Annotated in this window: 55 protein-coding genes (1 of these 55 only partly in view); 23 read left to right on the top strand and 32 right to left on the bottom strand. The window is 70.9% G+C overall.

Features of this window, described 5'->3' with window-relative positions:
* Positions 1-27: 27 nt before the first annotated feature.
* From ACZ6TB_RS26180 to ACZ6TB_RS26160, 5 genes are all read left to right on the top strand, one after another.
* Positions 28-546: an Lrp/AsnC family transcriptional regulator gene (locus ACZ6TB_RS26180; protein WP_465557925.1), complete on the top strand. Its 519-nt coding sequence runs from the start codon at positions 28-30 to the stop codon at positions 544-546.
* Positions 547-666: 120 nt separating this feature from the next.
* Positions 667-1968 carry a PQQ-binding-like beta-propeller repeat protein gene (locus tag ACZ6TB_RS26175; RefSeq protein ID WP_465557923.1) on the top strand — a complete coding sequence of 434 codons (1302 nt, stop codon included), beginning with the start codon at positions 667-669 and terminating at the stop codon, positions 1966-1968.
* A gap of 82 nt (positions 1969-2050) precedes the next feature.
* Complete coding sequence (locus ACZ6TB_RS26170; protein WP_465557921.1) at positions 2051-3718, top strand: fumarate hydratase; 1668 nt, start codon at positions 2051-2053, stop codon at positions 3716-3718.
* On the top strand, positions 3601-4242 hold the full coding sequence (locus ACZ6TB_RS26165) for a GNAT family N-acetyltransferase (protein ID WP_465557979.1): 642 nt from the start codon (positions 3601-3603) through the stop codon (positions 4240-4242). Before ACZ6TB_RS26170 ends, ACZ6TB_RS26165 begins: the two co-directional genes overlap by 118 nt.
* Before the next feature lie 93 nt (positions 4243-4335).
* The gene (locus tag ACZ6TB_RS26160) at positions 4336-4794 is read left to right on the top strand and encodes a hypothetical protein (protein ID WP_465557919.1); all 459 of its coding nucleotides are present in this window, start codon (positions 4336-4338) and stop codon (positions 4792-4794) included.
* Between the two features lie 21 nt (positions 4795-4815).
* Here the strand turns inward: ACZ6TB_RS26160 and ACZ6TB_RS26155 are convergent, their stop codons facing one another.
* Genes ACZ6TB_RS26155 through ACZ6TB_RS26135 form a run of 5 tightly spaced genes read right to left on the bottom strand, consistent with a single transcriptional unit; the run spans position 4816 to position 9177 of the window.
* The gene (locus tag ACZ6TB_RS26155) at positions 4816-5613 is read right to left on the bottom strand and encodes an SMP-30/gluconolactonase/LRE family protein (RefSeq protein WP_465557917.1); all 798 of its coding nucleotides are present in this window, start codon (positions 5611-5613) and stop codon (positions 4816-4818) included.
* Positions 5614-5626: 13 nt separating this feature from the next.
* Positions 5627-6718, bottom strand: a complete 1092-nt coding sequence (locus ACZ6TB_RS26150) for an outer membrane protein assembly factor BamB family protein (protein ID WP_465557915.1) — start codon at positions 6716-6718, stop codon at positions 5627-5629.
* 15 nt (positions 6719-6733) lie between these two features.
* Positions 6734-7192, bottom strand: a complete 459-nt coding sequence (locus tag ACZ6TB_RS26145; RefSeq protein ID WP_465557913.1) for an SRPBCC family protein — start codon at positions 7190-7192, stop codon at positions 6734-6736.
* 45 nt (positions 7193-7237) lie between these two features.
* Positions 7238-8335 carry a fumarylacetoacetate hydrolase family protein gene (locus tag ACZ6TB_RS26140; protein WP_465557911.1) on the bottom strand — a complete coding sequence of 366 codons (1098 nt, stop codon included), beginning with the start codon at positions 8333-8335 and terminating at the stop codon, positions 7238-7240.
* A complete protein-coding gene (locus ACZ6TB_RS26135; protein ID WP_465557909.1) occupies positions 8332-9177 on the bottom strand; it encodes a hypothetical protein in 846 nt (281 codons plus the stop codon). The genes ACZ6TB_RS26140 and ACZ6TB_RS26135 overlap by 4 nt, the downstream gene beginning before the upstream one ends.
* 78 nt (positions 9178-9255) lie before the next feature.
* Here ACZ6TB_RS26135 and ACZ6TB_RS26130 point away from each other — a divergent pair, with 78 nt between their 5' ends.
* The gene (locus ACZ6TB_RS26130; RefSeq protein WP_465557907.1) at positions 9256-10419 is read left to right on the top strand and encodes a homogentisate 1,2-dioxygenase; all 1164 of its coding nucleotides are present in this window, start codon (positions 9256-9258) and stop codon (positions 10417-10419) included.
* Here the strand turns inward: ACZ6TB_RS26130 and ACZ6TB_RS26125 are convergent.
* The 3 genes from ACZ6TB_RS26125 to ACZ6TB_RS26115 form a co-directional block, all read right to left on the bottom strand.
* The gene (locus tag ACZ6TB_RS26125) at positions 10416-10820 is read right to left on the bottom strand and encodes a hypothetical protein (protein ID WP_465557905.1); all 405 of its coding nucleotides are present in this window, start codon (positions 10818-10820) and stop codon (positions 10416-10418) included. The genes ACZ6TB_RS26130 and ACZ6TB_RS26125 overlap by 4 nt on opposite strands.
* A 178-nt stretch (positions 10821-10998) precedes the next feature.
* Positions 10999-11166 (bottom strand): hypothetical protein, encoded by a 168-nt coding sequence (locus ACZ6TB_RS26120; protein WP_465557903.1) that lies wholly within the window; start codon positions 11164-11166, stop codon positions 10999-11001.
* Between the two features lie 46 nt (positions 11167-11212).
* Positions 11213-12433 (bottom strand): chitosanase, encoded by a 1221-nt coding sequence (locus ACZ6TB_RS26115; protein ID WP_465557901.1) that lies wholly within the window; start codon positions 12431-12433, stop codon positions 11213-11215.
* 195 nt (positions 12434-12628) lie between these two features.
* On the opposite strand from ACZ6TB_RS26115, the gene ACZ6TB_RS26110 reads away from it, so the two are divergent.
* The 6 genes from ACZ6TB_RS26110 to ACZ6TB_RS26085 are packed head-to-tail and all read left to right on the top strand — an operon-like array spanning position 12629 to position 19261.
* Positions 12629-13804 (top strand): ROK family transcriptional regulator, encoded by a 1176-nt coding sequence (locus ACZ6TB_RS26110; protein ID WP_465557899.1) that lies wholly within the window; start codon positions 12629-12631, stop codon positions 13802-13804.
* A 35-nt stretch (positions 13805-13839) separates the two neighbouring features.
* Complete coding sequence (locus ACZ6TB_RS26105; protein ID WP_465557897.1) at positions 13840-15159, top strand: ABC transporter substrate-binding protein; 1320 nt, start codon at positions 13840-13842, stop codon at positions 15157-15159.
* Between the two features lie 4 nt (positions 15160-15163).
* Positions 15164-16090 carry a carbohydrate ABC transporter permease gene (locus ACZ6TB_RS26100; RefSeq protein WP_465557895.1) on the top strand — a complete coding sequence of 309 codons (927 nt, stop codon included), beginning with the start codon at positions 15164-15166 and terminating at the stop codon, positions 16088-16090.
* Positions 16087-16974, top strand: a complete 888-nt coding sequence (locus tag ACZ6TB_RS26095) for a carbohydrate ABC transporter permease (protein WP_465557893.1) — start codon at positions 16087-16089, stop codon at positions 16972-16974. The genes ACZ6TB_RS26100 and ACZ6TB_RS26095 overlap by 4 nt, the downstream gene beginning before the upstream one ends.
* Positions 16971-18227, top strand: coding sequence for a family 4 glycosyl hydrolase (locus ACZ6TB_RS26090; protein ID WP_465557889.1), 1257 nt, complete (start codon positions 16971-16973; stop codon positions 18225-18227). Before ACZ6TB_RS26095 ends, ACZ6TB_RS26090 begins: the two co-directional genes overlap by 4 nt.
* Entirely contained in the window at positions 18224-19261 is a 1038-nt protein-coding gene (locus tag ACZ6TB_RS26085) for an N-acetylglucosamine kinase (RefSeq protein ID WP_465557887.1), read from the top strand. The genes ACZ6TB_RS26090 and ACZ6TB_RS26085 overlap by 4 nt, the downstream gene beginning before the upstream one ends.
* A gap of 268 nt (positions 19262-19529) precedes the next feature.
* Here ACZ6TB_RS26085 and ACZ6TB_RS26080 read toward each other — a convergent pair whose 3' ends face one another.
* Genes ACZ6TB_RS26080 through ACZ6TB_RS26060 form a run of 5 tightly spaced genes read right to left on the bottom strand, consistent with a single transcriptional unit; the run spans position 19530 to position 22793 of the window.
* Positions 19530-20675: a tetratricopeptide repeat protein gene (locus tag ACZ6TB_RS26080; RefSeq protein ID WP_465557885.1), complete on the bottom strand. Its 1146-nt coding sequence runs from the start codon at positions 20673-20675 to the stop codon at positions 19530-19532.
* A 34-nt stretch (positions 20676-20709) separates the two neighbouring features.
* Positions 20710-21096, bottom strand: a complete 387-nt coding sequence (locus ACZ6TB_RS26075; RefSeq protein WP_465557883.1) for a PPOX class F420-dependent oxidoreductase — start codon at positions 21094-21096, stop codon at positions 20710-20712.
* Entirely contained in the window at positions 21093-21572 is a 480-nt protein-coding gene (gene ispF / locus ACZ6TB_RS26070) for a 2-C-methyl-D-erythritol 2,4-cyclodiphosphate synthase (RefSeq protein WP_465557881.1), read from the bottom strand. The genes ACZ6TB_RS26075 and ispF overlap by 4 nt, the downstream gene beginning before the upstream one ends.
* A 4-nt stretch (positions 21573-21576) precedes the next feature.
* Positions 21577-22269, bottom strand: coding sequence for a 2-C-methyl-D-erythritol 4-phosphate cytidylyltransferase (gene ispD / locus ACZ6TB_RS26065; RefSeq protein ID WP_465557879.1), 693 nt, complete (start codon positions 22267-22269; stop codon positions 21577-21579).
* Positions 22270-22307: 38 nt separating this feature from the next.
* Positions 22308-22793 carry a CarD family transcriptional regulator gene (locus ACZ6TB_RS26060; protein ID WP_026206027.1) on the bottom strand — a complete coding sequence of 162 codons (486 nt, stop codon included), beginning with the start codon at positions 22791-22793 and terminating at the stop codon, positions 22308-22310.
* A gap of 429 nt (positions 22794-23222) precedes the next feature.
* On the opposite strand from ACZ6TB_RS26060, the gene ACZ6TB_RS26055 reads away from it, so the two are divergent.
* Complete coding sequence (locus tag ACZ6TB_RS26055; RefSeq protein WP_465557877.1) at positions 23223-23978, top strand: hypothetical protein; 756 nt, start codon at positions 23223-23225, stop codon at positions 23976-23978.
* Here ACZ6TB_RS26055 and ACZ6TB_RS26050 read toward each other — a convergent pair.
* Genes ACZ6TB_RS26050 through ACZ6TB_RS26035 form a run of 4 tightly spaced genes read right to left on the bottom strand, consistent with a single transcriptional unit; the run spans position 23975 to position 27364 of the window.
* Positions 23975-24433, bottom strand: a complete 459-nt coding sequence (locus ACZ6TB_RS26050) for a DUF6023 family protein (protein ID WP_465557977.1) — start codon at positions 24431-24433, stop codon at positions 23975-23977. The two genes, ACZ6TB_RS26055 and ACZ6TB_RS26050, sit on opposite strands and share 4 nt — an antisense overlap.
* Positions 24433-25503 carry a type III polyketide synthase gene (locus ACZ6TB_RS26045; protein WP_465557875.1) on the bottom strand — a complete coding sequence of 357 codons (1071 nt, stop codon included), beginning with the start codon at positions 25501-25503 and terminating at the stop codon, positions 24433-24435. Before ACZ6TB_RS26045 ends, ACZ6TB_RS26050 begins: the two co-directional genes overlap by 1 nt.
* Positions 25497-26651 (bottom strand): acyl-CoA dehydrogenase family protein, encoded by a 1155-nt coding sequence (locus ACZ6TB_RS26040; RefSeq protein ID WP_465557873.1) that lies wholly within the window; start codon positions 26649-26651, stop codon positions 25497-25499. The genes ACZ6TB_RS26045 and ACZ6TB_RS26040 overlap by 7 nt, the downstream gene beginning before the upstream one ends.
* Complete coding sequence (locus tag ACZ6TB_RS26035) at positions 26648-27364, bottom strand: methyltransferase domain-containing protein (protein ID WP_465557871.1); 717 nt, start codon at positions 27362-27364, stop codon at positions 26648-26650. Before ACZ6TB_RS26035 ends, ACZ6TB_RS26040 begins: the two co-directional genes overlap by 4 nt.
* Positions 27365-27410: 46 nt before the next feature.
* Here ACZ6TB_RS26035 and ACZ6TB_RS26030 point away from each other — a divergent pair, with 46 nt between their 5' ends.
* The 4 genes from ACZ6TB_RS26030 (at position 27411) to disA (ending at position 31689) form a co-directional block, all read left to right on the top strand.
* On the top strand, positions 27411-28238 hold the full coding sequence (locus ACZ6TB_RS26030; protein ID WP_465557869.1) for a UbiA family prenyltransferase: 828 nt from the start codon (positions 27411-27413) through the stop codon (positions 28236-28238).
* 130 nt (positions 28239-28368) lie between these two features.
* Complete coding sequence (locus ACZ6TB_RS26025) at positions 28369-28965, top strand: hypothetical protein (RefSeq protein WP_465557867.1); 597 nt, start codon at positions 28369-28371, stop codon at positions 28963-28965.
* A 31-nt stretch (positions 28966-28996) separates the two neighbouring features.
* The gene (gene radA, locus ACZ6TB_RS26020; protein WP_465557865.1) at positions 28997-30415 is read left to right on the top strand and encodes a DNA repair protein RadA; all 1419 of its coding nucleotides are present in this window, start codon (positions 28997-28999) and stop codon (positions 30413-30415) included.
* An 83-nt stretch (positions 30416-30498) separates the two neighbouring features.
* Complete coding sequence (gene disA / locus ACZ6TB_RS26015; RefSeq protein WP_465557863.1) at positions 30499-31689, top strand: DNA integrity scanning diadenylate cyclase DisA; 1191 nt, start codon at positions 30499-30501, stop codon at positions 31687-31689.
* 39 nt (positions 31690-31728) lie between these two features.
* On the opposite strand, the gene ACZ6TB_RS26010 is transcribed toward disA, so the two are convergent.
* The 3 genes from ACZ6TB_RS26010 to ACZ6TB_RS26000 form a co-directional block, all read right to left on the bottom strand.
* Entirely contained in the window at positions 31729-32514 is a 786-nt protein-coding gene (locus ACZ6TB_RS26010) for an adhesin (RefSeq protein WP_465557861.1), read from the bottom strand.
* An 82-nt stretch (positions 32515-32596) separates the two neighbouring features.
* Entirely contained in the window at positions 32597-33124 is a 528-nt protein-coding gene (gene def, locus ACZ6TB_RS26005) for a peptide deformylase (protein WP_465557859.1), read from the bottom strand.
* Positions 33121-33624 (bottom strand): glycine cleavage system transcriptional repressor, encoded by a 504-nt coding sequence (locus ACZ6TB_RS26000; protein ID WP_465557857.1) that lies wholly within the window; start codon positions 33622-33624, stop codon positions 33121-33123. The genes def and ACZ6TB_RS26000 overlap by 4 nt, the downstream gene beginning before the upstream one ends.
* 21 nt (positions 33625-33645) lie before the next feature.
* Between ACZ6TB_RS26000 and ACZ6TB_RS25995 the strand changes: the two genes are divergently transcribed.
* Both ACZ6TB_RS25995 and ACZ6TB_RS25990 read left to right on the top strand, forming a co-directional pair.
* Positions 33646-34542 carry an HhH-GPD family protein gene (locus ACZ6TB_RS25995; RefSeq protein ID WP_465557855.1) on the top strand — a complete coding sequence of 299 codons (897 nt, stop codon included), beginning with the start codon at positions 33646-33648 and terminating at the stop codon, positions 34540-34542.
* Between the two features lie 206 nt (positions 34543-34748).
* Complete coding sequence (locus ACZ6TB_RS25990; protein ID WP_465557853.1) at positions 34749-35618, top strand: GNAT family N-acetyltransferase; 870 nt, start codon at positions 34749-34751, stop codon at positions 35616-35618.
* Here the strand turns inward: ACZ6TB_RS25990 and ACZ6TB_RS25985 are convergent.
* Positions 35615-36583 carry an arabinan endo-1,5-alpha-L-arabinosidase gene (locus ACZ6TB_RS25985; RefSeq protein WP_465557851.1) on the bottom strand — a complete coding sequence of 323 codons (969 nt, stop codon included), beginning with the start codon at positions 36581-36583 and terminating at the stop codon, positions 35615-35617. The two genes, ACZ6TB_RS25990 and ACZ6TB_RS25985, sit on opposite strands and share 4 nt — an antisense overlap.
* Before the next feature lie 199 nt (positions 36584-36782).
* Here ACZ6TB_RS25985 and ACZ6TB_RS25980 point away from each other — a divergent pair, with 199 nt between their 5' ends.
* Positions 36783-39287, top strand: coding sequence for an alpha-L-arabinofuranosidase C-terminal domain-containing protein (locus ACZ6TB_RS25980; protein WP_465557849.1), 2505 nt, complete (start codon positions 36783-36785; stop codon positions 39285-39287).
* Positions 39284-40672 (top strand): family 43 glycosylhydrolase, encoded by a 1389-nt coding sequence (locus ACZ6TB_RS25975; protein WP_465557847.1) that lies wholly within the window; start codon positions 39284-39286, stop codon positions 40670-40672. The genes ACZ6TB_RS25980 and ACZ6TB_RS25975 overlap by 4 nt, the downstream gene beginning before the upstream one ends.
* A 56-nt stretch (positions 40673-40728) precedes the next feature.
* Here the strand turns inward: ACZ6TB_RS25975 and ACZ6TB_RS25970 are convergent, their stop codons facing one another.
* From ACZ6TB_RS25970 to ACZ6TB_RS25925, 10 genes are all read right to left on the bottom strand, one after another.
* A complete protein-coding gene (locus ACZ6TB_RS25970; RefSeq protein WP_465557845.1) occupies positions 40729-43251 on the bottom strand; it encodes an ATP-dependent Clp protease ATP-binding subunit in 2523 nt (840 codons plus the stop codon).
* A 366-nt stretch (positions 43252-43617) separates the two neighbouring features.
* Positions 43618-43974 (bottom strand): histone-like nucleoid-structuring protein Lsr2, encoded by a 357-nt coding sequence (locus tag ACZ6TB_RS25965; protein ID WP_465557843.1) that lies wholly within the window; start codon positions 43972-43974, stop codon positions 43618-43620.
* Positions 43975-44075: 101 nt separating this feature from the next.
* Positions 44076-45620 (bottom strand): lysine--tRNA ligase, encoded by a 1545-nt coding sequence (gene lysS, locus ACZ6TB_RS25960; protein WP_465557841.1) that lies wholly within the window; start codon positions 45618-45620, stop codon positions 44076-44078.
* A 54-nt stretch (positions 45621-45674) separates the two neighbouring features.
* Positions 45675-46433 (bottom strand): type III pantothenate kinase, encoded by a 759-nt coding sequence (locus tag ACZ6TB_RS25955; RefSeq protein ID WP_465557839.1) that lies wholly within the window; start codon positions 46431-46433, stop codon positions 45675-45677.
* Entirely contained in the window at positions 46434-47279 is an 846-nt protein-coding gene (gene nadC, locus ACZ6TB_RS25950) for a carboxylating nicotinate-nucleotide diphosphorylase (RefSeq protein WP_465557837.1), read from the bottom strand.
* A complete protein-coding gene (locus ACZ6TB_RS25945; RefSeq protein WP_465557835.1) occupies positions 47276-48922 on the bottom strand; it encodes an L-aspartate oxidase in 1647 nt (548 codons plus the stop codon). The genes nadC and ACZ6TB_RS25945 overlap by 4 nt, the downstream gene beginning before the upstream one ends.
* A 63-nt stretch (positions 48923-48985) precedes the next feature.
* A complete protein-coding gene (locus tag ACZ6TB_RS25940) occupies positions 48986-49816 on the bottom strand; it encodes a septum formation family protein (protein ID WP_465557833.1) in 831 nt (276 codons plus the stop codon).
* 792 nt (positions 49817-50608) lie between these two features.
* Entirely contained in the window at positions 50609-51034 is a 426-nt protein-coding gene (gene panD, locus ACZ6TB_RS25935; RefSeq protein ID WP_465557831.1) for an aspartate 1-decarboxylase, read from the bottom strand.
* Positions 51034-51855 carry a pantoate--beta-alanine ligase gene (gene panC, locus ACZ6TB_RS25930; protein WP_465557829.1) on the bottom strand — a complete coding sequence of 274 codons (822 nt, stop codon included), beginning with the start codon at positions 51853-51855 and terminating at the stop codon, positions 51034-51036. The genes panD and panC overlap by 1 nt, the downstream gene beginning before the upstream one ends.
* The gene (locus tag ACZ6TB_RS25925) at positions 51852-52739 is read right to left on the bottom strand and encodes a Rossmann-like and DUF2520 domain-containing protein (RefSeq protein ID WP_465557827.1); all 888 of its coding nucleotides are present in this window, start codon (positions 52737-52739) and stop codon (positions 51852-51854) included. The genes panC and ACZ6TB_RS25925 overlap by 4 nt, the downstream gene beginning before the upstream one ends.
* A 140-nt stretch (positions 52740-52879) precedes the next feature.
* On the opposite strand from ACZ6TB_RS25925, the gene ACZ6TB_RS25920 reads away from it, so the two are divergent.
* The gene (locus ACZ6TB_RS25920; RefSeq protein ID WP_465557975.1) at positions 52880-53845 is read left to right on the top strand and encodes an SAM-dependent methyltransferase; all 966 of its coding nucleotides are present in this window, start codon (positions 52880-52882) and stop codon (positions 53843-53845) included.
* Positions 53846-53862: 17 nt separating this feature from the next.
* Positions 53863-54987, top strand: coding sequence for an NADH-quinone oxidoreductase subunit D (locus tag ACZ6TB_RS25915; protein WP_465557973.1), 1125 nt, complete (start codon positions 53863-53865; stop codon positions 54985-54987).
* A 4-nt stretch (positions 54988-54991) separates the two neighbouring features.
* Here the strand turns inward: ACZ6TB_RS25915 and ACZ6TB_RS25910 are convergent, their stop codons facing one another.
* Positions 54992-55549, bottom strand: the final stretch of a protein-coding gene (locus ACZ6TB_RS25910) for a hypothetical protein (RefSeq protein WP_465557825.1). Its footprint extends 840 nt past the window's final position; 558 of the gene's 1398 nt are visible here — the last part of the coding sequence; the start codon falls outside the window, past its right edge; it ends in the stop codon at positions 54992-54994.

The raw sequence follows: 55549 nt of genomic DNA, 5'->3' as shown, positions 1-55549 counted from the left end.
GCGCAACTCGTACGGTAGGTTGCCAGGATGACTATGCAATCTGTCCAGCTTGACGGCCTCGACGCAAGGCTCGTCGCGCTGTTGCGGGAGGAGCCGCGGATCGGGGTGCTCGAGCTCTCCCGGCGGCTGGCCGTCGCGCGCGGGACGGTGCAGGCCCGGCTGGACAAGCTGATCGCGCGGGGCGCGATCAAGGGCTTCGGGCCCGAGGTCATCCCGGAGGCGATCGGTTTCGGGGTGATGAGCTTCGTGACGCTGGAGATCAGCCAGCGGTACGGCCACACGGCCGTCGCCGAGCACCTGGCCGACATCCCCGAGGTCCTCGAGGCCCACACGATCACCGGCAGCGGCGACGTGCTCTGCCGGATCGTGGCCCGGTCGAACGCCGATCTCCAGCGGGTGATCGACCAGATCGTCGGCTACGAGGGAATCGTCCGCGCCTCGACCATCATCGCGCTGGCCGAGCTGATCCCTTATCGCACGTTGCCCCTGGTCCGCGCCGCATCCGTTGTCCTCCCGACCCCACCCCGTTCGGGTGGGGCCCAGTAGAGCAGTCGCCTCTGACATTTTTCGGTCGTCGTCCACAGGGCGGCTTCCCGGGCATAAGCGATCGACACGGACATATCGAGATCCATCGCGCGGGTGATTGACGTCGTTAGCCTCTCGCCCATGGCGTCGGGTGGCAGTGCGTGGCGAGGCTATGCGCTGGCCATCATCGTTCTGCTGGTCGTGCTGGCCACCACGCACGTCTTCAACCCGTGGCCCCAGGTGTGGACCTGGATCAACACGAGCGGGCCGATCGCCGAGGGCGCCTCCCAGTGGCAGCAGACCATCGGCGGCAGCCCGCAGAGCGTCACGATCGTCAACGACGCGGTCCTGGTCGAGTACCGGACGTCGGTCGAGGCGTACGGGCTGGGCGCCGCCGTCAAGCTCTGGAGCAGCGACGCCGACTGGGCCGCGGTCGCCGGGGAGGGCTCCGACGCCGTGGTGGTGACCGGCCGCCTGCTCAAGCACGGCTACCAGGTGCTCGACCCGCGCAGCGGCGCCGTCCGCCGGTCCGACACCGAGGCCAGTGCGGTCTGGACCTACCGCACCGGCATCATCGACCTGCGCTGCGGCAAGGGCAGCGACTGCGAGCTGACCGCCTGGGACACCAAGGGCAACGTGCGCTGGCGGGTCGGCACCGGCGGGATCGGCTTCGTGCTCGACGCCGCCAACCCCGACCTGCCCGACACCAACCCGCTGACCTCGGGCGGGATCGACGACGACGTGGCCGGCCCGCGGCCGATGCCGGCCCTGCTCGGCCTGCCCGACGACGGGAAGGTCCGGGTGATCGACACGGCCACCGGCAAGCTCGTGCAGACCGCTCAGCCAGGCTCGGGACAGCGGGTCGCGGTGGCCGGCGGCCGGGTGCTCACGGTGACCGCCACGTCCGCCGACGGCACCTGCTACTTCGGCGTGGTGGCGACCGATCCGCCCGGCGGCGGCACGGTCTGGCAGCGGGACGGTCTCAACCTGCGGACGGCCGGCAACGGGTCGAGCTGCAAGCAGGACCGCGACCCGGCCGGCGGCGAGGACGTGGTGCTCGGCGTCGACCCGGTCGGCCGGCAGGAGCTGATCGCGGCCCACGACGGGCGGGTGCTGTGGCACGGCGCCAAGGGCGAGGAGGTGGTCGCGGTCAACGACAGCTTCGCCGTGGTGCGCGGCGCCGACAAGAGCAGCCTGCGCGGATTGTCGCTGGCCAGCGGTCGTACGACCTGGTCACGGGCGGCCGGAGCGAACGCTTCGGCGGCTCTCACCCCGTACGCCGCGATTATTGCCACCGACAAGCCGGACCGGGTCGTCGCGCTCTCGCCGTCCTCCGGCCGCCCGATGGCCGAGGCGCGGACGAGTGCCAAGATTTTCGCGACCGGGCCGGGCGGAATGATCGCGGTCGACGGCCGCGACATGGCCTACCTGCCCTTTAAATGAAAGAACCGGTGACCGAACTGGTATCGGGCCACGACGGGAGCGGTTCGCGCGCCGGGCCGCGGCTGTCCTAGGCTTGCCCGTCATGAGCAGAGGCGCCGCATTCTCGTACTCGCCGCTGTTGCCGATCGGCGACGACCTGACCGAGTACCGTCTGGTCACCGACGAGGGCGTGGACGTGGTGCACGGTCCGGGGGGCCGGCGGTTCCTGACCATCGACTCGGCCGTGATGACCCAGCTCACCGCCGAGGCGATGCACGACATCGCGCACTTCCTGCGGCCCGCGCACCTCTCCCAGCTGCGCTCGATCATCGACGACCCCAAGGCGTCGCCGAACGACCGATTCGTGGCGCTCGATCTGCTGCGCAACGCGAACATCGCGGCCGGCGGCGTGCTGCCGATGTGCCAGGACACGGGCACCGCGATCGTGATGGGCAAGCGCGGCCGGCACGTGCTGACCGACGGGCTCGACGAGGAGGCCATCGCCAAGGGCGTCTATCAGGCGTACACCCGGCTGAACCTGCGCTACTCGCAGCTCGCGCCGCTCACCATGTGGGACGAGCGCAACACGGGGTCCAACCTGCCGGCCCAGATCGAACTCTACGCCGAGGACCCGGGCGGCCAGCCCGACGCGTACAAGTTCCTGTTCATGGCCAAGGGCGGCGGCTCGGCCAACAAGTCGTACCTCTACCAGGAGACCAAGGCGCTGCTGAACCCGGCGCGGATGATGGAGTTCCTGGACGAGAAGCTCCGTCTGATCGGCACCTCGGCCTGCCCGCCGTACCACCTGGCCGTCGTCATCGGCGGCACCAGCGCCGAGTACGCGCTGAAGACGGCGAAACTGGCCAGCGCCAAGTACCTGGACAACCTGCCCCGGCACGGCACGATGTCGGCGCACGGCTTCCGCGACGTCGAGCTCGAGGCCGCGGTGCTCGAGCTGACCCGCGACTTCGGCATCGGCGCGCAGTTCGGCGGGCGTTACTTCTGCCATGACGTACGCGTGATCCGGCTGCCCCGGCATGGCGCCTCCTGTCCGGTGGCGATCGCCGTCTCCTGCTCGGCCGACCGCCAGGCGCTCGCGAAGATCACCCCGTCCGGCGTCTGGCTCGAGCGCCTCGAGACCGACCCGGCCCGCTTCCTGCCCGACGTCGAGCTCGACGAGGGCCCGGTCGTCCAGGTCGACCTCAACCGCCCGATGGCCGAGATCCGCGCCGAGCTCGCGCAGTACCCGGTGAAGACCCGCCTGTCCCTCTCCGGCCCGCTGGTGGTCGCCCGCGACATCGCCCACGCGAAGATCGCCGAGCGCCTGGCGGCCGGCGAGCCGATGCCGCAGTACCTGCGCGACCACGCGGTCTACTACGCCGGCCCGGCCAAGACCCCCGAGGGGTACGCGTCGGGCTCGTTCGGCCCGACCACGGCCGGCCGGATGGACGCCTACGTCGAGCAGTTCCAGGCGGCCGGCGGTTCCCTGATCATGCTGGCCAAGGGCAACCGCTCGGCCCAGGTGACCCGGGCGTGCCAGACCCACGGCGGCTTCTACCTCGGCTCGATCGGCGGCCCCGCCGCCCGGCTGGCCCAGGACTGCATCCGCCACGTCGAGGTCCTGGAGTACCCCGAGCTGGGCATGGAAGCCGTCTGGAAGATCGAGGTGGAAAACTTCCCGGCGTTCATCGTGGTCGACGACAAGGGCAACGACTTCTTCGCCGAGGTCACGAAGCCCAACCCGGTCCTGCGCATCGGCGCCCGCCCCTGACCTCCCCGATCCGCACCGCGCGCCTGCTCCTGACGCCGGTCGGCCCGCATGACGTAGAGGACCTGCTTCTCCTGTACGGCGATCCGCTCGTCGCCTTCTGGACCGGCCCCTGGACCAGAGAGTCGGTGACGGCGTGGGCCGCGGGCATGGCCGACCGCTGGTCGACGGACGGCGTCGCCAAGTGGATGGCGCGGGCGGCCGAGGACGGCTCGCTGGTGGGTCGAGGCGGCTTCACCCGAATCCGGCTGGACGGCTCGGACGTGCTGGAGCTGGGGTGGGCCGTACGGGACGCGCTCACCGGCCGTGGCTACGCGACCGAGCTGGGTCGGGCGGCTCTGGAGTGGGCCCGGGAGCACCATCCGGAGTTGCCGGTGGTGGCGTTCACCGAGGTCCACAACCGCGCGTCCCGAGCCGTGATGGAACGCCTGGGCATGCGCTCGGCCGGCATCATCCGGCGGCCGGGGCTGGTCGAGGGCCGGGATGGCATCCAGCCGGACGCGCAGTTCGCCCTGTACCGCCGCTGACCCGAGCGTCGACAGCTTCCTCGAGGCACGGCTGTCGCAATGGCTACTCTCGGTGCGGTTCCGCCACGTATTGATGTCCATTAGCGTCGGGTCATGGCCGGGCGTCGGTCGTCGGGAGTCGCGGAGCGGGCGACCGTCGGCATCGTGCTCGTCATCGTGGCCGCCCTACTGTGGATTTCCGATGAGCGGAGCCTGGCGGTGTTCGTCGTGCTCGGCCTGTTCGTTCCCTATCTCGCCGTGATCGCGCCGTTCCGATGCGGCGGATACACCCGCGCACGACGGGCATGCCGGCTCATTGGCAACGGATGGCTGATCGGGTGCCAGTATCACCGTTTCGCGCGGCTGAGCCGTGTTTTCGGCCGCGATCGCGACCGCGCCGCGGCCCGGTACCAGGATCCAGGCCGGCCGGTCCAAGCGTCCGCGTCGGCGGGTCTGCCCGGTCGGCGGCAGGCCGGGGAGCCGAGCTGGCCACGCGGCTTCGACCTTCTCTCGCTGGCGATCAGCGTCAGCAGCATGATCGCCGGTTGGCTCGCACTATGGATCGGCCCCTGACCGCGGTCTTGACCGGCGCCTCTAGGCGAGATCGATGGCGAAGAGACGGCCGGTCGGGGTGGCGAACATGCCGGCCGGGTCGGTGTAGTCGGCGGTCACGGCATAGAGCGTCGACCCGTCCGGGGTCAGGGCGCAGTCGAAAGCGCCGTCCGGGAGGGGGACGGTGGCCAGGATCTCGCCGCCCTCGCGGACCAGGCGGCAGTGGCGGTTGGGGACGCTGGCGTACCAGACCGCGCCCGACGGGTCCACACAGATGCCGTCGGGGGCCGAGCCTGGCACCTCGGCCCAGACTCGGCGGTTGGTGAGGGTGCCGTCGGCGGCGATGTCGAAAGCGGTCAACCGGTTCGCGTGGGACTCGGCGACGATCAGTGTGCCGTCGTCCGGGGTCACGGCCATGCCGTTGGGGAACTCGAGGCCGTCGGCGACCTGGCGGGCCTTGCCGTCGGGCGTCACCACGGCGATCAGGCCGGGCCGCGGGGCGCCACCGGGGAAGGCGTAGCCGATGTTGTTGACGAAGGCGTTGCCGCGGGAGTCGGTGGCGATGTCGTTCCACGGGTGGGCGCCGTCGATGGCCGACAGATCGTACGAGTCGGACCCGGAGCGCAGCCGCGCGGCGGGGCCGTCGAGCACGACCAGCTCGTCGCCGACCCAGTCGATGCAGAACGGCAGGCCCTCGTTGCGGGCCACCACCGTGGGCCCGTCGTCGTCGAGGCGGATCACCTCGCCCGCGCCCCAGTCGCAGAACCAGAGGCGGCCGTCGTGCCAGCGCACCGACTCGCCCATCAAGATCCCGGTCAGCACCAGCCTCGGATCCGCCATTCGCCCACAGTAGTCAGAGCGCGGCGACGATGACCGGCACGGTGGTCTCGAAATCGGCGGAACCAAGCCGCTCGAGGGCGAGGTAGCGGCCCGTCACCTGCCAGCGGCCCGGGTTCCAGCGACGGCCCTCGTAGTCGTACTCCAGCGGGAACTGGTGGCCGCCGACGGTTAGGGTGCGGGTGGCGTCGAGCAGCACGGCACGGCCCGCCGACGTGCCGAGGACGAGGGTGCCGGGCGGGTAGGACCCCACGATCTGGCCGGCGGGCGAGACCGCGTGCAGGCCGGCGCCGTCGGGATAGAAGACCAGGCCGGCCGCGACGGTGCTGCCGGGACGGTCCAGGGCGGTGGCGCGGACCGGGGTCGGGGCGGTGGTGATCCAGCCGTGCCCGGCGCCGTCGCGCAGGCCCGCGCAGGCCGAGGACGCGACGTCGCAGGCGACCGGCTGGTACGGCCCGGCGGGGAACCCGGCGATCGGCGCGCCGGTGGCGGCGTCGTGGACGGCGGACGGGCAGACGACCTGGCCGGCGGTCGTGGTGAAGGCCTCGCCGCAGGGGCCGGTCCAGCGGCGGGTTCCGGTGCTCACGTCGTACGCCGCAATCGTCCCGCCCCGCGTGACCAGCACGCTCGGCCCGGCCACATGCAGGCCCGCCGGCTGCCAGACCGCCTCCGACGACGTGCGGGTGACCGTGAAGGCCGGCGCCGCGGGCCCGGCGGCGCGCCACATGATCGTGCCGGTCCGCCCGTCGAGGGCCACGAGATCGCCGTCCGACCAGCGGCTCACCACCGTGTCGCCGGCCGCCACCACCCCGGAGAGCCGCGCGGGCCAGCGCCGGAACGACCAGATCGCCGTGTACAGGGTTTTCGCGGAGACCGGCGCGTCGGCCCGCACCTGCCGCGCGCCGGCGTAGACCCGGATGGTGTCGCCGACGATCAGGGGCGCCGGACCGATCTGCGCGGTCGGCCCGGGCGCGTGCGCCGCGACGGTGGGGTAGGGCGGCTTGCCCGAGGCGAGCACCTCGGCCGGCCCCAGCACCCGCCAGCCGACGGCCCCGGCGGCCAGAGCCACGACGAGCGCCACCAGCGATCGCAGCAGCACCCGGGACACAGCACCGAGACTATGTCAGGCGGCCGCCGCCAGATCGTCGAGGTCGCGACGCAGGGCGCCCTCGGCGGTGCCGGCCGCGAGACCGCCGAAGATCAGCGCGAGGAACCGGCCGGCCGGCGCGGTGGCGTTGCCGTCCTGGACCACGGTGACCATCGTGCCGCCGCGATGGCGGCCGGCCACGATCGGGACGAACGAGTAGGTCATCCGGTAGTCGGCGCCGATGCCGGGCGAGGTGACCACGAACCGCTCGGGAATCACGCACTCGAGGACGCGGAACTCCTCGGTGACCTCGCCGCCGTCGGCCATCCGCCGGGTCTCGCGCCAGGCCGTGCCCGCGCCGAACGGATCCGGGCCGAGCACCTCGACGGCGGTGACGGCGGACAGCCGGTCGCGCCGCCGGGCCAGGTCGGTGAACACGTGCCAGACCACGGCGACGGGCGCCTCGATCAAGCGTGTCACCGCGACCGTCGACATAGCGTGACCTCCCGCGTACACGCTACGAGGGTAAGGCGCGAAAGACTAGGCGAGGATGGTTCCGGTCACTTCGCCCAAACCGATCTCCACGCCGGCCGCGCCGATCGTCGTACCGCCGATGGTGACCTTGTCGCCGTCCGCGAGGAATCCGCGGACGCTGCCGTCGGAGAGTTTGACCGGCTCGGCGCCGTTCCAGGTCAGCTCGAGGAACGATCCGACCTGGTCGCGGGCCGGGCCGGAGACCGTGCCGGAGGCGTAGAGATCGCCGGTGCGCACGTCGGCGCCGTTGCTGGTGAGGTGGGCGAGCTGCTGGGCCGCGGTCCAGTACATCGAGGCGAAGGGCGGCGCCGAGACCCGGGTGTCGTTCCAATCGATGCTCAGCCGGAGATCGAAGGTGGGACCGGCGGGCTGGAGATAGGGCAACGGCTGCGGATCTTGCGGCGCCGATGCGATGGGGGCGAGCGCCGACAGCGGCACCACCCAGGGCGAGACCGAGGTGGCGAACGACTTGGCCAGGAACGGTCCGAGCGGGCGGTACTCCCAGGCCTGGATGTCCCGCGCCGACCAGTCGTTGACCAGCGTGATGCCGAAGACGTGCTCGGCGAAGTCGGCGGTCGTGATGCGCCGGCCCGGGACGCCGACCACGAAGCCGACCTCGGCCTCGACGTCGAGCCGCCGGCACGGGCCGAACTCGCCGTCGCCCAGCTGCCCGCTCGGGCGCCGGATCGGCGTGCCCGAGACGACCACGGTGCTCGACCGGCCGTGATAGCCGATCGGCAGGCGCCGCCAGGCCGGGGGCAGGTCGGGCGCGTCGGGCCGCAGGATCGCCGAGACGTTCCGCGCGTGGTGCTCGGACGAGTAGAAGTCGGTGTAGTCGGCCACCTCGAACGGCAGATGCATCGTGACGTCGCTGAGCGGGATGCGGTCGGCGCCGCGGGACACGAAGTCGGCGATCGCGGCCCGCGCGGCCGTCCACTGTGCCCGGCCGGCGGCGAGCAGTGGGTTCAGCGTGGCCGCGGCGAGCGACCCACCGAGCGGTGACAGATCAATAACGGACGATCCCAGGCGTACGCCGAGATGGCGCTCGCCACGGGGACGGCTGAAAACGCCGTACGGGAGATTTTCGATGCCGTAGAGGCTCACTCGGGACCACCGTTGATCAGACCGAGCCGGACCAGCTCGGTGAGGGGCTCGACCACGTTGGCCGCGCCGAAGCCGACGAAAAGCGGGCGCGGGCCGTCGCGATGCAGGCGGGACGGCTCGACCAGGGGCAGCGGATGCGTCGCCGCCAGCACCTCGGCCACCTCGGCCACCTCGGCGCCCTCGACCGCGAGGATCGAGGCGGCCAGCACGTTGAGGAAGCCGTGGTGGGTGAAGCCGGTCTCCGGGTCGGTGTGCCGGATCGCGTGGCGCAGGCCGGCGGCCAGCCGGAACGGCAGCTCGCGATCGCGGCAGGCGCAGACCACGGCGGCCAGCTCGACCGGGGTCGGGAACAGCTCGGCCGCGAGCCCGCCGACGCGGAACTTCGGGGCGATGCGCAGGCCGTCGGCGCGGCACTCGGCGACCGTGTCGAGGGCGCCGAGCAGGCCCCAGCTCAGCGGGATCTCGGCGTACACCTCGAGGTCCTTGTCGTTTCCGGCGAGAGCGCGCAACTCGGCCAGGCCGGGCTGCGGATCCTCCCCGCGCCGGGCCACCGCCGCCTCCAGGTGGAAAACCACCGCGCCCGCCGACCGCAGCTTCTCGACCGCGACCGGCAGCGCGCTCACCGGGATGTCGCCGATGAGCGCGACCGGCAGCTCCCGGGCCGGCAGCTCGCCGCCGATCAGCGAGGCCGGCACCAGGAGCGGACCGAGCAGACCGGCGAACCAGCCCACTCGATGCTCGCCGTGCTTGGCCACCGCGTCGGGCAGGCTGATGAAGCTGGGCGGAAGCAGGGACGCGTCATCGACCAGCCCGGCGAAGAGCGAAGGCACCAGCGTTGACACGAAACTGAACCTAATAGACGCTTCGAGAGGCGGACAACCACGTCCGCTATGTCGGTTTTCACCGGGTGGGAGGCAACGATGCCGTACTACCGCAGCGTCGGCGAGGTGCCACACAAACGGCACACTCAGTTCCGGCGCCCCGATGGCGGCCTGTACGCCGAGGAACTGATGGGGCAGGAGGGGTTCTCCTCCGACTCGTCGCTGCTGTATCACCGGCACGCGCCGACCGCGATCATCTCGGCCGAGGCCCACGAGCCGCCGCCGGCCGGGCAGACGGCGAACCTGCCGCTCAAGCCGCGCCACCTGCGCACACACAAGCTCGACGCCGGTCCCGCCGACGCGGTGCTCGGCCGGCGTCCGCTGCTGGCCAACAACGACGTCCGGATCGGGTACGTGATCGCCGACTGGCCGTCCCCGCTCTACCGCGACGCGGTCGGCGACGAGTGCCTCTACATCGAGGAGGGCACCGCGATCATCGAGTCGACGTTCGGCCGGCTCGAGGTCGGCAGCGGCGACTATGTGATCATCCCGACCTCGGTGATTCACCGGATCGTGCCGCAGGGCCGGCCGGTGCGGATGCTGACGATCGAGGCAACCGGACATATCGGGCCACCCCGGCGCTATCTGTCGGTTCGGGGGCAGTTCCTCGAGCACTCGCCGTACTGCGAGCGCGATCAGCGGTCACCCGATTCGCCCCTGCTCGTCGACGAGACCGACGTCGAGGTGTACGTGAAGCACCGCGCCGGCTGGACCCGGCACGTGTACGCGCATCACCCGTTCGACGTGGTCGGCTGGGACGGCTGCCTCTACCCGTGGGCGTTCTCGATCCACGACTTCGAGCCGATCACCGGGCGCGTGCACCAGCCGCCGCCCGTGCACCAGACGTTCGAGGGGCCCAACTTCGTGGTCTGCTCGTTCGTCCCGCGCAAGGTCGACTACCACCCGCTGGCGATCCCGGTGCCGTACAACCACCACAACGTCGACTCGGACGAGGTGCTCTTCTATACCGGCGGCAACTACGAGGCGCGGCGCGGCTCGGGCATCGAACAGGGGTCGATCTCGCTGCACCCGTCCGGCTTCACCCACGGCCCGCAGCCGGGCGCGGTCGAGCGCGCCCTGGGCGTCGAGGCGTTCGACGAGCTGGCGGTCATGGTCGACACGTTCCGCCCGCTGGACCTGTGCGAGGCGGCGGTCGGGGTGGAGGACACCGGTTACGCCTGGACGTGGAACCGGAACGCCTAGGACAGCACCGCGACCTCGACGGTCATCCGGGTCGGCAGGGGCTTCTGCTGCGGTAGGGCCGGCGCCCGCAACGCATAGACGCGGGCGTCGCCCTTCTTGCGCAGGCAGTAGTCCTTGTCCGTCTCGAGCTTGAGATAGTCGGCAAGGAAGGCGACGCCGTTGGCCGGGTCGCACGCCGCCGCGGCGATGAACGGATCCCCGGTGGCGAACCCGATCGTGACCCGATCCTTGATCGGCTCGATCGCCCAATACCGCTGGTCGGCGCCGGTGCAGTTCTGCTCGTGCTCGGTCTTGCCCGGGCTCACGCAGAGCAACGACACATCCCCGGTGTACGCGTCGGTGCCGGGCCGCGGCGGATCGAGCCAGAGCGCGCCCTGGGGCAGTTTGTCCCCGGCGCCCATCGGCACCTGCACCTTGAGGATCGCCGTCCCCAGCGCTTGCGACGCCGGCCTGCTCGCGCCGCCCGGGCCGGCGCTCGCCGCAGCACTGGGCCCGTCACTGGGCCCGTCACTGGGCCCGTCACTCGGCTCGGCTTCCGGCGCCGCCACCCCCAAGGTCTCGCCCGATTTATCGGATTTATCAGCTTGAGAGCGGTAAAGCGTGACCGCAAACGTCCCGGCCGCCAGCACGATCAGCGCGATCGCCCCCCGCGAGCCATCCGCGACCGAGCCGCTCGCGCCGCATCAGCACGACGGTGACGACCACGAGCAGCACCACCGCGGCGCCGGCGAGCAGGAGATCGACCATGCTCGACAAGGTACCGGGGCCGCGACCCGACCCCGGTACCTAGTCGTCAGCCGATGTGGTAACTGTCGCCGTACACCTTGAAATCGAGCGGCCGGTTGAGGTCGAAGTTGCCGTTGTTGAGGAAGACCCGCTGCGCGGTGTCCACCCGGGACGTGTCCGAGTGGGCCTCCTCCTTCTTCATCTCGACCACGCGCTCGTCCAGGAACGCGTTGAGCCAGGCCCGCTCGTCGCCGCCCTGGGACGGCGGCTTCGCCTTGGCCAGCGCCCGGCTGCGGATCGACCGCATGCCGTCGTAGCCGTGCATGACCGCGGCGTCGTAGTAGGCGAACTGCCCGAGCGCCCGCACCCCGTCCGCCTTGCCGTCACGCACCGACGGGTTGAAGTACACGCGGTCGCGCTCGGCCTCCTGGGCGGCCTGGAACACCGAGTCGGCCGCCGCCGTCTTCCAGTCGCGGGTGAAGTTCGGGTCGAGGCCGCTGTGCGAGTCGCTGCCGTCGACGTTGCGCAGCGCCGGCAGGTACTTGGCGAGCACATTGGACGGCTTCGTCGCGGTGTAGGCCTCGACCAGCTCGAGCATGTCACCCGTACCGGAGCAGAATCCGATGATCCCGGCGGTGTAGCCGCGCCCGTCGCCGATGTCCTCGATGTAGGCGAACTGGGCCCGCCAGTCGAGCGACGAGTTCTCGGCCGCCGAGACGATTTCCATGGCGGCCTCCTTCTTCGCCGGATCGTCCAGGTTCTTGCCCGAAGGGGCAGAAGTGGCCGGGGTCGTGGGTGGTGTCGTCGTTCCGCCGCCGGGCATGGTCCAAGTCTGGTTCGACGCGTTCGTGCACGTCCAGATCTGCAGCCGGGTGCCGTTCGCCGAGCTCTTGCCCGTCACGTCCAGGCATTTGCCCGACCCGCTGTTGACCAGCGCGCCGTTCGAGACGGCCCATTTCTGCGCGCCGGTGGCGTTGCAGTCGTAGAGCTGAATCTTGGCTCCGTTCGTCGTCGAGGCGCCCGCGACGTCCAGGCATTTGCCCAGCGCGCGGATCGACCCGTCCGAGTTCCCGACCGTCCATTGCTGGGCGGAGCTGCCGTTGCAGTCGTAGAGCTGCACGGCCGTGCCGTTGGCGGACGAACCGCCGGCGACGTCGATGCATTTGCCGCCGAGACCGGTGATCGGTCCGGCGGTGGCGGCACTGGCCGGGAGCAGGCCGTAAGCGACGGCTGCGGCGGGGACGACCAGTCCCATTGAGGCGTACGCGAGTCTCCTCACGCGTTTCATGGCGCTCCTCGAAGAGGGGGATTACGGGGATGGCGCGCGCGTTGGGTCGGAACGCTACAACTGTTAAAGAGGTTTATCAATCCCTGTCGATGACGAGGTCTAGGCTGCCGGAGTGGGCCTTGACACAGGGCGGGCCCGTGCCTACCGTCCGAGGCAACTGTTAGCCAGTTTGCCAATCACCACCCGGGAGCCCCGTTGACGCGTCTGGCCGGCTCGTCCAAGCTGCTCCGCGCCATGAACGAGAGCGCGGCGCTCGCGCACCTGCTCGACCCGGGCATGCTCACCCGGTCCGACCTGCGCAAGCTGACGGCGCTCTCGACGCCGACGATCTCCGAGGTGCTGCGCCGGCTCACCGACGCGGGCCTGGTCAACGTCGTCGGCCACAACAGCGGCCGGCCGGGGCCGAACGCGGAGATCTACGCGGCCAACCCCGACGCGGCATACACGGCGGCCGTCTCGGTGCGCGACATCGGCACCAGCGGCACCCCGTCGGTCACCGCCGCGCTCTGCGACCTGACCGGCTCGGTGCGGGCCCGGTTCGAGGCCCGCGTCGACTTCCTGGCGACCCAGCCAGCCGACGCGCTGGTCGACGTGGTCGCCCGGCTCCGCGACGAGGCCGGCGTCCCGGCCGATCGGGTCCGGCACGTGCAGCTCGGCGTCCCCGGCTCGTACGACTCCCGCACCGAGACCATCCGCCACGTGGACGTGCCCGGCTTCGGCCGCACCGGCCTGGTGCCGGAGATCGCCGCGGCGCTCGCCACCCACATCGGCGTCGACAACGACGTGAACCTGGCCGCCGTCGCCGAGCGCCGGCGCGGAACCGGCCGGGACGCGGACGGGTTCGCGCTGCTCTGGATCGGCCAGGACGGCCTCGGTCTCGCCATCGACATCGCCGGCTCACTGATCCGCGGCGCCCGCGGTGGCGCCGGCGAGATCGGCTACATGCCGCTGTACTCGCCCGAGTCCAACCAGCGCAAGCTCGACCTGCAGGACCTCTTCGGCGGCGCCGCCATCCTCGAGCTCGCCCGCGACAACGGCATCACCGGGGAGACGCCGGCCGACGTGGTGCGGGCCGCCGCCGCCACGCCGGCGAATGAGTTCGTCACGGCGCTGGCCGATCGCATCGCGGTCGGACTGGCCGCGGTCACCGCCGTGCTCGATCCCTACCTCGTGGTGCTCGCCGGCCCGATCGCCCAGGCCGGCGGCGACACGCTGCTGACCGCGGTGACCGCCGCGGCCCGCCGCACCGCGCCCCTGGAGAGCTCGATCGCGGTCACCACCATCGACGACGACGCGGTTCTGCTCGGCGCGCTCGACGCCGGGCTGACCGCCGTCCGGGAAGCCTTGATCACCGCAATTCGCGACAGCTGATCCCCCCGCTGCACTGAGTCAGTTGAGAGGCCAAAGTGAACAAACGGATACCCCCAGCCCTTTTTGCCCTCGGCACCGCTGTTTTGCTGACCACCGCCTGCACCCCGGCGCCCAAGGAGGAGACCAAGATCGCCGATCCCGGGACTCAGGTCTCCGGGACCGTCGAGTTCTGGCACTTCTTCACCGAGCGCGAGGCCGACGCCATCGACCAGGTCATCAAGGACTTCGAGTCGACCCACCCGAACATCAAGGTGACGATCAAGTCCGGCCAGGACGACTCGAAGGTCACCCAGGCCATCGGCGCCGGCAACGGCCCGGACGTCGGGCTGTCCTACTCCACCGACATCGTGGGCAAGTTCTGCTCGTCGGGCGCCTGGGTCGACCTCACCCCGTACATCACCCGGGACAAGGTCGACCTGAACCAGCTCAACGCCACCACCCGGCAGTACACCGAGTTCAACGGCAAGCGATGCGCAATGCCGTTCCTCGCCGACGCCTACGGCATGTACTACAACAAGGACATGTTCGCCAAGGCGGGCATCACGGCGCCGCCGAAGACCCTCGACGAGCTCACCGAGGACGCCAAGAAGCTGACGGTCAAGAACGCCGACGGCTCGCTGAAGACGGTCGGATTCCTTCCGCTGTACGACTTCTACGAGAACGCGGCGGCGCACCTGGCCCCGGCCACCGGCGCCAAGTGGCTGACCGATGACGGCAAGTCGGCGGTCGGCACCGACCCGAACTGGAAGACGCTGCTGACCTGGCAGAAGAACCTCGTCGACTGGTACGGCTACGAGAACCTGAACAAGTTCCGGGCCTCGCTCGGCGACGAGTTCAGCGCCGACAACGCGTTCCAGAAGGGCCAGGTCGCGATCAACATGGACGCCGAGTACCGCCTGGCGTTCCTGAAGGACCAGGCCCCCAAGCTCAAGTACGGCGTGGCGCCGATCCCGACCGCCGACCCGTCCCGCTACGGCGGCGGCTACGTGACCGGCAACATCCTGGGCATCTCGAAGAACGCCAAGAACCCCGAGGCGGCCTGGGAGCTGATCAAGTACCTGACCACGAACGACCAGGCCGTCGCGAAGCTGGCGAACCTGATCAAGAACGTGCCGACCACGCAGAAGGCGATCGCCGACCCGACGCTGAGCGCGGACGCCGACTTCAAGACGTTCATCGACATCTTCACCAACCCGAACTCGATGACCACGCCGCCGTCCGCCTCGGGCCCGGCGTACCAGGAGACGTTCGGCAAGTTCCTCACCGACTACCAGGCCGGCAAGGTGAAGGACCTGGACGCCGGGCTGGCCAACGCCGACAAGCAGATCAACAGTGTCATGACCCTGGGCGGCTGACGGAATGACCGCCATCCGCTTGAAGAAGAACCTGACCACCTTGTCGTTCCTGGCGCCCGCGCTGATCGGCATCGCGGTGTTCTTCCTGTACCCCCTCGTCTCGGCGGTCTACTTCTCGTTCACGAAGTTCGACCTGCTCTCCGTGCCCCAGTGGGTCGGGCTGGACAACTACAAGCGGATGGCGGACGACCCGTTCCTGCTCCAGGCGGTACGCAACACGCTGTGGATGGTGGTGGTCTTCGTCCCGGCGCGCATCATCGGGGCGATCGGGCTGTCCATGTTGCTCACTCAGATCCGGCGGGGTGCGGGCTTCTTCCGTACGGTGTTCTACCTGCCCTCGCTGGTGCCGCCGGTGGCCGCGACCATCGCGTTCGTCTACCTGCTCAAGCCGGGTACCGGTCCGGTGAACCACTTCCTCGAGAAGATCGGCATCGACGGCCCGCTCTGGTTCAACTCTCCCACCTGGGCGAAGCCGTCGCTGGTCCTGCTGGGCCTGTGGGCCATCGGCGACCTGATGGTGATCTTCCTGGCCGCGGTGCTGGGCGTTCCCGAGAGCCTGTACGAGGCCGCGTCGCTGGACGGCGCGAACGCCTGGCACCGGTTCAAGTCGATCACGCTGCCGTCGATCCAGCCGGTGATCCTGTTCGCGGCCGTCACCGGCGTGATCTACACGTTGCAGTACTTCGACCAGGCGGCGGTGGCCGGCTCGATCGCCAGCGGGCAGGCCACCACCGGCGCCGGGATCTCCCAGTCCTTCGGCTATCCCGAGGGTTCGACCTTCACCTATCCGCTCTGGCTCTACACCGTCGGCTTCCGCTACAACGCGCTCGGCTACGCGAACGCCCTGGCCATCGCCCTGTTCGTGGTGGCCTTCGCGGTGACCGTCATCCTGATGCGCCGAGCCAAGGCCTTCTCCGGGGAGGAATCGTGACCGCGGTTCTGGATGTTCCCGCCGATCCGGTTCTCGCGCCGTCGCCGGACCGCCGGTTGCGCCGGCAGAACCGGCTGGCGTGGATCGCCAAGCACAGCATCGCGATCGTCATCACGATCATGTTCCTGACGCCGGTGATCTACCTGGTGCTGCTCTCGCTGATGACCAGCAACCAGGCGCTCACCAGCGACTACTGGCCGAACACGTGGCACCCGGAGAACTACGTCAAGGTCTTCCAGGCCACGCCGTTGCCGCGATACCTGCTGAACACGGTGATCTACGCGGTCCTGTCCACGGTCCTGACCCTGGCGTCGAGCGTGCCGGCCGCGTACGCCCTCGCGAAGTTGAAGTTTCGCGGCCGCAACGCGCTCTTCCTCGTGATCATCTGCGTCATGATGTTGCCGCCGCAGGTCGTGACCGTCCCGCTGTACCTGATGTGGGCGCGGTACCACCTGACCGGCTCGCTGGCGCCGCTGATCATCCCGGCCCTGTTCGGCGACGCGTTCTGCATCTTCCTGCTGCGGCAGTTCCTGCTCACGATCCCGTCCGAATATCTGGACGCGGCCCGGGTGGACGGCTGCGGCGAGTGGCGAACGCTGCTGCGCGTGGTGCTGCCGATGGCCAAGCCCGGCATCGCGGCGGCCGGCCTGTTCCAGTTCTTCTTCTGCTGGAACGACTACTACGGGCCGCTGCTCTACACGAGCGAGAACGAGAAGGCGTGGACGCTGACGCTGGGCCTGGCGTCGTTCCGGACCGTCCATCACGTCGACTGGAACCTGGTCACGGCGGCAACGGTGCTGGCGATGGCTCCTCTCATCATCATCTTCTTCTTCGCTCAGCGTGCATTTGTGCAGGGCATTACCTTGACGGGGTTCAAAGGGTGAAAATCGCGGTAATCGGCGGCGGCTCGACCTACACGCCCGAGCTGGTGGACGGCTTCGCTCGGCTCGGGTCGATGGTCGACGAGCTCGTCCTGATCGATCCGGCTTCCTCCCGCTTGGAGATCGTCGGCGCCTTCTCGGCCCGGATCTTCAACCACTACGGCCACCCCGGCAAGGTCACCTGGACCACCGACCTCGACGCCGGCGTGACCGATGTGGACGCTGCCGTGATCCAGCTGCGGGTCGGCGGGCAGAACGCGCGGATCAGCGACGAGACCTTTCCGCTCGAGTGCGGCTGCGTCGGCCAGGAGACGACCGGCGCCGGCGGGCTGGGCAAGGCGCTGCGTACCGTCCCGGTCGTCCTCGACGTGGCTGACCGGATCCGGCGGCGGGCCAAGCCGGGCGCGTGGATCGTCGACTTCACCAACCCGGTCGGCATCGTCACGCGGGCGCTGCTCGACGCCGGGCACAAGGCGGTCGGCCTGTGCAACGTCGCGATCGGCTTCCAGCGTCGATTCGCCTCCTACCTCGGCGTCGACCCGTCCGCGGTCGTCCTCGATCACGTCGGTCTGAACCACCTGACGTGGGAGCGGCGTGCCCTTGTGGACGGTGTTGATCGTCTTCCCGGGCTGATCTCCGAACACTTGTCGGACATTTCGGATATGGTGGACGTCCCAGCCTCGATCATCAGCATGCTTGGCAATGTGCCTTCCTATTACCTGTCGTACTTCTACAACCACGACAAGCACGTACGGGAATCGCTCGGTGCGCCGACCCGCGGGCAGCGCGTGGCCGAGATCGAGGCGACACTTCTGTCGCTCTATCGGGACGTGTCGTTGGTCGAGAAGCCGGCACTGCTCGCCGAGCGTGGCGGCGCCTTCTACTCGGAAGCCGCCGTCGGACTGCTCGCCTCGCTGTACGGCCACGACGACTCCTCGGTGCACTCGGTGAACGTGCGCAACAACGGCGTCCTGCCGTTCCTCCCGGACCACGCGGTCATCGAGGTCTCGGCCCGGGCGGGCCTCGAGGGGCCGGCGCCGCTGCCGGTCACCCCGGTCACGCCCGACCTGGCCGGACTCATCACCCACGTCTGGGGGTACGAGGAACTGGCCGTCGAGGCGGCGTTGAAGGGTGGCCGTGATCGCGTCTACCGCGCCCTGCTCGCGCACCCGCTGATCGGCCAGCACGAATACGCGGACGCGCTCGCCGACAAGCTCATCGCGTCCGGCCGGGACCACCTCGCGTGGGCCCGATGAGAGCGCTCCATCTGGCGATCGACGGGGGCAACTCGAAGACGGACGTGCTGCTCGGCGACGAGTCCGGCGAGATCCTCGGCTTCGTCCGGGGCGGCACGTCGTCCCCGCACAACATCGGCCTGCCCGGCACCATCGAGGTGCTGGGCCGGCTGATCCGGGCCGTGCACGACGACGCCGGCCTACCGTTCGGGGCCCCGATCGAGGCGATCGCCGTCTACCTGGCCGGGGCCGACCTGCCGATCGAGGTGACCCGGCTGCACCAGGCCATCGAGGCGGAGAGCTGGGCCCGGCGCACGATCGTCGACAACGACTGCTTCGCGATGCTGCGGGCCGGCACCGCGATGCCGGACGCGGTCGTGGTCGTCTGCGGCGCCGGCAACAACTGCGTGGGGCGAGCCGCCGACGGCCGCACGTCCCGTTTCCTGGCCCTGGGCCCGATCACCGGCGACTGGGGCGGCGGCCACGACCTGGCCGACCACGCCCTGCGCTCGGCCGCCCGCGGCGAGGACGGACGGGGCCGCCCCACGGCTCTCTCCCGGGCCGTGGCCGACCACTTCGGACTCCCGTCGGTCGAGGCCGTGAGCATCGCCCTGCACGTCGGCGACCTGCCCACGGACCGCATCTACGAGCTGGCCCCGGTCCTGTTCGAGGTGGCCGCGACCGGCGACGAGGTGGCGTCCGCGCTGATCGACCGCCAGGCCGCCGAGATCCTGGCCCAGCACCGCGTGGCCGCCGGCCGCCTGGGCCTGCTCCCCCGCCCGCACGCCCTGGTCCTGGGCGGCGGCGTCCTGCGAGCCCGCCACCCCCAGCTGCACAATCAGATCGTCACCGGCGCCCGCCGCCAGGCCCCGCACGTGGAGATCGCCGTCCTGGAGTCCCCACCGGTCGCGGGCGCCGCGTTGCTGGCCTTGGACGCCCTCGGCTTGTCGCGAAACGCCGAGCCGACCCTGCGCGCCGCGATCGCCGGCCGCCGCCCGGTCATGGTCCCCCCGGTGTCCCTCGACGGCGCCCGGCTGGACCCGATCGCCGACTGACGGGCCCGGTCTTGCTTTGCGTGGCGCTCTGTGGACGGTCGAACGAAACTGTCGTACCCCCACCCCTACTCTCACCCCACCCAGTGACCGGGTGGGGTCAGGTAACCAGGGCGGGCGGAAGTCCAGCTGACCGTGCGAGGAGCGGCGACCCAACGAGGCGCGGCGCGCTGCGTGGCGCCCTCACGCAACGGCGGCGATGCGCTGAGACGACGGGGCGCGGCGAGACGACGGGGCCGGCGGATGAGGTGACGAGCGGGTTGAGGACGCCTCAGCGGCGGATCAGGACCAGCAACCCGGCCACCGCCGCCAGCACCATCCCGGCGACCAAGGGGACCACGCCGCCGATCACGGCGTAGACCGGCAACAGCACGGGAGCGGCGAAGCTCAGGTACGCCGCCGCGACCAAGGGGCGGTGCGAAGCGCGCAGGCGGGTGAGGGCGCCGGGCACGTTGCGGTTGAGCCAGAACGTCACGCCGCCCAGGATCACCAGGCCGATCAGGGCCGCCCACATGCGCGAGATGCCCTCGCTGGCCAGCGTCATCGCGGCCGCCACCACGGCGGCGATCAGGGTCGCGTTGGTGCTTATCCGCACGCCGCGGCGGAACGCCTCGACCTCCTCGGCCGAGAGGTCGAGCACCGGGCCGGCCGGGCGGCTCACCGCGGGCTCGCCGGTCCAGGTCGCCGAGGTGCGCGCCGGGGGCAGGTCGGGCTCGGGGCGGTCGGGCGGCTGGTAGGGGCGGGGGAAGGGATCGGGGTACGGGCCGTCGTCGGGGATCGGCTCCTCGACGGGGACGGGCAGGGCCGCTTCGTCGGCGAGCTCCTCGAGGGCCTGGGCCCAGCGGCGGCGCTCGAAGCGGACGATGCCGACGTCGCTCTGGGCGTCACCGATCGCCGGGTCGAGGTCGAGCGCTTCCGCGTACGCCCGCTGGGCCAGCTCGAACAGGCGCAGGCGCGCGGCGACGACGGCGAGGACCAGGTGCGCCTCGGCCTCGGCGGGCGCGACCCGGACGCCGTTCCACGCGGCGTTCAGCGCCTCCTGGCCGTTGCGCGACTCACTGAGCAGGGCGGCGCCGGTGCGCTGGGCGTACGCGTCGGCGGGCCACCGGCGCAGAATGTCGACGGCGACCCGGGCCGCGTCGCCGTAGCGCCGGCTGTCGGCGAGCGCCATCGCGCGTACGACCAAGGTCGTCAGCGTCTCGGGAGCGGCCGCGAAGGCCCGCTCCGCCGCCGTGAGCGCCTCGGCCGGCTGATCGGCGGCCAGGTGGATCCGGGCCAGGGTGGCCAGCAGGCTGGGCTCGTCGGGGGCCGCCGCGAGCCCGGCCGCGATCTCCCCGGCCGCCTCGTCGTAGCGGCCCAGGTCGGCGAGCAGCAGCGCGCGCTGCCGGTACTCCTCCGGCGTGGTGTCGGGATCCACGAGTCGAGCGTATTCGCCCGCCGCACTACGAGCGCTAGTGGGTGATGACCTTGGTCGGGGTGACCCGGCAGACCACCCGAACGCCGCCCGGCGTCGGCGTGAACGGCTTTCCGTCGTACTTGTGGCTCAGTTCGTCGATCAGTTCGTCGCCGCCCTCCTCGACGAGGGTGACCGTGCCGTCGACGGTGAAGTAGAAGTACGGGTCGGCCGGGTCGTACGCGCACAGCGACACCCGCGGGTCGCGCTCCATGTTCCGGGTCTTGCGCCGTCCCCGGATCGTCGAGAACAGCACGTCATCGCCGTCGCGCTTGACCCAGACGACGGTGGATTGCGGGCTGCCGTCCGAGTTGATCGTGGTGAGGACGGCGAACGTGGTCGAGTCGACCAGGCGGCGGACGGAGTCCGGAAGCGAGACTGTCATGCCCCGATCTTGCACACCAGGGCGACGGCCGTCGCGGCCAGCCCCTCCCCGCGCCCGGTGAGGCCGAGCCCGTCGGTGGTCGTGCCGGAGACGGTGACGGGCGCCCCGACGGCGTCGGAGAGCACCTTCTGCGCCTCGTCCCGCCGCTTGCCGATCTTGGGCCGGTTGCCGATGACCTGGATCGAGACGTTGACGATCTCGAAGGACGCGGCCCGCAGCAGGCGCGCGGTCTCGGTCAGCAGCGCCACGCCCGAGGCGCCGGCCCACTCCGGGCGGCTCGTCCCGAAGTTGCTGCCCAGGTCCCCAAGCCCGGCCGCCCCGAACAGCGCGTCGCAGGCCGCGTGGGCGGCGACGTCGGCGTCGGAGTGCCCGGCCAGCCCGATCTCGTCCGGCCAGAGCAGCCCGGCCACCCAGCAGGGCCGGCCGGGAGCGAACGCGTGCACGTCGGTGCCGATGCCCACCCGCTGATCAACCACGGGCTCAGCCTAGATGGAGCAGAGCCTCGGCCAGGATCAGGTCGAGCGGCCGCGTGATCTTCATGGCCAGCTCCGAGCCCGGCACGCAGGTGACCGGCAGCCCGGCCTTCTCCACCAGCCCCGCGTCGTCGGTGAGGGCGCCGGCGGCGCCGGCGTGGGCGGCCGCCAGCACGTCGTGCCGGAAGCCCTGCGGCGTCTGCACGCTGCGCAGCACCGACCGGTCGACGGTGCCGAGCACGACCTCGCCGGGGCCGACCTCTTTGATCGTGTCGACCACGGGCAGCACCGGGATGACCGCCGGATGGCCGTCGCGCACGGCCGCGGCCACCGACTCGATCAGCTGCGGCGGCGTGAGCGCGCGCGCCGCGTCGTGCACGAGCACGATGCCGATCTCGGACGGGACCGCGGCCAGGGCGAGAGAGACGGACTCCTGCCGCTCGGTGCCGCCGGCCACCACGGTCACCGGCGCCACCGGGGCGAGCAGCTCGCGTACCGCCTCGACGTCGCCGGCCGGCGCGGCCACCACGATCCGGCGCACCGAGGGCGCGGCCGCGACCCGGCGGATGGCGTGCACGAGCAGGGGCTCCCCGCCGAGCAGCCGCAGCGCCTTGGGACCGCCCGGGCCGAGTCGCAGCCCGGCGCCCGCGGCCGGAACAAGGACCGCGACGTCACCCCGAGCATTAAGCTGCGCGGTCACGTCGCGGTCCTGTGCAGAGATTTTTGGTTGTGCAGATCTCAGGCCTCGGTGAGAACCTTGTCGAGCAGAACCTCGGCCTCGTCCTTGGTGCTCTTCTCCGCGAGAGCAACCTCACCGACCAGAATGTCGCGGGCCTTCGCCAGCATGCGCTTCTCTCCGGCCGAGAGACCACGCTCGCGCTCGCGACGCCAGAGGTCACGAACAACCTCGGCAACCTTCAGGGGGTTACCGGACGCCAGCTTCTCGAGATTGGCCTTGTAACGCCGCGACCAGTTGGTCGGCTCCTCGGTGTGCGGTGCGCGGAGGACGTCGAAGACCTTACCCAGGCCTTCCTCGCCAACCACCTCGCGCACGCCGACGATTTCGGCGTTCTCAGCGGGCACCCGAACAGTCAGATCACCCTGTGCAACACGAAGAACGAGATACTGCTTCGGCTCGCCCTTGATGACCCGAGTCTCGATTGCCTCGATGAGTGCGGCCCCGTGGTGGGGGTAAACAACGGTCTCGCCGACACTGAAAACCATAGGTTCGAAGCCCCTTTCGCTGTGTCTAGGGTAACACGCTCAGGCAGCTATGTCCCACCCAGGCGGTGACTGTTAGTGCAGCTCAGGGGCCTTGTGACGGGCCTTTCTACGGCTTGACAGGAGCGTCGGAAGCTGCCTCAGTAACGGAATGTGACGAAAGCGTGACCGCTTTGCCCAGCGAGTCGGATATTTCGCACCTACGCCGTTTGTGAGGTCAAGCTTATCGCTAAGGTCCGGAAGCGCGCACTACTGGCGGTCGAGCCACGGTTAAGGAAGGCTGGGCTTTAGGTTCCCCGACCGAAGATTCGCAGGGCCAGCCCGAAGATTCGCAGGGCCAGCCAGGACTGGTGAGGGCCAGCTAGGTGCTGGCCAGCTAGGACTGGTGGCTAGCTAGGACTGATGAGGGTCGGCCAGGGGGGAGGGTGAGTCATGGCAGGTCCGAGCGACAACGGCGGATGGTCGTCCGACGATCTGCCCGACCTGCCCGAGGAGTGGGGCGTGATCGTCATCCCGGACGATCTGTCCGAGCTTTCCGACGAGGTCGAGGCCGTCCGCGCTGAGCTGCGTGAAGCCGACAAACCGTCCCGTTGGGGCCGCTTCTCCCGCCGCCCCGCCGTCCGCCGCGTCCGCAAGGTCCTCGCCGCCGGCGTCCGCGCCCCGGTCCTGATCATCTCGATGGCCGTCCTCGTCACCGTGGCCAGCCTCTTCGCCTCGGCGTGGCCCGGCCCGCCCCGCCAGCCCGCCACCCAGCGCACCGCGAGCACGACCGAGGAACGCGCCGACCCGCTCCCCGCGCTCGAGCTCCTCGGCTCCGACGGTCAGACCGTGCCGCTGCGTGGCCAGCTACCCGCTGTGATTCTGCTGATCGACGGCTGCGACTGCTCCGGTCTGGTGTCCGACACGATCGCCGCGGTGCGGCCCGAGATCGCCGTCGTCACCGTCTCGACCGCCACGCCCGGCGTCACGGCCGGGGTCACCCCGCCGACCGGCGCGACCCCGCAGGCGCAGGGCAAGACCGTGCGGATGCTCAAGGACCCGAGCGGCGGCGTGCGCGGCCAGCTCAAGGTCGGCCAGCCCGACGGCACGGCCGCGGCGCTCCTGGTCGACAAGACCGGCACCATCATCCGCCGGGCGCCCCGGATAGCCGAGGTCGAGGAGATCCGGCCCGACCTGGCGCGGCTCTAGCCCGGAACGGTGCGCACCAGCGAGTAGCGGAAGATCACCGGCCCCGCGTCGTTGACCGCGACGTGCAGCCGCAGCTCGCCCGACGTACTGACCGTGAAGCTGTCCATCGGGTTGCCGCCGGCGCAGCTCAGGCCGTGCCCCGAGTCGGTGCCGACCTCGCCGAGGCTGACCCGCACCTGACTGTCCGACGGGCCCACGCAGACCACCGACACCTCGAACTCGCCCGACCCGACGTCGGAGAGCACCAGGTGGTCGCGGCCGGGCGAGAGCGCCACGGTGTCGCCGGCCTCCTGATCGTCCGCGTCGGGCAACAGGTCCTGGGCGCTGCGCCGCCACTGCGCGAGCCTCGGGTCGGGGTCGTCGTGCGGCGCCGCCCGCAACCACCAGAAGCTCCCGCCGGCGAGCAGCACGAGGGCGCACGCGTAGAGCACCACGCCGCGCGCCCGATCGCCCATCACGCTGTGACTGTAGAGGTCTCGAGCAGGGTTCCGTAGAGCGTGAGCCCGGGGCCGAAGGCCAGCATCACCACCCGGTCCGGCGGCGCCGCGCGGCGGCGCAGAGCATCCAGCACCAGCAGCACGGTGGGTGAGGAACAGTTCCCGTACGCGGCGAGCACGTCCCGCGACGGCGACAGCGCCGCGTCATCGACGCCGAGCCGCTCCTGGACCACGTCGAGGATCTTGGGACCGCCCGGGTGCACGGCCCAGCCGTCCACGTCGCCGATCCGCAGATCGTGCCGGGCCAGCAGGTCGACGACCAGTTTGCGGACGTGCACGGCGAGCACGTCGGGCACCCGCGGCGACAGTCCCATCCGGAAGCCCAGATCGGTGACCTCCCACGTCATGTGGTCGGCTGTCGTGCTGTCGGTGACGGCGGCAATATCCCGTACGGCGTATCCGGGAAGTCCTCTCTCACCCGGAGTGAGCACGACGGCAGCCGCCGCGTCCGAGAAGAGCGCGTGCGAGACGATCTGCTGCACGTCGGCCCGGCCGCCCGGCGGCTGGAGATGCAGGCTGGTGAGCTCGGCGCAGAGCAGCAGCGCCGGCCGGCCCTGGGCGAGCACGAAGTCGGCGGCCGAGCCGAGGCCGGGCAGCGCCGCGTAACAGCCCATGTGCCCCACGAAGAGCCGCCGCACGTCGGGCGCCATGCCCAGGTCGCGGGCGAGCAGGATGTCCAGCCCCGGCGTTCCGTAGCCGGTGCAGGAGCAGACCGCGAAGAGCCCGATCTCGTCGGCCGCCAGCCCGGCGTCGGCCAGCGCCCGCTCGGCCGCGGCCCGGCCCAGCGGGACCGCTTCGACCTGGAAGCGGCGCATCCGGCGCTCGGTCGACCAGCCGGAGACGTCCTCCAGCAGCGGGCTCACGGCGGCCTGCCGGGTGGTCACCCCGGAGTTCGCGAAGATCCGCTGAGCGAGCGTACGGCGGGCGCCCGCGTACCGGTTCGCGAAGAACCCCGACCAGACCTCGTCCTGCTGGATCGTCGGGGGCAGCGCGACGCCCACGCCCGCGATCGTCGCCGGGGTCACCATCGCGGCGCGAACCCCTCGGAGTCGGGATCGCCGCCGAGCGCGTCCACGCCGAGCCAGTCCGCGCAGACGTCGCTGGTGGCCGGTTGCAGCGAACCGGCCCGGGCGTCGCGGTAGAGCCGCTCGAGCGGGTGCCCGCGGCGCATCGCGGACGTGCCCGCCGCCTCCAGCATCGAGGCCGCCACCTCGGCCGCGGTCGTCCCGGCCAGCAGCTTGGCCCGCCACACCCAGCGGTTCGTCTCGGCGTCGCCGGGCTCGGCGTCGACCCGGCGGGCCGCCTCCATCACCGCCAGGTGAGCGGCCGCGACGGCGGCGTCGGCCCGGCCGATCCGGGCCCGCACGGCCGGCAGGTGGCCGAGCTTGCGCTCGTTGACGTGCTCGATGGCGGCGTCCACCGCGGCCCGGGCCACGCCGACGTAGACGGCGGCGTAGCTGGCCACCATCCAGTGCGGCGCGAGCTGGGCCACCACCAGGGCCAGGCCCTCCACGCCGCCGAGCAGCGCGCCGGCCGGGACGGTCACGTCGATGTGCACGTCGTGCGAGGAGGTGGCGCGCATGCCGAGCGCGTCCCAGGTCGGCTCGACCCGCAGCCCGTCGCCGGCCGGCACCAGGAACTGCGACACCTGGCTCGGGTCGGCGGCGCTGCGGGCGGCGACCAGATAGGCGTCCGCGTGCCCGGCGCCGGAGCAGAACGTCTTGGCGCCCTCGATGTGGAAGCCGCCGTCGACCGCTCGGTAGGAGGTGGTCATCTGGGACAGCCGGGAGCCGGCGCCGCGCTCGCTCATCGCCACCGCGTACCAGGAGCCGTCGGCCGCCGCCCGCAGGTAGTCGTCGCGGGCCCGGATCGCCTCCGGCGGCAACCCCAGCGCCTCGGCCAGTTCGTCGGTCACGCCGCTGAGGGCGCCGGTGACCGAGGCGTGCATGTTGAAGATCAGCGCGGTGGCCCCGTTGCCCCGGGCCAGCTCGTACGCGATCGCCGCGTAGTCCGCGAACCCGGCGCCGGCCCCGCCCAGCCGCTCGGGCGCCATCAGCCCGAACAGGCCGGCCCGGCGCAGGTCGGCGAAGTCGTCGGCCGGAAACGTGCCGTCCCGGTCGTGTGCGGCCGCACGGGCCGCGAACCGGGGCGCCAGCCGCCGGGCTTCGTCGATCATGAAGGCTCTCCCTCTTTGCGACCGGTCCCCTGGTAGAGCACCGCGGTCAGCCCGGTCGGCACGATCCGGCCGCCGGTTTTCTCGCGCCGCAGCAGCCCCCACCGGATCAGGCCACCCACGGTCGGGCGAGCGCCGTGCACCCGCAGACGTACCCCGTGCCGGGCACATTCATCGATCAATCTTCGGGGCCGGACGAACAGCGCCGGATCGTGCAGGTTCTTGGGCGCGAGGCCGACCAGCTCGCCCAGGGTGACCGTGACGAACCGGCTCAGCGCGTTGTCGTTGACCGTGTCCAGCACCAGCAGGCCGCCCGGCTTGAGCACCCGGGACAGCTCGGCCACCGTCCCCGGCAGGTCGGTCACGTGCTCGAGGATCTCGCCCGCCGCCACCACGTCGGCCGAGGCGGTGGCCAGCGGCAGCGCGGTCACGTCGCCGTTGACCGGGTGCACCCCGTGCTCGGCGGCCGTCCGCAGGCCGGACTCGCGCAGGTCGACGCCCACGTGCCGGTAGCCCTTGCCGGCCAGGTGCGGCGCGAGCAGCCCGCCACCGCAGCCGGCGTCGACCAGCACCGCGCCGGCCCGGGCGGCCGGCGGGATGAGTGACGCGCGCGCCGCCGCGAGCCAGTGCAGCAGCTCGAAGCCGCCGCCCGGTCGCCACCACTCGGCGGCCAGCTCGTCGTACTGACGCGGATCGTTACGGGGCATCGACCGCATGTGATCGAGCCTGGCACGCATCCGGCACAACCACCACACTGCTCTCATGGCCCGCGCGCTCGCCTTGATCAAATCGTCCCATCCGGAGCCCGGGCTCGCCGTCACCGTGGCGATGACGCTGCTGGCCCTTGGGGTCGGGCATCGGGGCTGGGCGATCCCGGTGATCTTCCTGGCGGTGCTGGCCACCCAGCTCGCGGTGGGCTGGGTGAACGACTGGCTCGACGCGGCGCGCGACCGCGTCGCGGGGCGGGCCGACAAACCGATCGCGGCGGGTGCGGTCTCCCGGCGTACGGTCGGAATCGCCGGACTGATCGCCTCGCTCGCCGTTCCCCTGCTCGCCGCGCCGTTCGGCCTCGAGCCGGCGGCGATCCTCAGCGTGGCCACCGTTTTCGCGCTGCTCTACGACTGGCCGCTGAAGTCCACGGTGTTCTCGGTGGTGCCCTACCTGATCGCCTTCGGCCTGCTCCCGGCCTTCGTGGTGACCGCGCTGCCGGGCCACCCGGCGCCGCCGTTCTGGCTGGTCACGGCCGGTGCCCTGCTCGGCGGCGGCGCGCATTTCGCGAACGTGCTGCCCGACCTCGAGGACGACGCGGCGACCGGCGTGCGCGGCCTGCCCCACCGGCTCGGCGCCTCCGGATCCACTCTCGCGGCCGCGATTCTCCTCCTCGGCGCGACGCTCACGCTGGTCTTCGGGCCGGACGGGCGTCCGTCGTGGGCGGGCTGGGCGGCCGCGGCGGCCTCCGTCGTGGTCCTTCCCCTCGGCTGGTACGCGTCGAAGCGGGCCACGGGACGGCGGGTGGCCATGTTCCGGGCGGTGATCGTGGTGGCCCTGATCGACGTCCTGTTACTGATCTTCAGCGGCCGGGTGGTGTGAATGGACGGGTCGGCGCACGAGCCGGATCACGGCCCTCTACGCTGAGCGGTGAGCTCCGCTTACTTTTTCTTGGAGGATCGTGATGCGCTCGCTGGGAACCCGCCGTGTCGCACAGGCCGCGGGTGCCGCGATGATCGCCGTGATCGCGCTCGCCGGTTGCTCGGCCGGTCAGGTCGCCGAGACCGCCATGCTCAAGTCGCCGATCTCCGGGCTCAACACGCAGAGCCCCGACGGCAAGCTGCAGATCCGCAACCTCCAGGTCAGCTACAACGGCACCCAGGGCTACCCGGCCAACGGCACCGCGCCGCTCGAGGTCAGCCTGTTCAACCAGGCGACCGACCCGATCACGGTGACGATCACCAGCCAGCCGCAGACCGACGTGGTGGCCGGCATCGTCTCGGCCCAGCAGGTCGGCGTCGGCCCCGCGCCCGCCGCGAGCCCGGCCCCCGACGCGTCCGCGCCGGCCGCGGCCGACGCCCCGGCGCTGCAGCCGGCCAAGTTCACGATCGAGCCGCTCGGCAGCCAGACGTTCCTGTCGACCACCAACCCGGCGCTGCAGGCCGCGGGCCTGACCAACGCGCTCAAGCCGGGCTTCTCGCTGAGCCTCACCATCCAGGTCGACGGCGGCCAGGCGATGACCGTGCTCGCCCCGGTCGCGACCCCGGCCTCGCCGGCCTCCCGCGGCCCGGCGGTCGTCGACGACGAGGGCAAAGAGTCCGAGGGCTAGTTTTGTCGTACCGTCCGGCTAGCTTGTCCGGGTGACGACCTCCCGTACGGCCGCGAAGGCCGCCAGGCCCGCCTACGTCTGCGACGCCTGCGGGCATCAGCCGCCGAAATGGCTCGGCCGGTGCCCGGAGTGCGGCGAGTGGGGCTCGGTCATCGAGTCCACCGTGAGCAGCCCGCTGGGTTCCGGTCGCGTGGTGGCCTCGCGCATGCCGGCCGAGCCGGCCCGGCCGATCGCCACGATCAGCGCCGCCCCGGCCAAGGCCGTGCCGACCAACGTCAGCGAGCTCGACCGCGTCCTCGGCGGCGGCCTGGTGCCCGGCGCGGTCGTCCTGCTGGCCGGCGAGCCGGGTGTGGGCAAGTCCACACTGTTGCTCGACGTGGCCCAGCAGTGGGCGGCCGGCGCCGGCACGCCGTCACTGGTGGTGAGCGGCGAAGAGTCGGTGAGCCAGGTCCGGCTGCGGGCCGAGCGGCTCGGCGCGCTGCACGACAAGCTCTTCCTGGCCTCCGAGAGCGACCTCGGCGCGGTGCTCGGCCATCTCGACGCGGTCAAGCCCGGCCTGCTCGTGCTCGACTCGGTGCAGACCATCTCGGCCCCCGGCACCGAGGGCGTGCCCGGCGGCGTCACCCAGGTCCGCGCCGTCACCGCGGCGCTGGTCGGCGTGGCCAAGGAGCGCGGCATCGCGACCGTCCTGGTCGGTCACGTCACCAAGGACGGTCAGGTCGCCGGTCCCCGCGTGCTCGAGCACCTGGTCGACGTGGTGCTCCACTTCGAGGGCGACAAGCACTCGTCGTTGCGCCTGGTCCGGGGTGTGAAGAACCGCTACGGCGCGGCCGACGAGGTGGGCTGCTTCGAGATGCACGAGGGCGGCATCGCGAGCCTGGCCGACCCGTCCGGGCTGTTCCTCACCCGCTATCACGAGCCCGTTCCCGGCACCTGCGTCACGGTCGCCATGGAGGGCCGGCGTGCGCTGGTCACCGAGGTGCAGGCGCTGATCGGGGCCGAGGTGCAGGGCTCCCCGCGGCGTACGGTCTCGGGCCTCGACAGCGCTCGCCTGGCGATGGTCCTCGCCGTCCTCGAGCGCCGCACCAAGCAGCTCAAGCTCTACAACCGCGAGGTCTTCGCGGCCACCGTCGGCGGCATCCGGCTGGTCGAGCCCTCGGCCGACCTGGCCATGGCGCTGGCCGTGGCCTCCGGCGGGCTCGACCTGGCGATGGCGCCGACGCTGGTCGCGATCGGCGAGGTCGGCCTCACCGGCGAGATCCGCCGGGTCGGCGCCGTGGGCCGGCGGCTGGCCGAGGCGGCCCGTCTCGGCTTTCGCGAGGCGCTGGTCCCGCCCGGCTGCGACCCCGAGGGCACGACGCCCAAGGGCATGCGGGTCACCGAGGTCAGCGACCTACGCTCCGCATTGCAGTCGGCCGCCCGGGCCTCGGCCGAGCATGGTTCGCGGTGACACAGCGTGATGTTTCATCACGCTACGGAGCATTCATCGCACCACGCCTCGATGGCCTGGATGACAGTCCGTAGAATGTACAGGTGCCGCTCGACCGCGATGGTTCCAAGCCCGCCGCTGCCAGCCCGACGCCACGACCAGGCGTCAACGGTTCGGCGCGCCCCGCGGCGGCCACGTCGTCCACTCCTGGCCTGTCCGGTGGTGGCGTGAGCGTCGACCCGCTGCGCGCCAATCTGGCGCTGATGGCCCCCGGCACCGCCCTGCGCGACGGTCTCGAACGCATCCTGCGCGGCCGCACCGGCGCGCTGATCGTGCTCGGCCACGACACGGTGGTCGAGAGCATCTGCACCGGCGGTTTCTCGCTGGATGTGGAGTTCTCCGCGACCCGCCTGCGCGAGCTGTGCAAGATGGACGGTGCCGTCGTCCTGTCCTCCGACGGCACCCGCATCGTGCGGGCCGCCGTCCACCTGATGCCCGACCCGTCGATCCCGTCCGAGGAGTCCGGCACCCGCCACCGCACCGCCGAGCGGGTCGCCAAGCAGTCCGGCTTTCCCGTCATCTCGGTTTCGCAGTCCATGCGCATCATCGGGCTGTACGTGAACGGGCAGCGCCACGTCCTCGACGACTCGGCCGCGATTCTGTCCCGGGCCAACCAGGCGCTGGCGACCCTCGAGCGCTACAAGCTGCGCCTCGACGAGGTTTCCGGCACGCTCTCCGCCCTGGAGATCGAAGACCTGGTTACGGTGCGCGACGCCGTGGCCGTGGTCCAGCGGCTCGAGATGGTCCGCCGCATCGCCGACGAGATCTCCGGTTACGTGGTCGAGCTCGGCACCGACGGCCGTCTGCTCGCCCTCCAGCTCGACGAGCTGATGGCCGGCGTCGACGCCGACCGCACCCTGGTCATCCGCGACTACCTGCCGACCGGCCGCAAGGCCCGCACGCTCGACGAGGCCCTGGTCGAGCTCGACCTGCTCTCGGCCACCGAGATGATCGACCTGGTGGCCGTGGCCAAGGCGATCGGTTACCCGGGCGCCTCCGACGCGCTGGACGCGGCCGTCTCCCCGCGGGGCTTCCGCCTGCTGGCCAAGGTCCCCCGGCTGCCCGCACCCATCGTCGACCGCCTGGTCGACCATTTCGGCAGCCTCCAGCGCCTCCTGGGCGCGACGGTGGAAGATCTCCAGGCCGTCGACGGGGTGGGCGATGCCCGGGCCCGTGGCGTCCGTGAGGGCCTCTCCCGCTTGGCCGAGGCCTCGATCCTCGAGCGTTACGTCTAGGGCCCGTCCGAGCCCGGCCGCTCGGGCCGCTCAGGCCGCTCAGGCCGCGATCGTCAGGAGCACCGGCTGGCTGATCAGCGTGCCCAAGCGGGCGCGCAGCTCGAACTGACCCGGCGGCGGGTTCGGGCCCGAGGCGGCGTTCCCCGCGCAGGCGCTCGACTGCCGGCCGTTCCAGGTCACCTTGTAGGAGCGCGACTCGCCCGGGGCGAACTGCCGCAGGTCGCTGCCCTTGGCGGCGCTGCACGTGTCCGAGGACCAGTACTTGCGAGCGGCCTGCTCGAGATAAAGCTCCTGCGGTCCGGCACCGACGTCGCGCCCACACGTACGGCTGCTGGTGTTCTTGACCGTGAGCGTGATGTCCACGCTCGCGCCGCGCTTGACCGTCGTGCTCGCCACGCTCGGCGTCACCTGGATCTCGGTGTCCCCGCAGGAACCGTCGGCCGGCGCGGTGACGTTGGTGTTCTGCCCGTTGCCCGCGGCCGCCGTGGTCGGCGCCGTCGCGCTCGAGCCGTTGCCCGTGCCATCGTCGGTGCCCGGGTTCTGCGACTCGAGGTCGCCCAGGGCGGGCAGCGAAGGACCGCCGCCACCACCCGGCGGCACATTGTCCAGGAAGGACGGCTCGGTCTCCCCGGGGCTGGTCTTCGATGCGGGGGCCGGCGTGGGCAACTGCGACGAGGAGGGTCCCTTGCCGCGCTGATCGTTCTTATCGTCGCCGCCGGAGCAGGAAACGAACAGCACGATGATGCCGAGCAGGACCGCACCCAGCACGACCGCACGACGCCGCCAGTAGACGGCGGGAGGAAGGGAACCAACCGTCGTTCGCATGATGCGGTCACCGTAAACCCGGACACCCTCCGCCAAGGCCGCGACGCGCCGGGTATGCGACACGGACTCGCCTTACCTATCGTTAGAGATAGACCTTCCGCTGGTAGATGGCGTGCGCCCCGGCCACCCGATCGAGGAACAACTTTCCGGCGCAGTGATCGATCTCGTGTTGCAGCGCCCGCGCCTCGAACGCGTCGGTGGTGATGGTGACGGGCTCGCCGGTGCCGGGCTCGACCGCCTCGACGACAATCCGGCCGGCCCGCTTCACCTCGCCGGTGAGGTCGGGCACGGACATGCAGCCCTCGCGCCCGGTCTTCCACCGGCTGGCCTCGATGATCTTCGCGTTGCAGAGCACGAACGTGCCGTGCGTGGTGGCCGTCTTCGGGTGGCCGACCACGTCGACGGCGAAGACCTGGGCGCCCACGCCGACCTGTGGCGCGGCCAGTCCGACGCAGCCGGGCGAGATCTTCATGGTGGCGACCAGGTCGGCGGCGAGCTGCACGATCGCCGGGTCGACGGGATCGACCTCGTCGCCGACCGTGCTGAGGACGGTGGCGGGAGCGGTGACGACCGGAAGGACGTGCCCCTCCGGCAGATCGGGGAGGCTCACAGAATCTCCGACTCGGCGCGGCGCAGCGTCACCTCGACGCCGAGCTCGGCGGCGGCCACGGCGAGGCGCTCGGCCAGCTCGTCGCCGGCCCCGGCGGGCAGATCCACCTCGGCGACCAGCACGTAGAGGGTGCCGCCGAGACGCGTGGTCAGGTCGGTGACGTTGCCGCCCTCGGCCGCCACCTCCCGGGTGATCGCCGCGACGATGCCGAGCCGGTCGGCGCCGTGCACGCTCACCACCCAGGGTTCGCCCCCGCCGACCTCGTCCGTCTCCGGCTCGACCATCCGCACGGCGGTGGTCACATCCTTGAGCGGCGCGAGTGCCGCCTCGGCTTCCTCGACGCCCGGCCCGGTGCAGATCAGGGTCATCGCGAAGTGGCCACGCAGGCGGGTCATCGTCGAGTCGGTGAGGTTGGCGCCGACCCCGGCGAGCGCCTCGGCCACGTCGGCGACGATTCCGGTCCGGTCCGGACCGATGACGGTGATGGCGAGCTCATGCACCCGCTTACAGTAAGTCCTGCCATGACTTTTGCCGACGACGCCATCGCCTGGTACGACCAGAATGCCCGCGACCTTCCCTGGCGGCAGCCCGGAACGACCCCCTGGGCGGTGCTGGTGAGCGAGGTGATGCTGCAACAGACCCCGGTCGTACGGGTGGAGCCCGCCTGGCGTGCCTGGATGGCGCGCTGGCCCACGCCCGCCGACCTGGCCGCCGACCCGCCCGCCGAGGCCATCCGCATGTGGGGCCGCCTCGGCTACCCGCGCCGCGCGATGCGCCTGCACGCCTGCGCGACCGCCATCGTCGAGCGCCACGGCGGCGAGATACCCGACGACCTGGACCAGCTGCTGGCACTCCCCGGGGTGGGCACCTACACGGCCCGGGCGGTGGCCACCTTCGCGTACGGCCAGCGGCACCCGGTAGTCGACACGAACGTGCGGCGCGTCGTCTCCCGGGCCGTCGAGGGCAAGCCCGACGCCGGCCCCAACACGACCGCCGCCGACCTGGTCGCCGTCGCCGAGCTGCTGCCCGCGGACGCACCGCGGGCGGCCCGGGCGAGCATCGCCTTCATGGAGCTCGGCGCCATCGTCTGCACGGCCCGCTCGCCGCGCTGCCCGGCGTGCCCGTTCGCGGACACTTGCGCCTGGCGAGCCTCCGGCCGGTCGCTGCCGGAGGGCCCGAGCCGCAAGCCGCAGCGGTACGCCGGAACGGACCGCCAGGTGCGAGGCTTGCTGCTCGAGGTGCTGCGCCACGCCACCGGCCCGGTCCCCCGCCAGCGTCTGGACATGGTCTGGTCGGACGAGACCCAGCGGGCGCGGGCCTTGGCCGGGTTGCTCGAGGACGGGTTGGTGGAGGTGCTGGGCGTCGACGATTTCGTGCTGGCCGGCGATGGTCCGCGGCGGGAGGTGCAGACGCTTTAGGCCGCGGGCCGTTGTGCACCGTCGTGGGCCGTCGCCGCACCCGCAGCACGCGCCCCGCAGCACGCCCCGCAGCACGCGCCCCGCACCCACGGCCCACCCTTTTGGGTGGGCCGATACAAGCATCCCCGTACGACAAAACCGCGGCCATGTCCCCAGAGTGATCGACGGGCACCCGCCGCAGCGCCGGTTCCGGCACCATGGCTGCCATGGTCGACACCGCCGCCCTCCTGACCGCCTACGACGCGCAGATGCGCATGCCGACCGGCGCCGTCCCGGCGGGCGTGACCTACGAGCACGACGGTCCGATCGTCCGGATCGTCGGCACGCACATGGGACGCATCCGGGCGCCGCGCGACGTCGGGGTCACCGGCGCCGAGCTCGACCGGCTGATCGCCCGCCAGCGCGACTACTTCCGGGCCCGGGGCGAAGGCGTCGAGTGGAAGGTTCGGGCCCACGACCTGCCCGCGGACCTCCCCGAACGCCTCGTCGCGGCCGGTTTCGTAGCGGAGGATCCGGCGACGGTGCTGCTCGGCTCGGCCGAGGAAGTGGCCGCCGAGCCGGTCCTGCCCGACGGCGTCGTGCTGCGACGGGTCAGCGAAGCCGAGGACCTGCGCCGCATCGCCGACCAGCAGACCGAGGTGTGGGGTTTCGACTGCTCCTGGGTAGCCGCCGACCTCGCCGGCCAGGTGTCGGCCGATCCGGGCCAGATCACCATCCTGATCGCCGAGGCCGGCGACCAGCTCGCGTGCAGCGCCTGGTCGGTGTACTTCCCGGGCACCGATTTCGTAGCGCTGCTCGGCGGCACGACGCTGCCGGCCTGGCGGGGACGCGGCCTCTATCGCGCCATGCTCGCCGAGCGGGCCCGGGAGGCGGTCGCCCGCGGCTTCCCGCTGCTGCACGTCGACGCGTCCCCGGCCAGCACGCCCATCCTGCGTCGATGCGGCTTCCACGAGATCACCACTGCGACGTACTTCCAGTGGACGCCGCCGAGTAGCCGGCCCCACCCGTTTGGGTGGGGCCGAGACAACCAGCCGGGTACGACAATTTCGGCCGCGCCATCCACAGGCGAGGGCTAATAGACGTACGGCCAACCAGCCGAGTCATAGCCGAGCAAATTGATGCCCAACCGGGCAGCCCCATTGTCCGCGTAATAGTGATAAACGAGTACATCAGCGTCACTGTCCGTAAAGACGGACTGGCCGCCGGGACCGTGGATGCTGCCGTGGCCGGCCAAGATCTCGGAGCCACCACTGCTCGTCATGGCCACGCCGTTCTTGTCGGTGAACGGGCCGTTCACCGACGTCGAGCGGCCCACCATGATGCGGTACGTGCTCGACGCGCCCCGGCAGCAGAGGTCGAACGACACGAACAGGTAGTAGTACGAGCCGTGCCGGAAGAGGAACGGGGCCTCGATCGCGCCGCCGCCGCGGCCCGCGATGGAACGGATCGTGCTGTCCAGCCGCTTGCCCGTCGAGGCGTTCAGCTGGACCTGCTTGATCCCGGACCAGAACGACCCGAAGCTCAGCCACCAGCGCCCGGACGGGTCGACGTACAGGTTCGGGTCGATGGCGTTGAAGTTGTCGCTGGTTTTCGACTCGATGACCAGGCCCTGGTTGCTCCAGCTGCCGGAGGCGCCGGTGCTGCTGGTGGCCAGGAAGATCGCCGAGTGGTTCGAGCCGAAGGTGGACGCCGAGTAGTACATGAAGTACTTCCCGTTCCGGTACGAGATGTCCGGCGCCCACAGGTTCTTGCTGCCGCCCGTGTACGAGGTCGTCCACGACGCGCCGCTCGGGAAGGCCACGCCGGCGTCCCGGAAGGCGGTGCGGTCGGTCGACGTCTTCAGCACGATGTTGTCGCCGGTGTGCGCGATCACGTACGTCCCGTCGGGCTTCTTGACGACGCCCGGGTCGTGCACGTTGACGCTGCCGGTGACCACGCCGGGGTTCGGGTACGTGGCGGCCTCGGCCGACCGGATGCCGACGGCGGTGCCGGCCGCGACCGTCAGCACGACCGCGGTGGTAAGCGCTTTCCTGCGAAGCATAGATCTCGCCTCTCCACGCTGACATTTCGGGGATGTTACGGCTAGAGTGAACGTTCACATAGATGGACGTCAAGCGATGGGCGCGACCTTAAGACGGTCTTCAGCAGGAACTTTTACAGAAGGCGCGATCGCCTTGGGAGCACCTTCGAAGCCCAGCGATGTTGACGTGCACAAGGACATCTCGGGAGGGACCCCCGTCATGCCCCGACTTCGAACACGAGTCGCCGGCGCCGCCGTGGCACTGGTGGCGCTGCCGCTCGCGGTGGCGCCACCGGCCTCCGCGGCGGCGGACCCGGACTACACGATCACCCTGAACCCGGCCGCGAAGGGCGCCACCATCGCCGACTCGATGTACGGCGTCTTCTTCGAGGACATCAACTTCGCGGCGGACGGCGGCCTCTACGCCGAGTTGGTCCGCAACCGCTCGTTCGAGTTCCGGCCGGCCGACAACAACGCGTACAACGGCCTGACCGGCTGGACGGTGAGCGGCGCCGCCACCACGGTCGACGACGACGCCCGGCTCAACGACCGCAACCGCACCTACCTGCGGGTGACCGGCGGCGCCGACCTGACGAACGCCGGCTACAACAGCGGCATAGCCCTGAAAAAGGGCGAAATTTACGACTTCTCCGTCTGGGCCCGCGCGGACCAAAAAGCGAAACTGACCGTAAGTCTGCACGCCCAGGACGGCACCACGGTCGCGAGTGGACTCACCAGGACGATCACCACCGACAAGTGGACCAAGTACGAGGGGACGATCAAGGCGACCAGAACCACCGACAACGGCCGGCTCACCGTCGGGGTCGACCAGAGCGCGCGCCTGGACATGATCTCGCTGACGCCGCGGGACACGTACCGGAGCCACGGTCTTAGAAAAGATCTTGCGGAGAAGATCGCGGCACTCCACCCCGGATTCCTGCGCTTCCCCGGCGGTTGCCTGGTCAACACCGGCAGCATGGACGCCTACGACGCGACCGACAACTACCCGCGCGCCCGTTCCTACCAGTGGAAGGACACGGTCGGCGCGGTCGAGACCCGGGCCACCAACGCCAACTTCTGGGGCTACAACCAGAGCTACGGCCTCGGCTACTACGAGTACCTCCAGTTCGCCGAAGACATCGGGGCCAAGCCGCTGCCGGTCGTGCCCGCCCTGGTCACCGGCTGCGGGCAGAACCGCGCCACCGACGACCCGGCGCTGCTCCAACGGCACATTCAGGACACTTTGGACCTGATCGAGTGCGCGAACGGGCCGGTCACCAGCACCTGGGGCAAGCTGCGCGCGCAGATGGGCCACCCCAAGCCGTTCGGCCTCCACATGATCGCGGTCGGCAACGAGGAGAACCTGCCCGACCAGTACTTCGCGAACTACCTCAAGTTCCGAGAGGCGATCAAGGCGAAGTACCCGGATGTCACGGTGATCAGCAACTCCGGCCCGGACGACATGGGCGTCACCTTCGACAACCTGTGGGCCAAGAACAAGGCGGCCGGCAGCGACATGGTCGACGAGCACTACTACAACAGCCCGTCCTGGTTCCTGCAGAACAACGGGCGCTATGACGCGTACGACCGCAGTGGTCCCCAGGTTTTCCTCGGTGAATACGCCTCGCTGGACGCCAAGTTCGCCAACTCCCTGGCCGAGGCGGCCTACATGACCGGGCTCGAGCGCAACGCCGACGTGGTGAAGATGGCGTCCTACGCGCCACTGCTCGCCAACATCGACAACGTCCAGTGGCGTCCGGACATGATCTGGTTCGACAACGACGAGTCCTGGGGCTCGACCAGCTACCAGATGCAGAAGCTGTTCATGAACAACGTCGGCGACCGCGTCGTACCGAGCAAGGTCACCGGCGGAAAGGTCGTCCAGCCGCAGCCGGTCACCGGCCGGGTCGGGCTCTCCACCTGGGCGACCGCGGCCCGCTACGACGACGTCAAGGTCACCGCGCCCGACGGCACGCCGCTCTTCCAAGACGACTTCAACGACGGCAACGCGGACGGCTGGAGCTCGCTCTCCGGGCGCGGCACCTGGTCGGTCCAGGACGGCGCCTACGTGCAGTCGGACACGGCGGCCACCAACACGATGGTCGCGGCGGCCACCAACATCACCGCCACCGACTACGACATCTCGTTGAAGGCCACCAAGACGGCCGGCGCCGAGGGCTTCCTGATCCCGTTCGGCATCAAGGACTCGAACACCTGGTACTGGTGGAACCTGGGCGGCTGGAACAACACCCAGGGCGCGGTCGAGAAGGCGGCCGGCAACGCCGAGGCCAAGGAACAGATCATGACCAAGCCCGACACCGTGGTCACCGGGCAGACGTACAACCTGACCATTCAGGTACGCGGCACCGCGGTCACGCTGATCAAGGACGGCGTGGTCTGGGGCAGCTTCGACGACAACAAGGTCAGCGAGCCGTTCGCACAGGTCGTCACCCACGACGACCGGACCGGCGAACTGATCGTCAAGGTCGTCAATGCCGCCGACAGCCCGGCCGCCACCAAGATCGACCTCGGTGGCCTCAAGGTGGCGCGCACGGCGCGGATGACCGTCCTGAGCGGCGACCCGGGCGAGCAGAACACCCGCTCGGCCGAGCCGATCCAGCCGGTCACCAGCACGGTCGGCGGCATCGGATCCTCGTTCACCCGGACGTTCCCGGCCGACTCGGTCACGTTCCTGCGGATCAAAGCTCTTAAGGAGACTTCATGAGACGGCGCATCTTGCTCGGCGCAGCCGCCGCCGCGGGAATCGCCGGCCTGACCCGGGCCGGCGCGGCCGAGGCGTCCGGGCCGCGCACGGACGCCGAGATTTACGGTGTCCCGACCGTCCAGCCGCTGATCAGCCAGCGGGCGGACCCGTTCATCACGCCTCGCACCGACGGGATGTACTACTTCACCGGCTCGGTCCCGGAGTATGACCGGGTCGCGCTGCGCGGCGCCACCACGCTGGCCGGCCTGACCGGCGCCGCCGAGAACGTGATCTGGCATCGCCCGGCGACCGGCAAGATGGCCGGCCACATCTGGGCGCCGGAGCTGCATCGGATCGACGGCCGCTGGTACGTGTATTTCGCGGCCGGCGACTCCGACGACGTGTTCCGCATCCGCACGTACGTGCTGGAGTCGTCCCGGGCCGACCCGCTGGACCCGGCCGGCTGGTCGCTCAAGGGCCAGCTGCTGACCGAGTGGGACGGCTTCACGCTGGACTCCACGACGTTCGCCCATCGCGGCCGGCGCTACCTGGTGTGGGCCGAGAGCGAGCCGGAGATCGCGGTCAACACCAGCATCTACATCGCGCGCCTTGCCAACCCGTGGACGCTGGCATCGAAGCCGACGCGGATCACGACGCCGACCAGGAGCTGGGAGATCCAGGGCTACCGGGTCAACGAGGGGCCGGCCGTGCTGGTCCGCAACGGCCGGGTGTTCCTGACCTTCTCGGCGAGCGCCACCGACGCCCGCTACTGCATGGGCCTGCTCACCGCGGACGCCGACGCCGATCTGCTGGACCGGGACTCGTGGGTCAAGACGCCCGACCCGATCTTCGGGACGGATCCCCTCACCAGCCGCTACGGACCGGGGCACAACTCGTTCACGGTGGCCGAGGACGGCGTGACCGACGTGCTGGTCTACCACGCCCGCGACTACCGGGACATCACCGGCGACCCGCTCTACGACCCGAACCGGCACACCCGCGTGCAGAAGCTCTACTGGCATCCGGACGGGACTCCGCTGTTCGGGGTGCCGGTGGGCGACGGCGGCCCGATCGTGCGGCTCTCCCCCGACGACCGGCGCAACGATTTCGTACGGCACACCGACGGCGCCCTCGCGGTGGCCCGGGCGCCGCGCGACCTGGCCGCCACCCAGTTCCGCTTCGAGGCGCGGGCGGACGACGCCGAGGTGATCCGTTCCGTCGATCTTCCCGACCGATTTGTCCAAATTGACGGGTCGAACGTGGGCCTGGCTTCGGCCGGCGCCTTGTTCCGGCGCGAGACCATGCGGCACGGCGTCCGCATCCGGGCGGTCGACGGCGGCTACCTGCGCGCCGACGGCGGCAAGCTCACGGTCGCTTCGAGCGGAACCGTGTTCGGCCTGAGCTGACCCAAGCGAAACGGCCCGGCTGCGGTCAGCAGCCGGGCCGTTCTCCGTTCAGAGGATCACTCCTCGGTCGTCGCGGCTCCCATGTCGGCGGGGACCGCGTCCGGAACCGTGGATCCCCGGTCGGCGCCGCGGAAGACCAGCTTGGACTTCTCGACGTTCTCCGGGTCGCCCTCGCAGTCCACCACCACGATCTGGCCGGGGCGCAGCTCGTTGAAGAGGATCTGCTCGGACAGGCTGTCTTCCAGGTCGCGCTGGATCGTGCGGCGCAGCGGCCGAGCGCCCAGCACCGGGTCGAAGCCCTTCTTCGCCAGGTACTTCTTCGCGTTGTCGGTCAGCTCGAGACCCATGTCCTTGTTCTTGAGCTGGCCCTCGATCCGCGCGGTGAAGATGTCGACGATCTGCAGGATCTCGTCCTGGCGGAGCTGGTGGAAGACGATCGTGTCGTCGATGCGGTTCAGGAACTCGGGGCGGAAGTGCTGCTTCAGCTCGTCGTTGACCTTGATCTTCATCCGGTCGTAGTTGCTCTCGGTGTCCTCCGAGGCCTGGAAGCCCAGCGACACCGCCTTCGCCACGTCCCGGGTGCCGAGGTTGGTGGTCAGGATGATGACCGTGTTCTTGAAGTCCACGATCCGGCCCTGGCCGTCGGTCAGGCGACCGTCCTCCAGGATCTGCAGCAGCGTGTTGAAGACGTCGGGGTGGGCCTTCTCGATCTCGTCGAACAGGACCACCGAGAACGGCTTGCGGCGCACCTTCTCGGTGAGCTGGCCGCCCTCGTCGTAGCCGACGTACCCGGGAGGGGCGCCGACCAGGCGGGACACCGTGTACCGGTCGTGGAACTCGGACATGTCCAGCTGGATCAGGGCGTCCTCGGAGCCGAACAGGAACTCGGCGAGCGCCTTGGAGAGCTCGGTCTTACCGACGCCGGACGGGCCGGCGAAGATGAACGAGCCGGAGGGGCGCTTCGGGTCCTTGAGGCCGGCCCGGGTGCGGCGGATCGCCTTGGAGACGGCCTTGACCGCGTCCTCCTGGCCGATGACCCGCTTGTGGAGCTCGTCCTCCATGCGGAGCAGCCGGGAGGTCTCCTCCTCGGTGAGCTTGTAGACCGGGATGCCGGTCCAGTTGCCCAGGACCTCGGCGATCTGCTCGTCGTCGACCTCGGACACGACGTCGAGGTCGCCGGCCTTCCACTCCTTCTCCCGCTGGGCCTTCTGGCCGAGCAGCTGCTTCTCCTTGTCGCGCAGCTGGGCGGCGCGCTCGAAGTCCTGCGCGTCGATCGCGGACTCCTTGTCGCGACGCACCTGGGCGATGCGCTCGTCGAAGTCGCGCAGGTCCGGCGGCGCGGTCATCCGGCGGATGCGCATCCGGGCGCCGGCCTCGTCGATCAGGTCGATCGCCTTGTCCGGCAGGAAGCGGTCCGAGATGTACCGGTCGGCCAGCGTCGCCGCGGCCACCAGCGCCGCGTCGGTGATGCTGATCCGGTGGTGCGCCTCGTAGCGGTCGCGGAGGCCCTTGAGGATCTCGATGGTGTGCGCCAGCGACGGCTCGCCGACCTGGATCGGCTGGAAGCGGCGCTCGAGAGCGGCGTCCTTCTCCAGGTGCTTGCGGTACTCGTCGAGAGTGGTCGCACCGATGGTCTGCAGCTCGCCGCGGGCCAGCATCGGCTTCAGGATGCTCGCCGCGTCGATCGCGCCCTCGGCCGCGCCCGCGCCCACCAGCGTGTGGATCTCGTCGATGAACAGGATGATGTCGCCCCGGGTGCGGATCTCCTTGAGCACCTTCTTGAGGCGCTCCTCGAAGTCACCGCGGTAGCGGGAGCCGGCCACCAGCGCGCCGAGGTCGAGCGTGTAGAGCTGCTTGTCCTTGAGCGTCTCGGGCACCTCGCCCTTGACGATCGACTGGGACAGGCCCTCGACGACCGCGGTCTTGCCGACGCCGGGCTCGCCGATGAGCACCGGGTTGTTCTTGGTACGGCGGGAGAGCACCTGCATGACCCGCTCGATTTCCTTCTCCCGGCCGATGACCGGGTCGAGCTTGCCCTCGCGGGCGGCCTGGGTCAGGTTGCGTCCGAACTGGTCGAGCACCAGCGACGTCGACGGCGCGGCCTCGCCCGCCGCGGCGCCGGCCGCGGCCGGCTCCTTGCCCTGGTAGCCCGAGAGCAGCTGGATGACCTGCTGCCGGACCCGGTTGAGGTCGGCGCCGAGCTTGACCAGCACCTGGGCGGCGACGCCCTCGCCCTCCCGGATCAGGCCGAGCAGGATGTGCTCGGTGCCGATGTAGTTGTGGCCGAGCTGCAGCGCCTCGCGCAGCGACAGCTCCAGCACCTTCTTCGCCCGAGGCGTGAACGGGATGTGCCCGCTCGGCGCCTGCTGGCCCTGGCCGATGATCTCTTCGACCTGTTGCCGGACGCCCTCCAACGAGATGCCCAGGCTTTCGAGAGCCTTGGCGGCGACACCTTCGCCCTCGTGGATCAGGCCGAGCAGAATGTGCTCGGTCCCGATGTAGTTGTGGTTGAGCATCCGGGCCTCTTCTTGGGCCAGGACGACAACCCGTCGCGCTCGGTCGGTGAACCGCTCGAACATGCCCTCGTGCTCCTCACGTGCCGTGCGCCAATGCTGAGCCTGTCTCAACAGCTGGCGGGGCCAGCGCACGGGCATCGGTGATGCCCGTGCTGTAACTCTATCGCCGCCCGGTGGTTCTGCTGGGCCCTCGTGGCCCCGCGAAACCGTCCGCAACGTTGATTTAGCCAACTTCGCACGCTCAGAGCCTGTTCCCCCACTCGAACGAGTACGCGGACAGCGAACACGCCCCGGAGCGTACGTCCACAGGCTGTGGACAACCCTCTCCACACCTGTGGATAACTTTACGTACCCGGGGCGAAGATCGAGCGACAAATGCAACAGGGCCCGTCGCGCTCAGCGCGACGGGCCCCGCAGGGTACGCCTGACTCAGCCCCGGCCGGGGCCCTTCGCGTGGAACTCGTCCACGATCTCCTGGGGAATGCGGCCCCGGTCGGAGATGTCCTTGCCGGCCTTCTTGGCCCACTCCCGGATCGCCTTGTTCTGCTCCCGGTCGGCGGTCGCTCCGCCGCGGCCGCGCGCGGCCCGGCCGCCGACGACCACGCCGCCCCGAGCCACCTTGGCGCCCGCGCCCACGTACGGCGCGAAGACGTCCCGCAATTTACTGGCGTTCTTCTCCGAGAGGTCGATCTCGTACTGAATGCCGTCGAGCGCGAACTTGACGGTCTCCTCGGCGTCACCGCCGTCGAGGTCATCGACCAGCTTGTGAATGATCTGCTTGGCCACGCGCCGCTATCCTCCCGAACACAGGTTCTCCCGCAACTTCTCCGGCAACGGACAGAACAATAACGCCAGGGCGGCAGTACCCGTCAATGGCGGGTCGTATATTACTCGGGCCGGGCCAACGGGAACAGGATCGTTTCCCGAATGCCGAGGCCGGTGAGGGCCATCAACAGCCGGTCGATTCCCATTCCCATCCCGCCGGTCGGCGGCATTCCGTACTCCATGGCGCGCAGGAAATCCTCGTCCAGCTGCATCGCCTCGGGATCGCCGCCGGCGGCCAGCAACGACTGCGCCACGAGCCGTTCGCGCTGCACCACCGGGTCGACCAACTCGGAATAGGCGGTGGCCAGCTCGAAGCCCGAGACGTACAGGTCCCACTTCTCGGTCAGCCCCGGAGTTTCCCGGTGCGCGCGGGTCAGCGGCGCCGTCTCTTCGGGATAATCCCGCACAAATGTGGGCTGCTGCAGGGTGTGCACGACCAGGTGCTCGAACAGCTCCTCGGCCAGCTTGCCGTTGCTCCACTTCGGGTCGACGGAAAGGTCGTGCTTTTCCGCATAGCTCTCGAGTTGTGCCCGATCGGTCATCACCGTGACTTCTTCGCCGAGGGCCGCCGACAGCGAACCGAACAGGGTGGTCGACGCCCACTGACCGCCGAGATCCAACTCGCCGCCGTCGTAGTGCTTCACGACGTGCGATCCGGTGACCGCGAACGCCGCTTCCTGAATCCACTCCTGAACCTGCTGCTGCATCACGTTGTAGTCGGCGTACGCCTGGTACGCCTCGAGCATCGCGAACTCGGGCGAGTGACTCGAGTCCATACCCTCATTGCGGAAGTTCCGGTTGATCTCGAAGACCCGCTCGATGCCGCCGACGACCGCGCGCTTCAGAAACAGTTCCGGCGCGATCCGCAGATAGAGATCCGTGTCCAGTGCGTTGCTGTGCGTCACAAACGGACGGGCCGCCGCGCCGCCGTGCAGCAACTGCAACATTGGCGTTTCGACCTCGAGGAAATTGCGCCGGAACAACGACTCTCGCAGGCTGCGGACGACGGTGGCGCGGGTGCGCACGATGTCGCGGGCCTGCGGGCGGACGATCAGGTCGACGTACCGCTGACGGATCCGGGTCTCCTCGGAGAGCGGCTTGTGCGCGACCGGCAACGGGCGCAGCGACTTGGCACTGATCGCCCAGGAGTCGGCCAGCACGGACAGCTCGCCGCGGCGGCTGGTGATCACCTCGCCGGTGATGCCGACCAGGTCGCCGAGGTCGATCAGGTGCTTCCAGTCGGTCAACGCCTGCTCGCCGACCTTGTCGAGGGAGAGCATGGCCTGCAGCTCGGTGCCGTCGCCGTCGCGCAGTGTCGCGAAGCACAGCTTGCCGCCGTTGCGGATGAAGATCACCCGGCCGGTGATCGAGACCTGGTCGCCGCTCGCGGTGTCGGTGGGCAGCTCCGCGTACTTCTCCCGGAGCTCCTTGAGGGTCGCGGTGCGGGGCAGGTTGACCGGGTAGGGCGGGACGCCCTCGGCGAGGAACCGCTCCCGCTTCGACCGGCGGACCCGCATCTGCTCGGGCAAGTCCGCTGTGTCGCCACCCAAGCCGGGACTATCAGTCGGCGGAGCTAGCTCGGTCGCTGGCACATTCTGCTCGGTCACGGCACGACTCTCTGTGAAGGGAACGGATCGGCTAGAAAGCCTACTCAGCGGCCGTCAGACGTTCCGCTCATATACCATCCGCAGCCCGATCAGCGTGATCATCGGCTCGTGCGCGGTCAGCGTCCGGCACTCGTCCTTGACCAGGCCGGCCAGCCCGCCGGTGGCGATCACGGCCTTGACCGGGCCGATCTCCTCGATCATCCGCTCGACGATCCGGTCGACCTGGCCCGCGAAGCCGTAGTACATGCCCGACTGCAGGCACTCCACGGTGTTCTTGCCGATCACCGAGCGCGGCGCGGCCGGCTCGACCTTGCGCAACTGGGCGGCGCGGGCCGCGAGCGCGTCGAAGGAGATCTCGATGCCCGGGGCGAACGCGCCGCCGAGGAACTCGCCCTTCGCGCTGATCACGTCGAAGTTGGTGGTGGTGCCGAAGTCGACCACGATCGACGGTCCGCCGTAGAGGGCGTGCGCGGCCAGCGTGTTGACCACCCGGTCGGCGCCCACCTCCTTGGGGTTGTCGATGGCCAGTTGCACCCCGGTCTTCACGCCCGGCTCGACGACCACGTTCGGCAGGTCGCCGTAGTAGCGGCCGAGCATCGTGCGCAGGCTGCGCAGCGCGGCCGGCACGGTCGAGCAGGCGGCCACCCCGGTGACCTCGACGGCGTCGCCGGCGAGCAGGCCGCGGAACATCAGGCCGAGCTCGTCGGCGGTGTTCCGGGCGTCGGTCTTGATCCGCCAGTTGTGGACGAGCTTGTCGCCGTCGAAGGTGGCAAGAACGGTGTTCGTGTTGCCGATGTCGATACAGAGGAGCATCTAAACCCTCAGGTCCATGGCGATGTCGAGGATCGGCGAGGAGTGCGTGAGCCCGCCCACCGACAGAAAGTCGACCCCGGTCGCCGCGTACGCCTCCACCGTGGCCAACGTGAGATTACCGGTGGCCTCGAGCTCGGCCCGATCGCCGACCGCCGTCACCACCTCGGCCAGCAGCTGAGGCGTCATGTTGTCGCAGAGCAGGAAGTCGGCGCCCGCCTCCACGGCCTCCAGCGCCTCGTCCAGCGTGGTCACCTCGACCTGCACCGGCACGTCCGGAAACGTCGTCCTGACGGCGTTGAACGCGGCGGTGATGCTCCCGGCCGCCAGCTTGTGGTTGTCCTTGATCATCGCGACGTCGTACAGGCCCATCCGCTTGTTCGTCCCGCCGCCGGCCCGCACCGCGTACTTCTCCAGATGCCGCAGCCCCGGCGTCGTCTTGCGGGTGTCGAGAACGGTCGCCTTGGTGCCGGCCAGCGCGTCGGCCCATTTGCGGGTGTGCGTGGCCACCCCGGACATCCGGCAGAGCAGGTTCAGGGCGGTGCGCTCGGCCGTGAGCAGCGCTCGGGTGGGACCGGCGATCACCGCGAGCACGTCGCCCCGGCGTACCCGTGCCCCCTCGGCCACCACGGCCTGGAAGGTCACCTGCCCGCCCGAGGTCGCCGCGAAGACCTCGGCCGCGACCGGCAGCCCGGCCACGACGCCGTCGGCGCGGGCCACGAGCTCGGCCGTGTCGAACTGGGCGGCCGGGATGGTCGCCTCGCTGGTCACGTCGCGGGGCGGGTCACCGAGGTCCTCGCCGAGGGCGGTGTAGACCACCCGGCGTACCTCGTCGAGGTCAAGAGTCACGGCATCTCCTCGAAGATCTGGGTCAGCGCGCCCGTGGCGGACAGGCCGTTCAGCAGGTGGCCGCGCCACTCGTCCTCGGCCACCGGGTAATCCTCCCGCCAGTGGCAGCCGCGGGTCTCACGGCGGGTGCTCGCGGCGGCCACCAGCGCGCTCGCGACGGTCAGCAGGTTCGCCGCCTCCCAGGCCGCGTTGTGCGGGGTGGTGCGCCGCTCGGCCAGCCGGGTGAGCTCCTTGGCGGTGCCGGCGAGCGAATCGGCCGAGCGCAGCACGCCCGCACCCCGGGTCATGGCCCGCTGGAGCTCGGCCCGGATCGCCGGATCGGCCACCCACGCCGGTCCCTGGTCGTTCACCAGCGGCTCGGCCTGCGGCGGCAGGTCACGGGCGATGTCGTCGGCGATCCGCTTCGCGAAGACCAGGCCCTCGAGCAGGGAGTTGCTGGCCAGCCGGTTGGCGCCGTGCACCCCCGTGCAGGCGACCTCGCCACACGCGTACAGGCCGGGAATGGTCGTGCGGCCGTGCAGGTCGGTGCGGACGCCGCCGGACGCGTAGTGGGCGGCCGGCGCGACCGGGATCAGCTCGGTGGCCGGGTCGACGCCGGCGGCCCGGGTCGAGGCCACGATCGTCGGGAACCGGTGCTCGAGGAACTCCTTGCCCAGGTGCCGGGCGTCCAGGTAGACGTGGTCGGCGCCGGTCGCCAGCAGCACCCGGTGGATGCCCTTGGCCACGACGTCGCGCGGCGCCAGCTCGGCCAGTTCGTGCTGACCGACCATGAACCGCTTGCCCGACTCGTCGACCAGGTGGGCGCCCTCGCCGCGCAACGCCTCGGAGATCAGCGGGCGCTGCACCGAGGTGACCCCGGCGCTCACGAACGAGGTCGGGTGGAACTGCACGAACTCGACGTCGGTCACGGTCGCGCCGGCCCGCAGCGCGAGCGCGACGCCGTCGCCGGTGGACACCGACGGGTTCGTGGTCGAGGAGTAGATCTGGCCCATGCCGCCGGTGGCCAGCACCACGGCCCGGGCCAGGATCGCGCCGACGCCGTCCTCGCTGCCCTCGCCGAGCACGTGCAGGGTGAGCCCGCAGGCCCGGCCGTCGGCGCTGCGCAGCAGGTCGAGCACGAGCGCGTGCTCGACGAGCCGGATCCAGGGGTCGCGGTGCACCGCCTCGTGCAGGGCCCGCTGCACCTCGGCGCCGGTCGCGTCGCCGCCGGCGTGCACGATCCGGTCGGCGCGGTGGCCGCCCTCGCGGGTCAGCATCAGCGAGCCGTCCGGGTGGCGGTCGAACGCGGCGCCGATCCGCATCAGTTCCCGTACGCGCGCCGGGCCCTCCTCGACCAGCACCCGTACCGCCGCCGGGTCGCACAGCCCGACTCCCGCGATCTCGGTGTCGTTGGCGTGCGCGGCCGGGGTGTCGAGCGGGTCGAGCACGGCCGCGATGCCGCCCTGGGCCCACCGGGTCGACCCGTCGTCGATGTTCACCTTGGTGACCACGGTGACGTGCAGGCCCTGCTCGCGCAGATGCAGCGCCGCCGTCAGCCCGGCGACGCCGGAGCCCACGACCAGCACGTCGGTGGTCTCGCTCCAACCCGGCTCGGCGGCCGCGAGCCGTCGCGGCAGCTCCGGAAGATCGACGAGAAGTGACATCTGCTCAGTACACTCCGCCGCGGCGCCGGACGTCACGCGGGGGCGGCATCGAAGTGGTGGCCGTTACTTGTACTGGACGGGCAGGCTCGCGATGCCCTTGCCCTTCAGCGACGACGTGAGCTCGGCGCCGTCCAGCCAGAGGTAGCACCGCACGCCGAAATCCCCGAGCTGCCACACGTCGGCGCTGCCCGGCAGCGAGATCACTCCCGTGCGGTACTGCAGGTCCTGATCGTTGGGCACGCTTGCGAACGTCGCGATCAGCCCGCGGCAGCCATCGTGGAACTTGGCCCAGCCCGCGTCGTCCTTCGGGTAGCTCAGGTCCTTGGCGTACCAGACGCCCACGAACTCGGCGTTGTGCTTGGCCGAGCAGGCCACGCCCGGCATCCCGGCGATCGCGCCCGAGCTGTCCATCGCCACCGAATAGCAGCCGAGCGCGAGGTCGCCCGTGCCGTCCGCGAGCACGTTGCGCAGGCTGCCCACGCGCTGCACGAGCAGCCCGTCGTCCTCGACCGAGCTGAGCTCGAGCGCCTCGCACCGGAACCACCGCGACCCGCCGCTCCAGGCCGCCGTCGTCGGATGCGTGACCCCGATCCAGACGCGCGCGGCCCGCCAGCTGCCCCCGAGGTAACTCGTCGTCTTCTCGTCACACACGTGGTAGGCCGCCTTGGCCCCCGCCGATCCCTCGGCCGGCGGCTCATCGGCGTCGGAGGCCGGCGACTCATAGGTCCCGACGTACACGGTCTCGGTGCGATGCCGCAGGTTGCAGTCCATTTCCTCGTACGTGGACCGCGCACCCACCGTGTTGAAGTTGGCGCTGTGGCAGGCTCCCGCCGCCGGCTCGAACCCGGTGGCCGGCGCCATCGCCGCCCACCCGTTGGTGAGGTCACCATCCACCCCACCCGGCATGCCACACCCAGACGCAAACAGCACCACCCCGAGGATCACCAAGATCCCCCGCCAACCCAGCGCCGCCTTACCCATTGCGCCGAGGATAGGCCGAAATAACGACGTAAAATCCCAAAACCGGTTATTCCGTACGCCGTTGTCCGCCCCGTGTCCCCCAGGCTCGGCGGTTGGGGGTTCGCGCCGATCAGTGCTTCCGCCGTCGCGTGCTCGGGTCTGGCGTCCGTGGTGCTCGCCCGGCCGTGGTGCTCGTCCGGCCGTGGTGCTCGTCCAGCCGTGGCGCTCGTCCAGCCGTGGCGCTCGTCCAGCCGTGGCGCTCGTCCAGCCGTGGCGCTCGTCCAGCCGTGGCGCTCGTCCAGCCGTGGCGCTCGCCCGGCCGTGGTACTCGTCCAGCCGCCGTGTGCCGCTCAGCCGCGGTGCTCGCCCGGACGCCGTCGCCTGTCTGGGGGCCGCCCGCCGTCGTGCCCGCTCAGCCACGTCGCCTTGCCCGGGCAGCCCGCCGTTGTGCCCGCCCGGTCGCCGTCACGCCCGGCCGCCCTCACGCACGCTCACCCGTCACGTGCGCCCGGCCCGCCGTCACACAACGCCCGCCCGTCACGCGCTCCCGGCAGCCGTCATGCCCGCAACCACGCCCGCCCGCAACCACGCCCGCCCGCAACCACGCCCGCCCGCCTCAAGGGGGAGCCCCCGCGGGCCATTGTCCTCGGGAAACGGGCTGATCGGGTCAAGCGCCCCCTCAGCCTGGGGATAACTCGCGTCTGTGGATAACCCCGACCTGCCCCGCTAGATCGTCAGCGCCAGGTCTCCGCGGGTCAGGCCACCGACCATCCCCTCGACCGCCCCAGCCGGGTCACTTCCCAGCTCGATGATCCGATTGTCGGCGTCCACGTGCACGACCCGCGGCTGGTACTCGCGAGCCTCCGCGTCCTCCATCTGCCCGTACGCGATCAGGATCACGAGATCACCCGGGTGCACCAAATGGGCCGCCGCCCCGTTGATGCCGATCACCCCCGTGCCCCGCTCCCCCGGGATCACGTAGGTCTCGAGGCGGGCGCCGTTCGTCACGTCCACGATCGCGACCTGCTCGCCGGGCAGCAGGTCGGCCGCCTCCAGCAGGTCGAGGTCCACCGTCACCGAGCCCACGTAGTGCAGGTCCGCCTGGGTCACGGTGGCCCGGTGGATCTTGGACTTCAGCATGGTGCGGAGCATCAGCGGCCCTTCATGTCGAGCGGCACGTTGTCGATGAGGCGGGTGTTGCCGACCCGGGCGGCGACGAGCAGGCGAGCGGGCCCGACGGACGGCGCCGGGCCGAGATCGGGGCCGGTCAGGGCGAGATAATCCACCCGTACGCCCGGTTCGTCGTCCAAGATCTTGGTGGCGGCCGCGAGCGGATCGGGACAAGAAGCGCCCTCGTGCAGCGCGCGCGAGAGGGCCAGCGCGGATCGCCGTTCCAGGGGCGACAAAAAGCGGTTGCGGCTCGACATGGCCAGGCCGTCCGGCTCGCGCACGGTCGGCACCCCGGCGATCTCGGCGTCCAGCTCGAGGTCGCGGGCCATCCGGCGGATCAGCGTCAGCTGCTGGAAGTCCTTCTCGCCGAAGAACGCCACGTCGGCCCGGGTCAGCTGGAGCAGCTTCTCGACGACGGTGAGCATGCCGGCGAAGTGCCCGGGACGGCTCGCGCCCTCGAGGATCTCGCCGAGCGGGCCGGCGTTCATCGTGATCGACGGGGCGCCGCCCGGGTACATCTCGTCGCGGCTCGGGGCGAAGACGACGCTGACGCCCTCGGCCCGGCACGCCTCGAGGTCGGCCTCCAGCGTGCGCGGGTACTTGTCGAAGTCCTCGTTCGGCCCGAACTGCAACGGGTTCACGAAGATGGTGACCAGCACGAACGCCGAGCGCTCGCGGGCCGCTCGCATCAGCGCGCGGTGCCCGTCGTGCAGGGCGCCCATGGTCATCACGACGGCGATCTTGTCGGGGGCATCGGCGACGGCGGCCGCGAGCTCGGCCCGGGTGTGGATCAAACGGGTCACAGCGCACTGCCCAGGGCGGCGAGGGAAAGAGCGTCCATCAGCGGTACGGCGTCCTGCGGGCGCAGGCGGCCGGAGGCGATGGCGCGGTCGGCGGTGCGGCGAGCCAGGGCCAGGTACGCGGACACCGACTCGGCCGGAATGCGATCAAGATGCTTGAGTACGGTGCCCGCGTCGCCCCGGGAGACGGGACCGGTCAGCGCCGCATCGCCGAGCCGCAGCGCGTTGTCGAGCGCGGCCCGCAGCAGCGGCGCGAGCACCCGGGCGGGGTCCTCGACGCCGGCCGTACGCAGCAGGTCGGCGGCCTCGTTGACCAGCGTGACCAGGTGGTTCGCCCCGTGCGCGAGCGCCGCGTGGTAGAGCGGGCGGGCGTCCTCGGCCACCCACTCGGGCACGCCGCCGAGGTCGGCCACGAGCCGGGTGGCGAAGGCGCGGTCGGGCGTGGTGACGCCCCAGGCGATGCCCGGCAGCCGGTCGAGGTCGGAGTCGGCGCCCGTGAAGGTCATCGCGGGGTGCAGGGCCATGCCGTTCACATCGCCCAGAACGGCCAGTCCGTGAGCGCCCGAGGTGTGCGCCACGATCTGGCCCGGCCGCAGCGCGCCGGTCGCGGACAGCCCGGCCACGACGGCGGCGAGCGCGTCGTCCGGCACGGACAGCAGCAGCAGGTCGTCGGCGGCCCGGGCGACCTCGTCGGCGGGCAGGATCGCGGCCTCGGGCAGCAGCCGGGCGGCGCGATCACGGGAGGCGGCGGAGACGGCCGCGGCGGCGACCACGCGGTGGCCGGCGGCGTTGAGGGCGGCGCCCAGGACGGCGCCCACCCGGCCGGCGCCGACGACGCCGACGGTCAGGGGGCGCGCTCCGATGCGGGCGCGCGGCACTGCGCTCATAACGGGATCCAGTCCTCGAGAAGGGGTACCGGTCGACGGCAAGTATGCGCACCGTTCACACGCCCGTGACAACCACCTGTGAAGAACAACATCGAGGGTCCGGGGCCTATGGTGTCGGTGTGACGGGGTGGCGCGCCGCGATGACCGCCGGGCTGTACGGGCCGGACGGTTTCTTCACGGGCGGAGCGGGCAGCGCGGGTGGTCCGTCCCAGCATTTCCGGACAAGTGTGCACGCCTCGCCGCTGTTTGCCGGGGCGCTGCTCGAGCTGGTCGAGCGGGTCGACGCCGCCCTCGGGCACCCCGAGGCCTTCGATCTGGTCGACGTCGGCGCGGGCCGGGGCGAGTTGCTCGCGACCCTGCGCGCCCTGCTCCCGGACGACCTCGCCGGCCGGGCCCGGCTGACCGCGGTCGAGGTCGCGCCACGGCCCGACGGTCTCGACCCGACGATCGGCTGGCAGACCGACATCCCGGACGGCATCGTCGGGCTGCTGGTGGCGACCGAGTGGCTCGACAACGTGCCGCTCGACGTGCTCGACCTCGACGACGCCGGCCGCCCGCGCCGGGTGGAGGTCGACCCGGCGACCGGCAAGGAGTCGCTCGGCGGGCCGCCGGACGCCGCCGACCTGTTCTGGCTGGGCCGATGGTGGCCGGCGGGCGGGCGCGTGGAGGTGGGCTGGCCACGGGACGCGGCCTGGGCCGAGGCGGTCGGGCACGTGCGGCGGGGCTGCGCGCTCGCGGTCGACTACGGCCATCTGCGCGCGGACCGGCCCGTGCTCGGGACGCTCACCGGGTTTCTCGGCGGTCGCCAGGTGCCGCCGGTGCCGGACGGCAGCCGCGACGTGACGGCCCATGTGGCGATCGATGCGGTGGCGGCCGCGGCCGGAACACCGTACGAGCTGATCCGCCAGCGGGTGGCACTCAAAGCGCTCGGGGTCGACGGCGCGCGACCACCGCTTGATCTTGCCCATCGCGATCCGGCGGGTTACCTGCGCGCGCTCTCCGCGGCCGGCGCCGCCGCCGAGCTGATCGAGCCCGGCGGACTCGGCGCGCACTGGTGGCTGCTGCACACGGTCGGGATCGAGAGACGTGGGAGCATGCTTCTGTGACCAACCCGCTGCGCGAGATGACCGTAGGGACCGGCGCGGGTATCGAGACCGCGGACATGGTGCTGAACATCGGTCCCCAGCACCCGTCCACGCACGGCGTGCTGCGGCTCAAGCTCACCTTGGACGGCGAGCGGGTGGTGGCCTGCGAGCCGATCATCGGGTACATGCACCGCGGCGCCGAGAAGCTGTTCGAGGTGCGCGACTACCGGCAGATCATCATGCTGGCCAACCGGCACGACTGGCTGTCCGCGTTCGCCAACGAGCTGGGCGTCGCGCTGGCCGTCGAGCGCCTGATGGGCATCGAGGTTCCGGAGCGCGCGGTCTGGCTGCGTACGGCGATGGCCGAGCTCAACCGCGTGCTGAACCACCTGATGTTCCTCGGCTCCTACCCCCTGGAGATCGGCGCGATCACGCCGATGTTCTACGCGTTCCGTGAGCGCGAGACGTTGCAGGCGGTGATGGAGGAGGCCACCGGCGGCCGGATGCACTACATGTTCAACCGGGTCGGCGGCATCAAGGAGGAGGTGCCGGCGGGCTGGACACGGCGGGCGCGGGAGGCGATCGCGCTGGTCCGCAAGCGGCTGCCGGACCTCGACCGGGTCATCCGCCACAACGACATCTTCCTGGCGCGCACGGTGGGCGTGGGGGTGCTGACGGCCGCGCAGGCGGCCGCTTACGGTGCCTCCGGCCCGGTGGCGCGGGCGAGCGGTCTCGACTTCGACCTGCGGCGGGACGAGCCCTATCTGGCGTACGACCAATTGACCGTGCCCGTGGTGACCAAGCAGGCCGGCGATTGCCACTCGAGGTTCGAGGTGCTGCTCGACCAGGCGTACGTGTCCCTGGACCTGGCCTCGGAGTGCCTCGACCGCGTCGACCGGATCTCGGGCCCGGTCAACGTGCGCCTGCCCAAGGTGGTGAAGGCGCCCGAGGGCCACACGTACGCGTGGACCGAGAACCCGCTCGGGATCAACGGCTACTACCTGGTCTCCCACGGCGAGAAGACGCCCTGGCGCCTGAAAATGCGCACGGCGTCGTACGCGAACGTCCAGGCCCTGGCGACGCTGATTCCCGGCTGCCTGGTCCCCGACCTGATCGCCATCCTGGGTTCGATGTTCTTCGTGGTCGGCGACATCGACAAGTAGCCGCTCAGCGGCGGCGCCCGTGCCCCTGCACGTAACGCTCGTCCTGCTCGGGCACGGCGTCCCACCCTGGGTACGACGCGAAGTCCTCGAGCGTGCCGACGTTGGTGTCGTTGGCCGAGGGCCGGTGGCGGCGGGCCTTGTAGGCGGGGTCGCCACCCTGCTGCGTGCCGTCGTAGCCGCCGGTCAGCCCGTAGCCGGCGTCGGCCTCATAGCCCCCGTCGTCTCCGTAGCCCGCGTCGGCCCCGTAACCCGCGTCGGCCCCGTAGCCGGCCTGGTCGCCATAGCCCGCACCGTAGCCCTCGTTGCCGGCCGCGCCGCCGTAGGAGCCGCCGCCGTGGCCGTACTCGCCGGAGCCGTAGTCGTCGTGGCCGTAGTCGCCGCCGTAGCCGTTCACCTGGGCCGAGCCGTAGGTGCCGCCACCCTGCGCGGGCGGCATGTCGGCGTACCCGCTGCTGGCCCCGAAGTCGTCATCGATCGACTCCCCGCGGCCATATGCCATGCCCGGCCGGACGGCGGCCGACGCGCGAGGAGGCGCCGACTGCGGCGGAACCGAGGACGAGCC

The sequence above is a fragment of the Actinoplanes sp. NPDC051537 genome, from assembly GCF_055586105.1.
This window is presented reverse-complemented; position numbering and strand designations above follow the sequence as displayed.

Excerpts from the sequence above, each read along its gene's own strand:
- ACZ6TB_RS26180 (WP_465557925.1), top strand. The coding sequence starts at position 28 with ATGACTATGCAATCTGTCCAGCTTGACGGCCTCGACGCAAGGCTCGTC.
- ACZ6TB_RS26175 (WP_465557923.1), top strand. The coding sequence starts at position 667 with ATGGCGTCGGGTGGCAGTGCGTGGCGAGGCTATGCGCTGGCCATCATC.
- ACZ6TB_RS26170 (WP_465557921.1), top strand. The coding sequence starts at position 2,051 with ATGAGCAGAGGCGCCGCATTCTCGTACTCGCCGCTGTTGCCGATCGGC.
- ACZ6TB_RS26160 (WP_465557919.1), top strand. The coding sequence starts at position 4,336 with ATGGCCGGGCGTCGGTCGTCGGGAGTCGCGGAGCGGGCGACCGTCGGC.
- ACZ6TB_RS26155 (WP_465557917.1), bottom strand. The coding sequence starts at position 5,613 with ATGGCGGATCCGAGGCTGGTGCTGACCGGGATCTTGATGGGCGAGTCG.
- ACZ6TB_RS26145 (WP_465557913.1), bottom strand. The coding sequence starts at position 7,192 with ATGTCGACGGTCGCGGTGACACGCTTGATCGAGGCGCCCGTCGCCGTG.
- ACZ6TB_RS26130 (WP_465557907.1), top strand. The coding sequence starts at position 9,256 with ATGCCGTACTACCGCAGCGTCGGCGAGGTGCCACACAAACGGCACACT.
- ACZ6TB_RS26125 (WP_465557905.1), bottom strand. The coding sequence starts at position 10,820 with ATGGGCGCCGGGGACAAACTGCCCCAGGGCGCGCTCTGGCTCGATCCG.
- ACZ6TB_RS26120 (WP_465557903.1), bottom strand. The coding sequence starts at position 11,166 with ATGGTCGATCTCCTGCTCGCCGGCGCCGCGGTGGTGCTGCTCGTGGTC.
- ACZ6TB_RS26115 (WP_465557901.1), bottom strand. The coding sequence starts at position 12,433 with ATGAAACGCGTGAGGAGACTCGCGTACGCCTCAATGGGACTGGTCGTC.
- ACZ6TB_RS26100 (WP_465557895.1), top strand. The coding sequence starts at position 15,164 with ATGACCGCCATCCGCTTGAAGAAGAACCTGACCACCTTGTCGTTCCTG.
- ACZ6TB_RS26085 (WP_465557887.1), top strand. The coding sequence starts at position 18,224 with ATGAGAGCGCTCCATCTGGCGATCGACGGGGGCAACTCGAAGACGGAC.
- ACZ6TB_RS26075 (WP_465557883.1), bottom strand. The coding sequence starts at position 21,096 with ATGACAGTCTCGCTTCCGGACTCCGTCCGCCGCCTGGTCGACTCGACC.
- ACZ6TB_RS26060 (WP_026206027.1), bottom strand. The coding sequence starts at position 22,793 with ATGGTTTTCAGTGTCGGCGAGACCGTTGTTTACCCCCACCACGGGGCC.
- ACZ6TB_RS26055 (WP_465557877.1), top strand. The coding sequence starts at position 23,223 with ATGGCAGGTCCGAGCGACAACGGCGGATGGTCGTCCGACGATCTGCCC.
- ACZ6TB_RS26050 (WP_465557977.1), bottom strand. The coding sequence starts at position 24,433 with ATGGGCGATCGGGCGCGCGGCGTGGTGCTCTACGCGTGCGCCCTCGTG.
- ACZ6TB_RS26045 (WP_465557875.1), bottom strand. The coding sequence starts at position 25,503 with ATGGTGACCCCGGCGACGATCGCGGGCGTGGGCGTCGCGCTGCCCCCG.
- ACZ6TB_RS26040 (WP_465557873.1), bottom strand. The coding sequence starts at position 26,651 with ATGATCGACGAAGCCCGGCGGCTGGCGCCCCGGTTCGCGGCCCGTGCG.
- ACZ6TB_RS26035 (WP_465557871.1), bottom strand. The coding sequence starts at position 27,364 with ATGCGGTCGATGCCCCGTAACGATCCGCGTCAGTACGACGAGCTGGCC.
- ACZ6TB_RS26030 (WP_465557869.1), top strand. The coding sequence starts at position 27,411 with ATGGCCCGCGCGCTCGCCTTGATCAAATCGTCCCATCCGGAGCCCGGG.
- ACZ6TB_RS26025 (WP_465557867.1), top strand. The coding sequence starts at position 28,369 with ATGATCGCCGTGATCGCGCTCGCCGGTTGCTCGGCCGGTCAGGTCGCC.
- ACZ6TB_RS26010 (WP_465557861.1), bottom strand. The coding sequence starts at position 32,514 with ATGCGAACGACGGTTGGTTCCCTTCCTCCCGCCGTCTACTGGCGGCGT.
- ACZ6TB_RS25995 (WP_465557855.1), top strand. The coding sequence starts at position 33,646 with ATGACTTTTGCCGACGACGCCATCGCCTGGTACGACCAGAATGCCCGC.
- ACZ6TB_RS25990 (WP_465557853.1), top strand. The coding sequence starts at position 34,749 with ATGGTCGACACCGCCGCCCTCCTGACCGCCTACGACGCGCAGATGCGC.
- ACZ6TB_RS25985 (WP_465557851.1), bottom strand. The coding sequence starts at position 36,583 with ATGCTTCGCAGGAAAGCGCTTACCACCGCGGTCGTGCTGACGGTCGCG.
- ACZ6TB_RS25980 (WP_465557849.1), top strand. The coding sequence starts at position 36,783 with ATGCCCCGACTTCGAACACGAGTCGCCGGCGCCGCCGTGGCACTGGTG.
- ACZ6TB_RS25975 (WP_465557847.1), top strand. The coding sequence starts at position 39,284 with ATGAGACGGCGCATCTTGCTCGGCGCAGCCGCCGCCGCGGGAATCGCC.
- ACZ6TB_RS25970 (WP_465557845.1), bottom strand. The coding sequence starts at position 43,251 with ATGTTCGAGCGGTTCACCGACCGAGCGCGACGGGTTGTCGTCCTGGCC.
- ACZ6TB_RS25955 (WP_465557839.1), bottom strand. The coding sequence starts at position 46,433 with ATGCTCCTCTGTATCGACATCGGCAACACGAACACCGTTCTTGCCACC.
- ACZ6TB_RS25945 (WP_465557835.1), bottom strand. The coding sequence starts at position 48,922 with ATGTCACTTCTCGTCGATCTTCCGGAGCTGCCGCGACGGCTCGCGGCC.
- panD (WP_465557831.1), bottom strand. The coding sequence starts at position 51,034 with ATGCTCCGCACCATGCTGAAGTCCAAGATCCACCGGGCCACCGTGACC.
- ACZ6TB_RS25925 (WP_465557827.1), bottom strand. The coding sequence starts at position 52,739 with ATGAGCGCAGTGCCGCGCGCCCGCATCGGAGCGCGCCCCCTGACCGTC.
- ACZ6TB_RS25920 (WP_465557975.1), top strand. The coding sequence starts at position 52,880 with ATGACCGCCGGGCTGTACGGGCCGGACGGTTTCTTCACGGGCGGAGCG.
- ACZ6TB_RS25915 (WP_465557973.1), top strand. The coding sequence starts at position 53,863 with ATGACCGTAGGGACCGGCGCGGGTATCGAGACCGCGGACATGGTGCTG.